44 protein-coding genes are annotated in these 47557 nt (G+C 59.5%); 16 read left to right on the top strand and 28 right to left on the bottom strand.

Annotation, left to right across the window (positions count from 1 at the left end; all coding sequences use genetic code 11):
* The 4 genes from MOV74_RS04235 to MOV74_RS04220 form a co-directional block, all read left to right on the top strand.
* Positions 1 to 519: efflux RND transporter permease subunit (locus MOV74_RS04235; RefSeq protein WP_246918209.1), on the top strand; the 519-nt coding region annotated here is incomplete at its 5' end.
* 48 nt (positions 520 to 567) lie between these two features.
* Positions 568 to 825 (top strand): DUF3551 domain-containing protein, encoded by a 258-nt coding sequence (locus MOV74_RS04230; RefSeq protein WP_246918206.1) that lies wholly within the window; start codon positions 568 to 570, stop codon positions 823 to 825.
* A 305-nt stretch (positions 826 to 1130) separates the two neighbouring features.
* The gene (locus MOV74_RS04225) at positions 1131 to 2291 is read left to right on the top strand and encodes an iron-containing alcohol dehydrogenase (RefSeq protein WP_246918204.1); all 1161 of its coding nucleotides are present in this window, start codon (positions 1131 to 1133) and stop codon (positions 2289 to 2291) included.
* Between the two features lie 134 nt (positions 2292 to 2425).
* Positions 2426 to 3304 carry an alpha/beta fold hydrolase gene (locus MOV74_RS04220; RefSeq protein ID WP_246918210.1) on the top strand — a complete coding sequence of 293 codons (879 nt, stop codon included), beginning with the start codon at positions 2426 to 2428 and terminating at the stop codon, positions 3302 to 3304.
* Here MOV74_RS04220 and MOV74_RS04215 read toward each other — a convergent pair whose 3' ends face one another.
* The 7 genes from MOV74_RS04215 to MOV74_RS41235 form a co-directional block, all read right to left on the bottom strand.
* Complete coding sequence (locus MOV74_RS04215) at positions 3305 to 4468, bottom strand: lactate 2-monooxygenase (RefSeq protein WP_246918202.1); 1164 nt, start codon at positions 4466 to 4468, stop codon at positions 3305 to 3307. It abuts the gene before it with no gap.
* Between the two features lie 20 nt (positions 4469 to 4488).
* Positions 4489 to 5433, bottom strand: a complete 945-nt coding sequence (locus MOV74_RS04210; protein WP_246918200.1) for a ketopantoate reductase family protein — start codon at positions 5431 to 5433, stop codon at positions 4489 to 4491.
* 118 nt (positions 5434 to 5551) lie between these two features.
* A complete protein-coding gene (locus MOV74_RS04205) occupies positions 5552 to 6763 on the bottom strand; it encodes an ABC transporter substrate-binding protein (RefSeq protein ID WP_246918199.1) in 1212 nt (403 codons plus the stop codon).
* 172 nt (positions 6764 to 6935) lie between these two features.
* Positions 6936 to 7727, bottom strand: coding sequence for a class II aldolase/adducin family protein (locus MOV74_RS04200; RefSeq protein WP_246918198.1), 792 nt, complete (start codon positions 7725 to 7727; stop codon positions 6936 to 6938).
* A 37-nt stretch (positions 7728 to 7764) separates the two neighbouring features.
* The gene (locus MOV74_RS04195; protein WP_246918197.1) at positions 7765 to 8586 is read right to left on the bottom strand and encodes a class II aldolase/adducin family protein; all 822 of its coding nucleotides are present in this window, start codon (positions 8584 to 8586) and stop codon (positions 7765 to 7767) included.
* Positions 8587 to 9116: 530 nt separating this feature from the next.
* On the bottom strand, positions 9117 to 10073 hold the full coding sequence (locus MOV74_RS04190) for a hypothetical protein (RefSeq protein WP_246918196.1): 957 nt from the start codon (positions 10071 to 10073) through the stop codon (positions 9117 to 9119).
* 33 nt (positions 10074 to 10106) lie between these two features.
* The gene (locus MOV74_RS41235) at positions 10107 to 10589 is read right to left on the bottom strand and encodes a hypothetical protein (protein ID WP_404979112.1); all 483 of its coding nucleotides are present in this window, start codon (positions 10587 to 10589) and stop codon (positions 10107 to 10109) included.
* 43 nt (positions 10590 to 10632) lie between these two features.
* On the opposite strand from MOV74_RS41235, the gene MOV74_RS04180 reads away from it, so the two are divergent.
* Entirely contained in the window at positions 10633 to 11565 is a 933-nt protein-coding gene (locus MOV74_RS04180) for a LysR substrate-binding domain-containing protein (protein ID WP_246918194.1), read from the top strand.
* A gap of 101 nt (positions 11566 to 11666) precedes the next feature.
* On the opposite strand, the gene MOV74_RS04175 is transcribed toward MOV74_RS04180, so the two are convergent.
* Positions 11667 to 12335, bottom strand: a complete 669-nt coding sequence (locus MOV74_RS04175; RefSeq protein ID WP_246918193.1) for a TetR/AcrR family transcriptional regulator — start codon at positions 12333 to 12335, stop codon at positions 11667 to 11669.
* A 221-nt stretch (positions 12336 to 12556) separates the two neighbouring features.
* Between MOV74_RS04175 and MOV74_RS04170 the strand changes: the two genes are divergently transcribed.
* A complete protein-coding gene (locus MOV74_RS04170) occupies positions 12557 to 13498 on the top strand; it encodes an alpha/beta fold hydrolase (protein ID WP_246918192.1) in 942 nt (313 codons plus the stop codon).
* Between the two features lie 66 nt (positions 13499 to 13564).
* On the top strand, positions 13565 to 14542 hold the full coding sequence (locus MOV74_RS04165) for an NAD(P)H-binding protein (RefSeq protein WP_246918191.1): 978 nt from the start codon (positions 13565 to 13567) through the stop codon (positions 14540 to 14542).
* 63 nt (positions 14543 to 14605) lie between these two features.
* Here MOV74_RS04165 and MOV74_RS04160 read toward each other — a convergent pair whose 3' ends face one another.
* Both MOV74_RS04160 and MOV74_RS04155 read right to left on the bottom strand, forming a co-directional pair.
* Positions 14606 to 15064 (bottom strand): helix-turn-helix domain-containing protein, encoded by a 459-nt coding sequence (locus tag MOV74_RS04160; protein ID WP_246918189.1) that lies wholly within the window; start codon positions 15062 to 15064, stop codon positions 14606 to 14608.
* A gap of 197 nt (positions 15065 to 15261) precedes the next feature.
* A complete protein-coding gene (locus MOV74_RS04155) occupies positions 15262 to 16959 on the bottom strand; it encodes a long-chain-fatty-acid--CoA ligase (RefSeq protein WP_246918187.1) in 1698 nt (565 codons plus the stop codon).
* A 296-nt stretch (positions 16960 to 17255) separates the two neighbouring features.
* On the opposite strand from MOV74_RS04155, the gene grxD reads away from it, so the two are divergent.
* Positions 17256 to 17585: a Grx4 family monothiol glutaredoxin gene (gene grxD / locus MOV74_RS04150; protein ID WP_246918185.1), complete on the top strand. Its 330-nt coding sequence runs from the start codon at positions 17256 to 17258 to the stop codon at positions 17583 to 17585.
* Between the two features lie 202 nt (positions 17586 to 17787).
* Here the strand turns inward: grxD and MOV74_RS04145 are convergent, their stop codons facing one another.
* A complete protein-coding gene (locus MOV74_RS04145; protein ID WP_246918182.1) occupies positions 17788 to 18279 on the bottom strand; it encodes a helix-turn-helix domain-containing protein in 492 nt (163 codons plus the stop codon).
* 150 nt (positions 18280 to 18429) lie between these two features.
* Between MOV74_RS04145 and MOV74_RS04140 the strand changes: the two genes are divergently transcribed.
* From MOV74_RS04140 to MOV74_RS04130, 3 genes are read left to right on the top strand one after another with little or no spacing between them, the layout of a single operon-like run.
* Complete coding sequence (locus MOV74_RS04140) at positions 18430 to 18921, top strand: (2Fe-2S)-binding protein (RefSeq protein WP_246918180.1); 492 nt, start codon at positions 18430 to 18432, stop codon at positions 18919 to 18921.
* Complete coding sequence (locus MOV74_RS04135; protein ID WP_246918178.1) at positions 18918 to 21287, top strand: xanthine dehydrogenase family protein molybdopterin-binding subunit; 2370 nt, start codon at positions 18918 to 18920, stop codon at positions 21285 to 21287. The genes MOV74_RS04140 and MOV74_RS04135 overlap by 4 nt, the downstream gene beginning before the upstream one ends.
* A complete protein-coding gene (locus MOV74_RS04130) occupies positions 21287 to 22141 on the top strand; it encodes a xanthine dehydrogenase family protein subunit M (RefSeq protein ID WP_246918176.1) in 855 nt (284 codons plus the stop codon). The genes MOV74_RS04135 and MOV74_RS04130 overlap by 1 nt, the downstream gene beginning before the upstream one ends.
* On the opposite strand, the gene MOV74_RS04125 is transcribed toward MOV74_RS04130, so the two are convergent.
* The 4 genes from MOV74_RS04125 to MOV74_RS04110 form a co-directional block, all read right to left on the bottom strand.
* A complete protein-coding gene (locus MOV74_RS04125) occupies positions 22121 to 22612 on the bottom strand; it encodes a helix-turn-helix domain-containing protein (RefSeq protein WP_246918174.1) in 492 nt (163 codons plus the stop codon). The two genes, MOV74_RS04130 and MOV74_RS04125, sit on opposite strands and share 21 nt — an antisense overlap.
* 141 nt (positions 22613 to 22753) lie before the next feature.
* The gene (locus tag MOV74_RS04120; RefSeq protein ID WP_249796514.1) at positions 22754 to 24019 is read right to left on the bottom strand and encodes a CaiB/BaiF CoA-transferase family protein; all 1266 of its coding nucleotides are present in this window, start codon (positions 24017 to 24019) and stop codon (positions 22754 to 22756) included.
* Between the two features lies 1 nt (position 24020).
* Positions 24021 to 24800: an enoyl-CoA hydratase/isomerase family protein gene (locus MOV74_RS04115; RefSeq protein ID WP_246918170.1), complete on the bottom strand. Its 780-nt coding sequence runs from the start codon at positions 24798 to 24800 to the stop codon at positions 24021 to 24023.
* A gap of 104 nt (positions 24801 to 24904) precedes the next feature.
* A complete protein-coding gene (locus MOV74_RS04110) occupies positions 24905 to 25903 on the bottom strand; it encodes a fumarylacetoacetate hydrolase family protein (protein ID WP_246918168.1) in 999 nt (332 codons plus the stop codon).
* Positions 25904 to 26398: 495 nt separating this feature from the next.
* Between MOV74_RS04110 and MOV74_RS04105 the strand changes: the two genes are divergently transcribed.
* Entirely contained in the window at positions 26399 to 27301 is a 903-nt protein-coding gene (locus MOV74_RS04105; RefSeq protein ID WP_246918166.1) for an SDR family NAD(P)-dependent oxidoreductase, read from the top strand.
* Positions 27302 to 27557: 256 nt separating this feature from the next.
* Positions 27558 to 27854 (top strand): YciI family protein, encoded by a 297-nt coding sequence (locus MOV74_RS04100; RefSeq protein WP_246918164.1) that lies wholly within the window; start codon positions 27558 to 27560, stop codon positions 27852 to 27854.
* 222 nt (positions 27855 to 28076) lie between these two features.
* Here the strand turns inward: MOV74_RS04100 and MOV74_RS04095 are convergent, their stop codons facing one another.
* The 6 genes from MOV74_RS04095 to MOV74_RS04070 form a co-directional block, all read right to left on the bottom strand.
* A complete protein-coding gene (locus tag MOV74_RS04095; RefSeq protein ID WP_246918162.1) occupies positions 28077 to 29090 on the bottom strand; it encodes a nitronate monooxygenase family protein in 1014 nt (337 codons plus the stop codon).
* 21 nt (positions 29091 to 29111) lie between these two features.
* On the bottom strand, positions 29112 to 30299 hold the full coding sequence (locus tag MOV74_RS04090) for an acetyl-CoA C-acyltransferase (protein WP_246918160.1): 1188 nt from the start codon (positions 30297 to 30299) through the stop codon (positions 29112 to 29114).
* A 14-nt stretch (positions 30300 to 30313) separates the two neighbouring features.
* Complete coding sequence (locus tag MOV74_RS04085; RefSeq protein WP_246918158.1) at positions 30314 to 31444, bottom strand: acyl-CoA dehydrogenase family protein; 1131 nt, start codon at positions 31442 to 31444, stop codon at positions 30314 to 30316.
* 21 nt (positions 31445 to 31465) lie between these two features.
* On the bottom strand, positions 31466 to 32647 hold the full coding sequence (locus MOV74_RS04080; protein ID WP_246918156.1) for an acyl-CoA dehydrogenase family protein: 1182 nt from the start codon (positions 32645 to 32647) through the stop codon (positions 31466 to 31468).
* Positions 32648 to 32659: 12 nt separating this feature from the next.
* Positions 32660 to 33397, bottom strand: a complete 738-nt coding sequence (locus MOV74_RS04075; protein ID WP_246918154.1) for an SDR family oxidoreductase — start codon at positions 33395 to 33397, stop codon at positions 32660 to 32662.
* A gap of 483 nt (positions 33398 to 33880) precedes the next feature.
* The gene (locus MOV74_RS04070) at positions 33881 to 34513 is read right to left on the bottom strand and encodes a 2-hydroxychromene-2-carboxylate isomerase (RefSeq protein WP_246918152.1); all 633 of its coding nucleotides are present in this window, start codon (positions 34511 to 34513) and stop codon (positions 33881 to 33883) included.
* Positions 34514 to 34711: 198 nt separating this feature from the next.
* Between MOV74_RS04070 and MOV74_RS04065 the strand changes: the two genes are divergently transcribed.
* The gene (locus MOV74_RS04065; protein ID WP_246918151.1) at positions 34712 to 35230 is read left to right on the top strand and encodes a helix-turn-helix domain-containing protein; all 519 of its coding nucleotides are present in this window, start codon (positions 34712 to 34714) and stop codon (positions 35228 to 35230) included.
* Between the two features lie 115 nt (positions 35231 to 35345).
* Here MOV74_RS04065 and MOV74_RS04060 read toward each other — a convergent pair whose 3' ends face one another.
* From MOV74_RS04060 to MOV74_RS04035, 6 genes are all read right to left on the bottom strand, one after another.
* Positions 35346 to 37151 (bottom strand): AMP-binding protein, encoded by a 1806-nt coding sequence (locus MOV74_RS04060; protein ID WP_246918149.1) that lies wholly within the window; start codon positions 37149 to 37151, stop codon positions 35346 to 35348.
* Between the two features lie 158 nt (positions 37152 to 37309).
* The gene (locus MOV74_RS04055) at positions 37310 to 38509 is read right to left on the bottom strand and encodes an ABC transporter substrate-binding protein (RefSeq protein ID WP_246918147.1); all 1200 of its coding nucleotides are present in this window, start codon (positions 38507 to 38509) and stop codon (positions 37310 to 37312) included.
* Between the two features lie 332 nt (positions 38510 to 38841).
* On the bottom strand, positions 38842 to 39735 hold the full coding sequence (locus MOV74_RS04050) for an alpha/beta fold hydrolase (protein WP_246918145.1): 894 nt from the start codon (positions 39733 to 39735) through the stop codon (positions 38842 to 38844).
* Between the two features lie 2 nt (positions 39736 to 39737).
* Positions 39738 to 40220: an enoyl-CoA hydratase-related protein gene (locus MOV74_RS04045; RefSeq protein WP_246918143.1), complete on the bottom strand. Its 483-nt coding sequence runs from the start codon at positions 40218 to 40220 to the stop codon at positions 39738 to 39740.
* Between the two features lie 404 nt (positions 40221 to 40624).
* On the bottom strand, positions 40625 to 42874 hold the full coding sequence (locus MOV74_RS04040; protein WP_246918142.1) for a molybdopterin cofactor-binding domain-containing protein: 2250 nt from the start codon (positions 42872 to 42874) through the stop codon (positions 40625 to 40627).
* A 1-nt stretch (position 42875) separates the two neighbouring features.
* Positions 42876 to 43334, bottom strand: coding sequence for a (2Fe-2S)-binding protein (locus MOV74_RS04035; RefSeq protein ID WP_246918140.1), 459 nt, complete (start codon positions 43332 to 43334; stop codon positions 42876 to 42878).
* Between the two features lie 511 nt (positions 43335 to 43845).
* Here MOV74_RS04035 and MOV74_RS04030 point away from each other — a divergent pair.
* Complete coding sequence (locus MOV74_RS04030; RefSeq protein WP_246918138.1) at positions 43846 to 45174, top strand: SCP2 sterol-binding domain-containing protein; 1329 nt, start codon at positions 43846 to 43848, stop codon at positions 45172 to 45174.
* Positions 45175 to 45384: 210 nt separating this feature from the next.
* On the opposite strand, the gene MOV74_RS04025 is transcribed toward MOV74_RS04030, so the two are convergent.
* Entirely contained in the window at positions 45385 to 46536 is a 1152-nt protein-coding gene (locus tag MOV74_RS04025; RefSeq protein WP_246918136.1) for a hypothetical protein, read from the bottom strand.
* A gap of 388 nt (positions 46537 to 46924) precedes the next feature.
* Between MOV74_RS04025 and MOV74_RS04020 the strand changes: the two genes are divergently transcribed.
* The coding region (locus MOV74_RS04020) for an electron transfer flavoprotein subunit beta/FixA family protein (protein WP_246918134.1) at positions 46925 to 47557 on the top strand (633 nt) is incomplete at its 3' end.

Genomic DNA, 47557 nt, shown 5'->3' with positions numbered 1-47557 from the left:
GCCATGATTGCCGCGATGCTGATCGTCGTCATGCTGCAGGTGCGCTCGTTCTCGACGATGGCGATGGTCGTCCTGACGGGACCGCTCGGCCTCGTCGGCGTCGTGCCGGCACTGCTCCTGTTCAACCAGCCGTTCGGGTTCAACGCGATCCTGGGCCTGATCGGACTGGCGGGCATCCTGATGCGCAACACGCTGATCCTGACCGAACAGATCAAGGAGAACCTTGCCGCCGGCCTTGACGACTATCACGCCGTCATCGAGGCCACGGTGCAACGCACGAGGCCGGTGATCCTCACCGCATTGGCCGCCGTGCTGGCCTTCATCCCGCTCACGCATTCCGTGTTCTGGGGGTCGATGGCCTACACGCTGATCGGCGGCACCGCGGTCGGAACGGTGCTGATCCTGCTGTTCCTTCCCGCGCTCTATGCCACCTGGTTCCGGATCAAGCCGACCGCAGATGGAACGCAAGCGGATACGGTGGAAGAAGCCGAAGCACGACCGGCATTGGCCGCCGAATAAAAAGGAAAGCGCGCCGTCCTTCGGCGCGCAAGAACACTGACCGCCTGAGTGCCGGAGATCACCTTGAGCAAGCTATTCACCCTTCTCTCGATTGTCTTTGCCGGCCTGGCTGGCGCAGACTACTTGAGCGTTGCACCGGCAGCCTCGACAAACGCCTACGGATACTGTCTTCAGGACCATTCCTCAGACATGAGGACATGCAGCTTCGACACCCTCGAGCAGTGCGTCGTCGTAATTTCCGGTCGCGGTGGGAGCTGCGCTCGCAGCCCCTACCCGGCCCGGGAAGCCGCGATGGCCGTGAACTGAACCAAGGCTGGCCGCTACACGTTCTGGCCGAGCGAGGCTTCCTCGAAGCGTAGCTCGGCTGATCGACCGCTCGCATCACGGGTCCGAACGTGTTGCCTTCCGGCAGGATCACGCTTTCCCCGGGGTGAGAATGCCGGAGATGCAATTTCCTGACTACCCTCGCAGGCGCGCACGTTACAGCTGGCGCTGTGTGGCTCGCGACCGCACGAACTGGCCTCGATCCCATCCCAGAAAAGATGGCCGTTGCACCCAGTCACTATTAATACTAAAGTGACCTACATTCAAAGACAATCCAGGGGAAACGAATGCGCAAGGTTGGGATACATAACTTTCCTGAAATCGATCGGGTCGTTTACGGCAAACCTGCAGCCGAGGCGTTGAATGACGAGGCAATGCGGCTGGAAGCCAAGCGCGTTTTCCTCTTGGTCAGCCGAACCTTGAATACCAAGACCGATGAGATCGAGAAGATCCGGAGTGCGCTCGGCAACAAGCATGTGGTGACCTTCGATGGAATTGCGCAGCACACGACCCGCAAGCAAGCCGCCGAGGTCGCGTGTCAAGCAAGAGACGCCCAAGCTGATCTGGTCGTAGCCGTCGGCGGCGGCTCTGCAGTCGACCTCGCGAAAATCGTCATCATGGCCATGGAGCACGATATTCGCGATGAAGCGGGTTTCGACCCGTTCGTTATGGGGCCTGGCGTGCCCTTCTCTCCATTCCGTGCGCCCAAGGTGCGGCAGATCGCAGTGCCGTCGACACTGAATGGCGGCGAGTACAATGCCGGTGCGCTCGTTACGGACGAACGCACAAAGCTGAAGCAGATATTCTTCCACCCGCAGATGTCACCCGTGGCAGTCATTCTTGATCCCGACCTCAGCCTTCATACGCCCATGAACCTGTGGATGGGATCCGGGACACGCTCGATGGATCACGGCATCGAAGCCCTGTGCTCGCCGGCAGGCACGCCATTGGCGGATGAAGTGGTCTTGGCGGGCATCCGTCTTTTGCGCGAGGGTATGCTACGCACCTTGCAGCACCCGGATGATTTGGAAGCGCGACGCCAGTCGCAACAAGGCTCATGGCTCGCCGCTTTCGGTCTGCAGGCACGCATTCCGATGGGGGCAAGCCACGGCATCGGACACGTGCTTGGCGGCACTTTCGATGTTCCTCACTATTATTGCACGCCCGTCATCATGCCGAGCCTTCTTCGGTACAACAAGGCTTTTACCGAGGATGCGCAGAAGCGCTTGGCGGCAGCCCTCGGCAGCCCTGATATGGAAGCTGGCGATGCCTTTGGCAGCTTCGTCAAAGCCCTCGGACTACCTACGCGTCTTGCCGACGTTGGCGTCCGCGAAGACAAGTTCGAGAAGATCAGCAAGATTGCGATCAATCATCGCTTCGTTCAGGCCAATCCGCGGCCGTTCAAGAGCGAAGCCGATATCATCGATCTGCTGCGAATGGCCGCTTAACTGAATCGTTCTCGCGATAGGGCTGAAGTGCGTGCGATCGGCAGAGGGGCGGCTTGCGTCAATTTGATGCAAGCCCTTTGCAGATGTCGATCTCGCGTGTCTTCGAGCCACTTCTATCAATAGACGGAGTGAAGATGACTGCTCTCGCTGATTTGTTTCCCGGATTTGAGTCGGTGTATGCCAAAACAAGTTCGGGGCGCATTTTTGCGCGCGTTGGCGGTAAAGGTCCGCCGCTTCTCTTGTTGCATGGATTTCCTCAAACCCATGTGATGTGGCATCATCTGGCTCCGGCACTCGCCGAGCGGTTTTCGCTCGTGATCGCTGACCTTCCGGGATACGGCGCGTCGGACGTTCCCAGGACCGACGCAGACCATACTCCTTACACGAAGCGGGCAATGGCCCGAGCGATGGTCGAGCTGATGGAAAGTCTCGGCCACTCTCGTTTCTCCCTAGTTGGCCATGACCGGGGAGGACGTGTCGGCTATCGTTTGACGCTCGATCATCCCGAACGCCTTTCGCGAGCTGTCGTCCTCGACATACTGCCTACTTACAATTACTGGACGAATCTAAGCCGTCTTTCGGCGCTTCGCATCTATCACTGGACGTTTCTCGCTCAGCCTCATCCTTTACCCGAGACGCTGATCTCGCGAGACCCGGACGGATACTTCGGCCCCGTGTTCGCGGAGGGTTTCGATTCCCGGGCCGTAGCACACTATCTCAACGCGTTGCGCGATCCCGAACGCGTGCATGGCCTTTGCGAAGACTACCGCGCCGGCGCCTATGCAGACTTCGACCATGACAAAAGCGATCTTGATGCCGGGAGGAAGATTACGACGCCCCTCCATGTTATCTGGGGAAGCCGCGGCATCGCCGCTTCGGGCGCCCAGCCGCTGATCGTCTGGAAACATTGGGCACCGCAGGTCACGGGAGAAGCCGTCGAGGCTGGGCACTTCATGTGCGAGGAAGCTCCAGATGCCACGCAGCGAGCTATCCTGAAGTTCCTCGCCGGCTGATCAGCCAACTGGCAGCAGCGCCGACTGCCGAAGATCGGCGATACGAGGGTATCCATCGACGGCCATCAGCAAGTCCGCCTCGGCCAAGATGCATCGCAACACGTGAACGATACCCTCGACGCCGTCGAGCGCGAGGCCGTAGGCGTATGGCCGGCCGATGCCGACGGCCGTCGCGCCCAACGCCAAAGCTTTGACAACATCCGTGCCTGAGCGAATGCCCGAGTCGAAAAGAACGGGCGTGTTGCCGGAGGCCCTGACGATGCCGGGCAGCAGGTCCACCGCCGCGATGCCGCTGTTTGCCTGGCGGCCGCCGTGGTTCGAGCAGTAAATGCCATCGACGCCAGCGTCGATGGCACGTCGCGCGTCATCAGGATGACAAATGCCTTTCACGATCAACGGCAGTTTCGTCAACGAGCGCAACCACGGAAGATCATCCCAGGTCAGCGGATGTCCGAAGATCGTCCCCCACTTCATGATTGCAGCCGGAACATCGTTCTCAGGCGGCTTTGCGAGACTGCCGCGAAATACTGGGTCAGAGAAATAGTTGGCGAGGGCGTGCCCGCGGAGCTGAGGGAAATTTGCCTGATTGAGATCGCGCGGACGCCACCCGGTCACCCACGTATCCAAGGTCACAACGATCCCCTTGAAGCCGGCCGCCTCCGCCCGGTGGACCAAGCTCTCGGCAAGCGCACGATCGGTGGGCGTATACAGCTGGAAAAAGCCCGGCGTCTCACCGAACTCCAAAGCAACCTCTTCGAGCGGAGCGTTGCTAAAGGTTGATGCAATCATCGGCACGCCAAGCTTGCGTGCGGCCATTGCCGTTGCAATATCACCCTGTCCATCCTGCGCGCACAAACCAATGACGCCAATCGGGCACAGAAACAGGGGTGTCGGGAGTCGCATTCCGAAGAGATTGATCGATATGTCCCGCTTGGCAGCGCCGACGAACGCGCGTGGGATCAATCCCCAGCGTTCAAATGCAGATACGTTGATATCTTGGGTATGCTCATTCCCGCAGCCGCCTGCCACGTAGGATACGACCCCCGGCGGCATTGCGGCGTGGGCCCGTAACTCGAGTTCGCGAAAGTCGACCGGAAGCTTAGGTAGCACCCCGTTCAAGCCCGAACGATAGATTTCGAACTGATAGTCGCCGTAATTGACCAACCCAACCTCCCAAGGCCGTGTCATCCTGCAGAACGCAGCCGCGGATTCTCTCGTGCCCGACGCGCCTCATACGCCTTTACATGTGCATAGGCGGTACTGAGGAGGACCGGGGCCTCGCCTCCCGCGACGCGACCGAGCAGATCGCCGAGAATATGATCGCCCTCGGTCGGTGCTCCTCGCTCGATATCGCGTACCATGGAGGCCATCAGTGGAGAGCCCGGCGTTGTGAGAATGGAACGAACGCGCTCGATATAGGCCGGACGTGGTCCAAACCCCTGCTTGGCCGCGATTGCGCTGGCTTCGTCAAGCAACCCGATCACCACGTCGGACGCGCCGGCAGCTACGATGTCCCCCATCGAGGCGCGCATCAAGCAGGTCGCGCCGGCGATGGTGGCGATCATCACCCACTTCTCCCACATGGCCTGCAGAATGTCGTCGCTGAGTTCGGCGTCAAAACCGGCACCCGACAAAGCACCGACGATCTCGGCGCGACGTTCAGATCGCGTCCTGTTCTGTTCGCCAAAGCTCAGCGTGTGCAGATCCGTCATGTGCAAAATCTCGCCCTCGGCCGAAAGCGACGCTGAGATGGCACACTGGCCGCCGAACACGTTCTGTTCACCGAACCGGGCGTTCAGCACGTCGAGATGACGCATGCCATTCAACAGAGGTATGATGACGGAGTTCTTGCCCACCGCCGGAGCAAACGACTCCATCGCGCCGTCAAGATCGTAGGCTTTGCAGCTCACAATGATGAGATCATACGGACCATTCAGCCGTTCGGACGTGACGGTCGGAGGTGATGCCAGGTGCAGATCGCCAACCTTGCTCTTGACCACCAGCCCGCCCTTCGCGAGCGCTTCCGCACGCTTGGGTCGCACCAGGAACGTGACGTTGCGCCCTGCTGCCAGAAGCCTCGCGCCGAAATATCCGCCCAGAGCGCCGGCTCCGATTACCAGTATCCGCAAGATTCATCTCCTCTTTGATGTCCAAGATCTTCGTCCCGTGCCGAAGGCACGACCTGGCGTCCGGCTCCGCAGCGCAATAGTGGCGCCTCAGTGACCGTCGCCTTGCAGACAGGCGCGCCTAGTCCGCGGTGCTGACAAGCTTCCCAAAGGGGATCCAGCTTTTCCCGTCGAAGCTCTCGAGCTGGAGCGAGGTCCACGCCTGATTATTGTTCTCGCCGGTATTGATGGCGCTGCCGGGGAGCGCCATCGAAGGTGAGAAGTTCCTCAAGTTCAGTGCCTGCTTCATGATGTTTTCGCGCGTCAGGTCATCGCCGCACTGCCTGAGAATCTTCTCGAGTATTTCGCCTTGGACGACACCGGCAATGTAGAGCGTCTCTGCTACATCGCCGCCTGGAACGTATTTGGCCAGAAACGCACGATAGCTTTTTACCCCAGGATCGTGCTCCCATGTCGGATCCATCGGATCCTTCAGGAACGTGCTGGATACCACCCCCTTGGCATTGTCGAGGCCTGCCGCCGCAAGCGTACCCGCTACGGAGGTGGTTGAATTGATAATGAGCGTCAGAGGGTTCCAGCCGATTTCGCGGATTTTACGGAGAGCCTGCGCCGTGAACTTCGGCGACCCCGCGATAAAGAACGCTTCCGCTCCCGAGCTCTTGAGCGACACGACCTGAGAATCGACGGTCGGATCGGTCGCCTCGTAGGGTTTGGTCACGACCAGCTTGCCGAAATCGTCCTTCATGTAGGAGCGGAAAGCGCCGACAAAATCCTTCCCGAGATCATCGTTCTGGTAGAGGATGGCGATGCGCGAGCCCGGCATCTTTTCGGTTATGAATTTCGCATACACCCTACCCTCGGTATCGTAGCTCGGCAGCCCGGTCGTGGTGTAACGATACTCGGCATGGTTGGTGAATTTGTTCGCGCCTGAAAGAACGAAGAGGTGCGGCACCTTTCTGGAGTTGGCGTATTTCACGTTCGCAGAAATGCTTGCCGTCCCAAGCGGGCTGAACAAAAATGCGACCTCCTCGCTTTCCACCAGCTTGCGGGTCTGTTCGACAGATTTGCTCGGCGAGTAGGCATCGTCGAGTGCAATCAGCTTGATCTTGCGGCCGTTAACTCCTCCTTTGTCATTGATAAACTCGACATAGCCCATCAATGCCTTGCCTAAATTGCCGTAGGCCGAGGCAGGACCACTGAAAGGAAACGTCGCGCCGACCTTGATCTCCGTTGCGGTAACCCCGACTGGATCCTCGGCCGCGGCCTTCTGCGCAAAGGACACCGGCGCGATTGCAAGCATCAGCGTCGCGAGCACGACTCTTTTCTTCCACATCGATACTTTCCCCACAATGAGACGCTCTCGGCGTCAATGGCGTTTCCATTCCGCCCCCGCATCTGACGGCGGGGTTGCGCACGTATTAAGATCGGCTTTGACTCGTCCTTGCTGTCTTCCAACAATCATGTTCGGCAGCCCCCCCGCGCGAAAACCTCGCGGCAGGCGCGCTTCAGTCCCTGTAGCGCGCACCCTTCGCATCCAGCGCGCGACGATAAGCCTCGAATGAATCTTGCCCAAAGGAGGCTTTCTCGTCGAAGCCCTTTGCAACCTCGCTCTGCATCTGGCGCGTCGTACGATGCAAAATCTCTTCCGACAACGGCCGCCAGCTCTTGCCGAACGTTGCAGCCGCGAGTTGCACTTCGCATGCGCGTTGCAGGACCGTCATGCGGAACAGTGCCTCGGCGGCAGTCCTCCCACACGTCAGAAGACCATGATGCCTCAGGATCATGTAGTTCTTGTTGCCGAGCGATTTTACGAGACGCTCGCGCTCGCCGAGATCCGTCGAAATGCCCTCGAAATCGTGATACGCAATTTGCCCATAGAGCATCGCGCCGTAAAAGGTGTGATGCGAGAGTCCGTCTTCCGTGCACGCAACAGCAACACCGGCCGTCGTATGCGTGTGGGCAATGAAATGAGCGTCATCGCGCGCGGCATGAACCGAGGAATGGATCGTGAAGCCTGGCGCGTTGACGCGCCCCGGAAGGTCCACAACTTTGTGCCCGTCAAGATCGATTTTGATGAGATTGGAGGCCGTGACTTCGTTGTACGCCAACCCAAACGAATTGATCAGAAAGTGCTTATCAGGACCCGGCACGCGGGCCGTGATGTGATTGTAGATGTGCTCGCACCAGCCTAGATCGAAAAAGATATGATAGAGGGCAGCGAGGTCCTCGCGGACCAGCCGCTCTTCGGCGGCCACGGCATTTCGGCTGATGTCTCCAGATGAAGTTTGGATGTTCATGCGATCCCTCCAAGGCCCTTTGTCGTTGGCCGGCACCTCAGTTGAGCAGATCCGGCTGTTCTTTTACGATCTTCGAGTACAAGGTCTGGAATTGAAACCACCCTGTCCTGGACGAACCGAGGATAGCGAAAGCCTGTTTGGCAGATTGTTCGGGAATGATCTTGAGAGCTTGGCCGGTTCTCGCCGCCGCCGCCTCGGCAAGTAGTTGAACCTGGCACGACCGCTCCATCGTGATGAACCACCAGACCGCCTCATCCACGCTCTGTCCGACGGTCAAAAGTCCATGGTTCTGCAAGATAGCCGCCTTGTGCGACCCCAGCGCCTGGGCGATTTGCTGGCCTTCGTCCACTTCGACCGCCACGCCACCGTAGTCTTCGTACAGGGCATGATCGTTGTAGAAAGCGCAGGCGTCCTGCGTAATCGGCTCCAGCTTCCGAGCCAGCGTTGAGAACGCCCGGCCATACGTGGAGTGCGAATGCGCCGCACCGATCGAATCTGGACGAGCCGCATGAACGCTTGCGTGAATCGCGAAAGCTGCGGCATTGACGGGATGGTTGCCCTCGACGACCTCGCCCTTGTGATTGACCCGAATGAGATCCGACGCCTTGATCAAACCGAAGCTCATCCCGAAGCCGTTGACCCAGAACGTGTCCGTGAACTCGGGGTCACGCACGGTGATGTGGCCCGCGACACCCTCATCGAATCCGAACTTCGCAAAGAGCCTCAGTCCGGCAGCCAGCCGTTCCTTTCTGTGCTGCCTCTCTTCAGCCAAGGACTTGAAGACAGGAGGCTGTGGCAGCCCCGCACCGATCTTGGTTACGGCTCCAGCATGTTGATCCTGTAGGTGATGTTGGTTCATCGCTTTTCCTTCGTATTCAGTATGCCGCGTAAGGGGCCGCGGCACAGTGACGGAGATTGTTCGACGCCGCGCTGATAAGAGTTCAGGTTCAGCTATGGAATGTCCGCTGCTGCCGCTAAGCTGGCAGCAAGCAGCGAAAAGACAATTGAAATCGATTGTGGATCGTTGAACTGCGCTCAGCGGCTGGTGATGCCGATCTATCGTCAGCGCGACGTCTCAGGCCGGAAGGCCTCGACCTCGATGTATCAACACTCGCAGACTGGTCGTCGCAGCGGCAACTCTGATGCCGCTGGTCGACGCAATTCGGAGCCATGCTGGGACATCAGATGGCTGCGTCCCGAGATACGGATATCCCAGCGCGTCGTGTAGTTCGAGGCGGGGGCCAAGAGTTGGTCTTAAGTCGAGCCAAGATTCGTCGCTGAAATTTCTTCCCGCGTGTGGCTCGCCAGTAGCGAGCTCCATCGATGGACGACCGCTGCAAATGTCAGACTTCTACTGCCACCCCGGCAGAGCTCCGGGGGGCGTGTTGGTCAGGGAGCGTCGATTGAACGCAACTGGAAGGTCGGCGTCTGGCCCTTCTTGGAGGGATCCATGAGATAGCCGATCTGGCCTTCCACGACCCAAAGCATATTGCCGACGCGCGCGACTCCTGTTGGTCCAGCGAATTCTTTGATCGTGTCAATTTCGGCCCGGTCCCCGACGATCGTGACCCTCGAAAGCGGACCGGCACCCTCCACCATCACGAACCCGGTCTTGTCTGCCCGAAGACCGTCCGGAAACTTGATCGGGCGTGATGTCTCAAGCTTCGTGACCGCGCCGGCGACTCCCGATTTGGCTTCGATGCGGAAGAGTTCGCCGCTTTGGAAGGTGTTGACGTACAAGGCTCCATCCTGTCCGAAGGCAATCCCATCAAGGCCACCCTTCAGCTTGTCGTCTTGGACCCAGATATCAAGCTCGGAAGACCCCTTCTTCAAGCGAAGGATCTGTGGCTGCAGGGTATTCGTGACGTATAGCGCGCCGTCCGGCCCAATCGCGAGATCGTTACAGATCGAGGGTTTCGCGGGCAATTGGGCGCTGATTTTTCCCTCTCCGGTCTTGAGATCAAATCCCTTGACGAACGAGCCCTCGATCGTGTTGGGACCTTTGACGCCGAGCGGGGTGGCATCGTTCGAACAGACCCAAAGAAGGCCTGATTTCTCGTCGGCGAGAACGCCGAATGTCGATCGCGTATCGAATGTCCCGGGCTTGATCCAGGCTTCGGCCTCGGAGGCGCCGGGCTTTGCGCGCGCAATCCCGCCGTTAGTCAGGCTGCTGACGAAGAGCGTTCCATCCGTTGTCGCTGCCAGGCTTTCGGGAAACGGGGAGCCAGATGGAATCGCGATCTGCGATCGAGCCTCATTTGCAAATGAGGCCCCGGCTATGCTCACCATCGCTGCGACGGCCATTCGGGCGAGGTTTTGAAACAAGTCGGTATTCTTAACTGACATGCGCTCCTCCGAGTTAGCGTGTATGGTCGACGTTCACTTCTGAGGGGTCTTGAGCCACGCTTCCCCCAGGATTGCCGGCTCGCGTGGCGGAAGATAAGTCAAGCCCGCTGCCCGGCCCAATTCCGCCACTGTTCCTGTAGCCTGCAAATCAGTCAGCACTTTATTGACGTCATTGAGCAGAGCAGGCTCGCTCGTGAGGCCGACATAACCGCGATTGGCGCCGACGGGAAGCTCTCGGGCCGGCCGCGTCATGCCATCCGCTAACGAGAGTTGACGAACCGGCTCGTGAAGTCGGTAAAGGGCGGGTCGTCCATCGATGCGCCTGAGAAGCGTGACTGAAAAGACGAGCTTCTCCTTGGAAATCGTCCAGTTCGACCGCGCCCGGCCGTAGTCCTCATAAAGACTGTGATCGTTGTAGAAGGCGCAGCCTTTTTTCGACGGCGCCCATAAAGGTCTAAATTGCGCTATGGAGCGTCGCTTGCTTCCGCTAAGCTGGCCAACAGACAGCAGGAACACAACTGAATTCGATTGCGGATCGTTGAATCAGGCTCACGACAAAATGTCGAATGCACCATCACCTCTCCCCCCCTTGGCAAGCCTGCGCGCATTCGAAGCTCTTGCACGCTCAGGCAGCGTGAAACTTGCTTCCGAAAGTCTGAACCTCACGCCGTCCGCGATCACGCATCAAATTCGCACGCTCGAAGCGCACTTCGGGATTCAACTGGTTCAGCGCAACGGCCGGAACATCGAACTCACTGAAAACGGGGCGATCTATGCCAGTGCCGTCCTGAGCGCCTTCAACGAATTGTTTCGCGCAAGCGACCTCTTGGAGGATAGAAAGCGGGGTCCTATCGTCCGGGTTAGCGTAACCCCTACGTTCGCGATGCTTGCTGCGCTCCCTCACCTTGAGAGATTCCGCATCGATAATCCGGGGCTTGATTTGAGACTGGAGGCCAAGAATACACTGGCCGATTTCGAGAGAGACAACATCGATGCCGCGGTCCAATTCGGCGAGCCGCCCTTCGGCAGCCTGACCTATCACAGGCTGCTCAGGTCGCGCGCTGCCCCATGCGCGGACCTGAAGCTATTGGATCGCTTCGCCCCAATTCAGCACCCGGAAGACTTGACGAAGCTGCCATTGATAAAGGTCGCCACGGCGCCAGAACTCTGGCCAAGATGGTTCGAGGAGTACGAACCACAGGTCGCCACTAAGGAACCGGACCTGGTCGGCGACAGCCTTTTGACGGCCATACAGATGGCCAGGTCATCGATGGGCGTCGTGCTGGCGCCTTTTCCCCTGATCGCTCCGCTGGTCAGCAGCGGCGCCCTGACAGTCATGGCACAATGGGGCTCGAAAAGCATGGCGCTGAGGGACTTCTACTTCACCCACCGGGGGGTCGACGGCTCGTCTGAGAAGATCAAGGCCGTCCACAAATGGCTGAAGGTGGTGGCCAAGGCCTTGGAGACTGATTCAAGGAAGTTGGGCGTTTAAACAATCGAGGTTCTTGAGCGAGTTCTGTCCAACTCCGCTATCCGGCGTATTGCACAGTGCCGAGTTCGCTGGCTCCGCAACACAGGCCTTGTGGGTCTTCTTCACGGCAGATGCTTGGATTTTTCGCGCTTCTGCGGCCTCTTCGCATTCGGGCGCTTGGTCCGCGTCGAGAATTTACGCGGCACTTTCGCGATTCCGAGGACCTGCCGCTGGTTGCCCAGAACATACTCGCGAGCCACGCTCATTATTTCCGATGAGAATCCCGGATGATTCACCGCCCGGGCCAACAGCAAGGCACCCACGATCTCGGATACGATGGCAATCGCTTCTCGCTTCGACGGGCCGTTCACGTCCTCCGACAGGAGGTCAATGATCTCCCTCAAGCCGCTTGAAAACGTCCTTTTGATGCCAACACCGGCTCGCGAGGCCTCGGCACCGAGCGAGGGAAGCGCGCAACCGCCCGCGGCATCGTTACGCTGCCGATCCGTGAGGTAGTAGTCGACGATGCTCGAAAGCAGTTCGTCCCGACTTGAGCGATCCGCCAGCTTCCGCCATTGCTCCACCGATCCGTCCATGGCCCGGGCGAAAGCTCTTTCGATCAGATCACGACGAGATTTGAAATGGAGATAGAAGCCGCCGTGCGTCAGACCGGCAGACTTCATGAGCCCGGCGACCTTGATGCTTTCGATCCCCCGCTCGCGAATGCGCGCCGAAGCGCACTCAACGATACGGGCCGACGTTCCGGCTCCATGACCTTTCTCGTACCGCATAATGTCTCGCCATCAACGAGCGATTGGCCGATCGAAATACGCGACCACATCCCCGCGCCCCGTGTGCGGCCCTCTGCTGGTCCAATCGCCACTCCGGCTCACCGTAATTCAACCCAGTGCAGCCCAACACGGCAAAGCTGCTGCCACGCCTATTCAACAATGAATTACGCACCTCCGGCTCTGGATGATAAGCATCATCCAGAATTCACGAGGACCTGGCAATGACAAGGACTGCTGCGCCTTCGCCCGATCGCCCCGGTGCTCCGGTGCAGATGGGCCAGAACTTTGGGTCGAACGAGGTCCGCAAGCGGGTGGTTCGAGCCAACGGACTGGAGTTTCCAGTCCTCGAAGTCGGCGACGGCCCGCTGGTGCTATGCTTGCACGGCTTTCCCGATCATTCGCAAAGCTGGGTTCACGTCCTAGGCCGTCTCGCGCAGGAGGGATATCGGGCCGTTGCTCCGGCGCTGCGCGGATTTTGGGCCGGTGGCGCCGCACCCGACGGATCCTACCGTGCCGCTGCCATCGGACAGGACGTCCTCGCCCTCATCGAAGCTTTGGGCGTCGAGCAGGCTTACGTCATCGGTCACGATTTTGGGGCACGGGCGGCCTATTCCGCGGCAAGTCTCGATGCGTCGCGGATCCGCAAGCTTGTAGGGCTGGCGGTCCCCTATGGGAAAGGCTTGTCGCAGGCGTTCGTCGCCGACGGAGATCAACAGCGACGAAGCTGGTACATGTTCTTCTTCCACACGCGTTTTGCCGAACCGGCCGTTCAGCTCAACGACTTCGCTTTCCTCGATCGACTTTGGCGGGAGTGGTCGCCCGGCTACACGATGCCGGCTTCGGATCGCATGGCGCTGATCGAAACGTTCAGACAACCCGGAGTCGTGCCCCAGACGCTCGCCTACTACAGGCAATTGTTTACCCCGCCACCCGAAGTGGAAGCGCAGGCCCTCGAAGCTCGCGCGAACGGCCCGATTGCCGTCCCAACTCTTTATCTACACGGGGAGGAGGACGGCTGCATGTCAGCGCGGCTCAGCGACGACATGGCTGCAGCGTTCACGAAAGGCTTCGAACGCGTCGTGATGCCCGGCGTCGGCCATTTCCTGCATCTCGAGAAGCCCGAGGCGGTTTTGAGCCGCATTTTGCCTTTCCTCAAGAGCTGATGGCAAGGCGCCGCGCGGCCCGCCTTTCCGTTCAAACCCAGTCAGGTCCTCCAATAGGAAGAGGCGATGTCCAAACCGTGTCCCATCTTGATTACCGGTGCCGGCGGAGACGTGGGCTCCATCAGCAAAACGATGATCAACATGCTCATCGAGAAGAAGCATCCGGTGCGTGCCTTCGTACGTAAGGACGACGAGAGGGCACAAGCGCTTCGAAAGCTCGGCGCCGAGATATTCGTGGGGGATCTACTCAACGTCGCTGATGTTGCGGCCGCCCTGAAGGGCTGTCGCCGGGTCTATTTCAGCATGAGCTTGAACCCCTATTACACCGACGCAACGATCTTGATGGCAGCCGCCGCGCGAGCCCAAGGAGACCTCGAGGTTTTTCTCAATATTTCCGAGTTCGAGCAGTCCTATATGGACTTCACGCGGATGACGGCCCCTTTTGAGGCACGGCGGGAGTGGTTGGGAGGACTTGTCACCGACTGGTCGCCGCAGCAGAGAGCCCATTGGGCCTCCGAACAAGCTCTGAATTGGTGCGGTCTGCCGGTCGTCAATATCCGAGCTACGATGTTCGTTGAAAATCCGATTCTCGCCTGGTTTCCGCTCAAGCAGTTGCTGAGTGCAGGCGAGCTTCACCTCCCCTTCGGCAAGCACAAGATCGCCCCGATTGCCGCCTACGACGTTGCCGAGGTCTGCACCAAAATCCTCATCGATCCGTCGGCGCACGTATCAAAAACCTACGAGCTCACCGGCCCGGAGGCGAAGGACATGCAGGGCTTCGCCGGGGATTACGCCGCGACGTTGGGAAGGCCCGTTTCCTACGTTCCTCAGGATCTGAACGCCTGGATCGAGGCCTACATCAATGGAGCACTGGCAACTCGCGTTCCGCACACCGCGGAGCACCTGAGGACTATCACCCGTCTGGCCGCAAGTGGACGGTATGAGGCCGTCACCGGCGAGCTCGAACATCTGCTCGGACGCGCTCCGAAGAGCTTCAGATGGGCCTTGGAGCGATCGCCCCGGCTCCTCGAAGCCCGCGGTTAAGGCTGATCGAGACAAATGCTTTCTGAAGCTACATCCCGGACCACTCGCATGGTGGCTCGCGGCTCAATTCCTTGCGTCTCTCGCTCCCTTCGCCGCCGACTTGCCTCCGGATTTCACTCGTTGCACCGGACGGCGGATCAAGGCCTCGGAGGCTTGCTGCAGGTGCCGGAAGCACTCATCGTGCTGCAGGCCGGGATTCAATTTCCCACCGAGGTGCCGCAAGCCCCATCGACCGAGAGCCAATACGATGACGCCGAGCTCGCGGCCCGGATCCGTCAAGGTATAGGCAGCTCTGGGAGGGTGATCGCTGTAGAACTCGCGGCGCACGAGGCCGTGTTCCTCAAGGATCTTTAAACGATCAGAGAGCACATTTGGAGCCATGCGGGGCAGACGCTCCTGAAGATCCTGAAAGCGCATGGTGCCAGGAAGCAAGTCCCTGATGATGAGGAGCGTCCACCGCGCGCCGACGATGTCGAGCGTACGGGCTACCGGACAAGTTACGTCGAGGCTATTTCTTGCCATCCAAATGGGTCCTAAAGTCCTTATCTTGTCCAAATATAGTCAATATTCCTGGAATTGGAACTACGCCAATGTGCCGAGAGCCATGGTCCTCTGGCACGGTCGCAGCTCCGAAGTCACGGGCCAGGAGCTTGCAACACCTCCCGCGCCTGTCGATCAATCTTCGTCCTTGTGGTGACGTGAAGTTCTCCGCCCAGTTCTCATGAAGCCTGCGGCCCGCCGCCTACTTGCGCTTCACTCCTCAGCTCGCGGCGCAAGATCTTCCCGACATTGCTCTTCGGGAGTTCAGACCTGAACTCGATCAGCTTCGGAACCTTGTATGGCGTCAACTGGGTCCCGGCAAAACTGACGAGTTCCTCCGCGGTCAGCTGAGGGTCGGCACGAACAACAAAGACTTTCACCGCCTCGGTGGATTTCGCGTCCGGCACACCGATAGCGGCACACTCCAGCACCCCTGGGTGACTCGAGATGACCGCTTCCACTTCGTTCGGGTAAACATTGAAGCCCGAAACGATGATCATGTCCTTCTTGCGGTCCACAATCTTGGTGAAGCCGTCGGCCGACATGACGCCGATGTCACCCGTTCGGAAGAACCCGTCAGCGGTCATCACCCGGGCGGTCTCATCAGGCCTGTTCCAGTAGCCGGGCATCACCTGTGGGCCTTTTCCGCAGATCTCGCCGGCTTCTCCGATCGGGGCCTCGTTTCCGTCGTCGTCGCGGATCGAGATATAGGTCGAAGGAAGCGGCAAGCCGATCGTGCCGGAGAACTCCGTCATGGTCGGCAACGTGGCCGTCAGCGTCGGCGACGTCTCGGAAAGTCCGTAGCCTTCGGAAAGGACACAGCCCGTCACCGCGAGCCACTTGTCCGCGACAGCCTTTTGAATTGCCATTCCTCCACCGATCGCCATCCGCAGCTGCGAAAAATCCACGTTCTTGAAGTCGGGATGGCGCAGGAGCCCATTGAACAGCGTGTTGACGGCCGGAAAACTGTGAATCTTGTATTTGCGGAGCTCCTTGACGAAGCCATCGATGTCCCGCGGATTTACGATAAGAAGATTGGCGCCGCCGATCCGCACCGAGAATAAGAAGCAAACGGTAAGCGCGAAGATATGATACAGCGGCAGCGCGCAGACCGTCAGCAAAGGTTCGCCTGCGGGAACACTGCGGAAGGCAGGCTCGCTCCAGGCATAAATTTGAAGGACGTTGGCCACCAAATTGCGATGGAGCAAGGTCGCTCCTTTCGAGACGCCGGTGGTGCCTCCTGTGTATTGCAGGAAGGCAACGTCGTCTGGGCCGATATCAGGCCTCCTCAATTTCATCTTCCGGCCTGCCGACAGCGCATTCTTGAACGAGACGGCGCTCGGAAGCGCATAGGCAGGGACCATCTTCTTCACCTTGCGCACGACAAGGTTTACGAGAATCCCCTTTGGACCGAGCAACTCCCCAATCGAGCAAATGACGATGTGCTTGACGTTCGTTCTTGGCAGCACTTTTTCCAAGGTCGAAGCAAAGTTCTCGAGTATGAAGATCGCTTCCGCGCCCGAATCGATCAGCTGATGCTCGAGCTCTCGAGGCGTGTAGAGAGGGTTGACGTTCACAACCGTGCAGCCCGCGCGCAAAGCCGCCGCGCCAGCAATCGGATTTTGGAGAACGTTCGGCATCATCACCGCAACCCGGCTTCCTTTTGCCAGGCCCTTGCTCTGCAGGTAGGCGCCGATTGCACCCGACATCTCGTCGAGCTCGCGGTAGGTGATTGCCTTGTCCATGCAGATGGCCGCTTTACGGTCTCCAAATTTCGCAAAGCTCGCTTCAAACATTTCGATCAATGACGGAAATTGATCGACGTTGATATCCGCCGGCACGCCGTCGGGATAATTCTCCAGCCAGAACCGTTGCACGTTTTCCCCCTTGGTACGGACCGACTTTGTGGCCTCGATCTGTCCGCCGAATGCGCCAGCCTCGGTTATCCGAGCGACGATATTAGCCCGGGACCTCGAATTCCCAAGTTCCTTTTCAGTATTGACTTTCTATTAAAATTCAAGTGACATCCTGCTCGTTCGGGAAGCGAAGCCGGGTCCGCGAGAGATCTCGCTCGGCTGACCACGTTGATCGCAAAGGGCGTATCCGCCAGGGCGCCCTTTCGTTCTCAGCGAATTATATCGACCTGGGGCTGACAGACGGCAGGAGAAGACCGATGACGATCGCAGACTTCATAACCAGCGAGGTCAATGCAAACGAAGTCGTGCTGTTCATGAAGGGATCGCCGAGCTCGCCGGCCTGCGGATTTTCGGCTCAGGTCGTTCGGATCCTCGATCATCTGGACGTGACGTACAAGTCGCACGACATCTACCAGTCCGAGGAATTGCGGCAAGGAATCAAGGCGTACTCGGATTGGCCGACGATTCCGCAACTCTACGTGCGCGGCGAATTCGTCGGCGGCTGTGACATCGTCACGGAAATGTTCCAGTCGGGCGAATTGCAACACTTGCTGTCGCAAGAGCAGCAAGTCGCGCACTCGTCCTGAGCTAGCCGCAACAACACCAAGGCCCGCCTGCTTGGCGGGCCCTTTCATTTGTCATGATGCCAGCGGCGCCAGCAGCTCAGGACGCTGATCGTCCAAGCGCCCGATTGCAATACTCGTTGCAAGGACGTAGCTCACCTCTGGTTCGCGATTGAACGACCGGCGACACCATAGGCGCCCGCCGAGCCACAAGCCTGTTCGACCGCTATGGTGCGACTTTGGATATCCGCCATCTCACCAGGTCGTCGGCGCCCGGGCCGGCCTTCGGCCGAACATCCCTCAAGCGGACCATCGCACCCGTATCTTCATCAACAATCGCTAGCTTCACCCGGCTGCCCCCGCTCTTGTTGATGAATTCGAGTGGAGGGCCGGCGCTCCCGGTCACTGCCCATTTGTCGCCGACCTGAGCGAGCGCCTGAATCACGAGAGCCACGTCCCAGCCTCGTATGGACAGGAAATACTCATAACGATCGGGTCCAGTCTGATAGAGACGACGCTCGATCAATCCGTTTCGTTCGAGATGTTTTAGCCGATCAGACAGGGTGGCATGCGTAATGCCGCTCGACTTCCTCAGATCCTCGTACCTGCTTATCCCCAACGAGAGGTCACGTAGGATCAAAAAGGCCCAGCGGTCCCCGACGGCGTCCAGTACGCCGGCGATCGAACACGCCATTCCTTCAAAGCTTTTCAATCGCATCCGTCATTGGCCCATTCACAGTCACACAAAGGCACCCGGCAGAGGTACCGCATCCGAAATCGGGGGCGGCGGCAAAAAGCTCTTGCCGAATGTCACTATTATTATTAGAGTGACTATAAGTAAAGCATCAAACCAACCGCGGGAGGAATTATGCCGGTCCAAGCCGTTCCGCATGAAGTGACAATCGAGATCAATGGTTCGCGCAGGACAGTGACCGTCGAGGCGCGCAGATTGCTTGTCCATCTCATCCGGGAGGATCTCGGCCTCACCGGCACGCATGTTGGGTGCGACACTTCTCAATGTGGTGCCTGTACCGTCGAGATCGATGGACAAGCGGTGAAATCCTGCACTGTCCTCGCCGTGATGGCCGATGGCGCGTCCATCACGACGATCGAGGGCGTGGCCGGCGGCGGTGGCGGCCTCGACCGTGTTCAGGCGGCGTTTCAAGATCACCACGCGCTTCAATGCGGCTTCTGCACGCCAGGCATGGTCATGGGCGTCCGGAATCTGTTGAAAGAAAACGCCAATCCCAGCGAGCGCGAGATACGACACGGTCTTGCCGGAAATATCTGCCGGTGCACCGGCTATCATAACATCGTGCGCGCCGTCGAAAGCCTCGCATCGAAGGAGGACGTGGCATGACCATTTCGACCGGAAAACGACACGTCGGCCAGCCGCTCAGGCGACGCGAGGACCGCAAACTGCTCGCCGGCAGGGGTCGTTACGTCGACGACATCAAGCTGCCAGGCATGCTGCACATGGCGATACTCCGATCGCCGCACGCGCACGCCACGATCAGCAGCATCGATCTGTCGCATGCGAAAGCGGCGCCCGGAGTTCGCCTGGTTCTTTCCGGCGAGGCGCTTGTCGATAGGATCGGTCCTATCGTGCCCAACTGGATTATTCCCGGCAGCAAGGTGCCGGTCCGCCCGGTGATCGCGACCGACCGCGTTCGCTTCGTCGGAGAATGCGTGGCGCTGGTGGTGGCAGAGACGCTGGCACAGGCCTACGATGCAGTCGGGCTGATCGAGGTCGATTACGAGGTGCTGCCCGCGGTGACCGAAGAGGCGGCCGCCGTCCAGCGGGGCGCGCCGCAGCTTCACGAGAACGTACCGGGCAACGTCACGACCCTCTACCAGGTCAAGGGGGGCGATTACACCAAGGCAAATCGGGAAGCGGATCAGGTCATCAGTCTTCGCGTCATCAATAACCGCTTGATTCCGACTTGCATGGAGACGCGCGCGGTCATCGCCGCACCAGAGCCCGACGGCACGCTCACGGTTTATATCGGCAGCCAGGTTCCTCATATGCACCGGCGCTGGATCGCGGAGACAGTCGGCATTCCCGAACATCAATTGCGCGTGGTCGCGCCCGATATCGGGGGCGGCTTTGGTGCCAAGATGCATCTGTACCCGGAAGATCTGCTCTGCCCCTATCTCGCTCGCGAATTGAACACACCGGTGAAGTGGTGGGAGACTCGCTCGGAGAGCCATCAATCAACCAGCCACGGCCGCGCCCATACCGAGGATATCGAGGTCGCTTTCACGAACGATGGAAGGATACTCGGCCTCAAGGTCAGTACGCTTGGGAATGTCGGAGCCTATCTGTCAAACATGGCGACCGGCGGCCCGACCGTGAACACGGTCAACTTCGGAACCGGGACCTACAAGATCGACAATTACGAAGCATTTTCCCGGGTCGTCGTCACCAATACGGTGCCAGTAGACGCCTACCGCGGCTATGGCCGGCCCGAAGGAGCTTACATTGCGGAACGCGCCATCGATGCCGTGGCGCGTCATCTCAATCTCGATCAAGTGGATGTCCGACGAAAGAACCTGCTTCATTCGTCGGATTTCCCTTACCGGCCGTATGGCAGCACCGGCGTGATGTACGACAGCGGCGATTATCAGGCATTGCTGGACAAAGCGCTCGAAGCATTCGATTATGAAAGACGCCGTGAAGAATGCGAGCGCTTGCGCGGGACCGGCATCTACCGCGGCATTGGAGTCGCTGCCTACACGCATATGTGCGGCATGGCTCCATCACGCCGTTTGGCTCCCGGCGGGTTCAACCGCGGAGGCTGGGAAAGCGCTCGCGTCAGCATTGATTCCAGTGGCCGGGCCACTATTTACTCCGGCTCAATGAGCCAGGGGCAAGGCCATGCCACGTCGCTCTCGCAAATCGCTGCGGACGTTCTGCAAATTCCGATAGACGACATCGAGATCGTTCAGGGCGACACGCGCCAGGTGCAAGCCGGACACGGCACGTTCAACTCACGCTCCATGGCGGTCGGCGGATCGAGCGTTCATGTGTCTGCTCACCAGGTCATCGCCAAGGCCAAGAAGATCGCCGCGGGCATGTTGGAGGTGGACGAGAAGGATGTTTCCTATTCGGCGGGCGCATTCACCGTACCCGGCACCGATATCGCCCCACTGACCTTCTCCAAGGTGGCGCGCATGGCATATGTCGGCCATAAGTTGCCTGACGGGGTGGCCCCCGGCCTCGACGAGACGGTTTTTTATGATCCTACCGGCATGGGCGCACCGTCAGGGGTCCACCTCGCTTATGTCGAGGTCGATCCCCAGACCGGAACGGTCGACATTCTCGACTATGTCGCGGTGGACGATGTCGGGACGTTGATCAACCCGCTTCTGGCGGCCGGCCAAATCCATGGCGGCGTCGTGCAGGGTATCGCTCAAGCCCTTTATGAAGAAGTCAGCTACGACCCAGAGAATGGACAGCTCCTGACGGGTTCGCTGCTCGACTATGCCGTTCCCCGCGCCGAGCATGTGCCGAACATCCGATCCTTATTCCAGGAAACGCCGTCGCCGACCAATCCGATCGGCGTGAAGGGCATCGGTGAGAGCGGCTCGATCGCTGCTCCGCCCTGCATGGTCCACGCCGTGCTCGATGCGTTGTCGCCATTCGGCATCAAACATCTCGATATGCCTCTCACGCCCCCACGAATCTGGGCCGCAGTACGCAACGCACGCGCAGGAGCCGCCTGATGATCCCCGCTGCATTCGAGTATGTCCGCGCGTCTTCCCTCGCCCAGGCGATCGAGCTGTTGCGCGACAATCCCGACGGAGCGAAGCTCCTGGCTGGCGGCCATACCCTGCTTCCAGCGCTGAAGTTGCGGCTGGCTTCGCCCGAGCTTTTGATCGACATCGGAGGCATCTCCGAGATCAAGGGGATCGAAATCGGCGAAACCCACGTCAAGATCGGCGCGCTTACGACCCACGCTGAGCTGTTAGCTTCCGAGCCGTTGAATCAAATATTCCCGGTCTTCCGGGCGGCAGCCAGCGTTCTCGCGGATCCCCAGGTACGTAACCGCGGCACGATCGGCGGTTCGCTGGCGAATGCCGACCCGGCGGCAGACTGGCCAGCCGTCGTTCTGGCGCTGCGGGCGGAAATCGAGATCGCTGGCGCAGCTGGACGTCGCACCGTTCCGGCGGAAGACTTTTTCGTCGATATTTTCACGACGGCCCTGGAGCCAGACGAAGTTCTTGCCGCTATCCACATCCCTCGGCCGAAATCCGGCACTCGTTACACCTATCGGAAGATCCGACATCCGGCGAGCGGGTTTGCCGTCGTGGGAGTCGCAGCAGGCGTACAATTGCAGGGCGATATCGTCGCCGACGTTTCCATCGGCATCACCGGTGCAGCGAACCACGCCTTCGTGGGCAAGGCAGCGTCCGACTTCCTGATCGGCAAGGCTCTCTCCCAGGACAACATCGGCGAAGCCGCCAAGATGGTCGGTGACATCACCGAATGTCTCTCGGACCGATATGCACCGGCCGAATATCGCGCGGACCTGATCAGGATCGAGCTCGGGCGAGCTCTACTTGCGCTTTCCTCTTGAGACGGCCCCCACCGCTTTGGCGACATTGCGGCCGCCTGGAGCGCCGCCAAATCGCGCTCGATTGAAGCGCACGGCACCCGCGCCGGGGACGATCTCGACGTCCTCGAGCCGCAAAGGCTTGCCGTCCGCTCTTTTCAGCTCCGGATATTCAATCGGACGTCCCGCCGCCCGATCGAGAAACACGACCTGCGGTCCCTCTGACTCCGCGAGCCAGTCGTCACCCCATTTCTTCAACGCAAGGTAGGCCGGAAAAAAGTCGCGGCCCTTGTCGGTGAGGACATACTCGTATCGGCCCGAATGTTCGGGTAGAGGTACCCGCCTCATAACACCGGCAGTTACAAGCTTCTTCAACCTGGCGCTCAGGATGTTGGGGGCGATTCCGACGTACATCTCGAACTCGTCGAAGCGCTTCACGCCGTAATACGCCTCCCGCAAGATCAGGATAGACCAGCGGTCCCCGACGATTTCCATCGCTCGCGCAACGGAGCATTCCTTGTTGGCGAGACGGCCCTGCTTCGTACTGGACATAGGCTTTCACCTCCAAACCCAGCCCATACCAAATCGAGCGGGATTCGTGTATGTCCAGTTCGAGCCTTTCTTCGCGTCTATGCCTCAGGCGGCCTGTCCGGGCTCGCTTTTCGTATTGGCGGCCGCGTCGGTCTCCAGGGCGCGCCTATGGGAGACCAGAACGCCTGCCTCGCTCAAGCGCTTCAACTCTTCTTCGCTGATGCCGAGTTCGCCGAAAACCGCAAAGTTGTGTTCCCCCTGGAAGGCCGGCGCTCCAATCGGCGACAATTGGTCTCCGGAAAAGTGCCACGGTCGTCCCGGCAACCGGTATTCCCCGCCGCTTCGATCGGGCACCCGTTGGACCGCGCCCCAATAGTCGCTCCACTCGGAAGATGCGAGCTCCTTGATGGAGCGGATCTCGCCCATCGCGATTTTGGCTTCGTCAAACTGCGCGTCCAATGTCGCCATGTCCGGGAATGTCAGTATCCAGGACTGGATGATCTGGTGCAGCAGACCGAAGTTCAACCGGCGCGCGGCCGCAGTGGCGAACCGTGGATCCTCAATCAGATCGACACGGCGCATCGCTCTCAGCCAAGACGGAAACGTCAGGCTGCCGATGATGCTCGTTGCTACGGTGAACTCTTCGCCTTGCGGCCCGATGAAGAACGAGCAGTCGGTCGCCCCCAGCACCGCCGGCTCCGCTCCGATGTCGTCGTCGGACAGATCGACGTGGGCTCGCTCGTTGACCGCCAGCAGCGTCGCCGCCATGGCGATGTCTACGTACTGGCCCTGCCCGGTCTTCTGCCGGCTGTTGAGAGCCGCGAGGATCGCGATCACTCCCTGCAATCCGGTGTAGACGTCCGCATGCGAGAGACTGTCGGTGCGCGGCTCGGTCAACGCCTCGCCGTAGTGACGAATACTGTTATGAGTGAAGCCGGCCTCGGCCTGCACGGTCGGCGCATACGCCATCCGGCTGCGCCAGGGGCCGCCCTGCCCATATCCGGTGATGGACGCGTAGATCAATTTCGGGTTTCGCTTGGATAGCGTATCGTAGTCGAGCCCGAAGAAATTGAGCGTGCCAGCGCGGAAATTCTCGACCACGACGTCCGCCGTGTCACAGAGCTTCAGAACCAATTCATAGGCGCCCGGCAGGTTGAGATTGATGCTGACATTGCGTTTGCCGGCATTCTGCTGCGCGTAATAGCCTGACATGCCGTCGGTTGACGGAAACGCGAACCGACTGACATCAGGGCTCGGCGGTTCGATCTTGATGACCTCGGCGCCGAGATCCTGCAGCGTCCTCGCGCACAGGGGGCCCGCCAGGACGCGGGAGAAATCCACGACTCGAATTCCACTGAGGGGGCCGCTCATGTCACCGCCCCGCGAATTTTGCGAGACCAGGACCATTCTTGCGATAGGACGCAAGGCCGGTCTTCAGGTCCTCCGACGCCCATATCGGCGCCTGTACTCTCGCCATTGCTTCGTCGGCGGCCGCGACGCCCTCGTTAACTGCGATATAAGCGAGCTCCTTGGTTGCGGCATGCGCGACCGTGGGGCCTTGCGCAAACTCCTCCGCGATAGCCATCGTCGCAGCCTCCAAGGACTCCTCCGGCACAGTTAGATTGATCAGACCCCACTTCTCCAGCGTCGGTGCGTCGTAGCGGCGCGCCAACATCGACATTTCCTTGGCACGCTGCGCGCCGATCCGCTGCACCTGACGCTGGATCCCCCCCAGCAACGGATGCAGCCCCAGCGTCGCCTCGACCGAGCCGATCTTTGCCGAACTAGCCGCGATGATGTAGTCGCAGGACAAAGCGAGTTCGAGCCCGCCACCCAGGCAGACACCGTGGATGCTCGCAATCAACGGAACCGGCAACAGCTCCATAAAGCGCAGGAAGTCGACGTTCGTTCGCCGCAAATTCGCGCCGCTCCGTTCGGCATCGTCGGCCGCCACTTGGGTCTCGAAAATATCCAGATCCGCTCCGGCTGAGAAATGGCGCAACCCGCTGCGGATGACGATAGCACGGCTTCCGGCCTTCTGAGCCGCCTCAACCTGCTGAACGATCGCATTGAGGAACTTGGGGCCGAGCAAATTGTACGGCCGATAGACCATGGTCAATACCGAGATATTTCCGCGCTCGTCGCGCGTCACCAATGCCTCTTCAGACAAAGCCGCCTCCCTGGTCGACGCCGCTCCGTAACGGGTCATTATTTTCTATAGACGATTGTCACATCATGACTTGCATTTTGCAAGCCTCAATTTTCCGGCGCATCCTGGCGTGCGACTCTATTTCTCAAGACACCGATCTTCTCTACCTCGAGCTCGATCGTATCCGAATGCTCGAGGTACCATCCAAGCTCGAGACCACAGCCGTTGCCGACAGTACCCGAGCCGATGAACTCACCCGGCATCAACGTCTCATCCCGTGTCACGTGCGCGATGATTTCTTCGAACGAGAATAGCATGCCCTCGCTTGTGCCTCGCGAACGGGTCTCACCGTTGACGCGCGCTTCCATGGCGAGCTTGTAGGGATCGCCTATTTCATCTGGCGTCACGATCCAGGGCCCGAGCACGTTGCCGCCGTCAAAGCTCTTGCCTTTGGCCGGCCCCAGCCTGCCTTCCATCTCCACCCGCTGGGCATCGCGCGCGGAAAAATCATTGAAGATCGTGAACCCGAATATGTGGTCGCGCGCTTTCGCTGCAGAGATGTTCGCGCCCCTATTCTTGGTGATGATGCCGAACTCCAACTCGTAGTCCATCACTTGGCTATAGCGGGGCCATCTCACAGTGGTGTTGGGGCCTCCGACGCTGAAGCGGTTCGTGATGTAGTAGATCGGCTGCTTGCGATAGACTTCCGGCAATTCAGGCAGAGGCGCCGCCTGAAGGCGAGCGAGTTCAACCGCGTCACCGGCCTTTCGCGCCTGGAACTTGAGGTGCCCGATCGGAGCTTGAACGATATGCACCGGAAAAGACATGCCGTCTCGCATTTGGCGCGGCTCCGGCAGCGGGGCGAGAAGTTCGGATGCGGCAATATCGGACGATAGATCTCGATCCTGCCCGTATCGGCTGAACAGGTCCGACGCCGTATCGAGTGACGCGTCACAGTCGTCGATGAGATCGACCATCGAATTGAAGGCAGGATTTGCCTTGCCGGCGCGTTCGGATGCGGAAGCAAGATCGAACAGCCGTGTATCGCCGGCATGAACCAACGCGACCCTATTTCGCCCGTTCGACCGATAGGTAGCTAGTTTCAAGAGCCCCTCCCATGATCTGACATTCTCTCGTTGCTTAACGCTGAGCATATCGCATGGCTTTTGTTTTGCAAGTTATATGGCCAGACGAGCAATGGACGCGTGGCGTGATTGTCACCCGGCGATCATTGACCCGAGCGTCTCGGTCGATGGAGCAACATGAGTAGCAAGCCGGGGGCGCCATCGGCCGGCAGCCCCAGGAGCGTCGCCCACCACCGACAGTCCTGGGCTCTTGTCTTCCGCCGTAGCTGCGTTCTCCGGATATCGCGCCTGCAATCGGTAGACGATATCGAAGTCTACGCGATGCACGCCCCCAGAACGTCGGCGCGGCTGATAGTTACGCGATCGAGCTTTCGCGGGCTGCGGATACCTGCTGCAGGCCGCGAGAAGATGGGTCGTTGCGATGCCTGCATTGCCGGCGTATAGAATTCGTATGATATGCCCTTAATAAAGCCCGCGGCCGGTTCCGGGCCCGCATATCCCACGCGAGGAATAAACATGCAGTCCCCCATCTTGATCACCGGCGCCACCGGAACCATCGGCCATGTTGTATGCAAGCTGCTGGTCGAACGGGGCGCGAAGGTACGAGCTCTCGTCCGCAGCGAGGACGCGCGATCGGCCAAGCTGGCCAACTTAGGGGTTGAGATCGTCGTTGGCGATCTTCTCGATCTGCACGCGATGCATCGAGCGATCGAAGGTTGCGAGCAGGTCTACTTCGGTATGGCCGTTTCACCTTCATATCTGGAGGCGACCGTCAACGCCGCGGCCGTCGCGAAACACCACAAGGTAAGCGCGTTCGTGAACATCTCTCAGATGACCGTATCGCAGATGAGCATCAATTCGACGACCGACAGTCCGCAGCAAAAGCTGCACTGGCTGGCGGAACAGGCATTGAATTGGTCCGGACTCCCTGTCGTACATGTCCGCCCCACGGCATTCCTGGACACCTTTTTCCTTCGACTTTCCGCGAGTTCCATCCGTGACCATGGACAAATTCGCCTGCCCTTCGGAAACGGGAAGACGTCGCCAATAGCGAGTGAAGACGTTGCGCGTGTGATAGCAACCATCCTCCAAGACCCGGGCCCGCATATCGGCAAGATTTACGAACTGACGGGACCCCGGTCACAGGACATGAACGGAATTGCCGAGGAGTTCTCCAAGGCCCTGGGAGGTCCGATCACTTATGTCAACGTTCCCTGGGAGCCTTGGCGCAAGCAGTTGGAGGATAGCGGAAGATTGCCTCCCCATGCGCTTTCCCATCTCGCGACAATGGCTCTTCTCAAACAGCAGAATCGATACGACAGGTTGACCTCGGATGTCGAGAAGATCACCGGCAAGCCGCCGCTTAGCGTTTACGATTTCGTTCTGCGGCACGCGGGCTTTTATACGACGGGCGGTTAGGCGACACCGCGTCAAGGTGACGACGCCTCCGCGGTACGTCATCGCCGGTGCATAGCAGTGCAAACGGGCGCTCCAGGTCAGTTACGCCTTGCGAAACAGACCCTTGAGGATCCGATCGTCCCGTCAAATCCGAGGTTTATATATTTTATCTAGCGACTTATAATTTGATAGTCGCGACACGACCTGGCCCCGATACGGGCAACGGTCGGCAGATCGACGGGTGTGTCACCACTGCCTCAAAGCTTGGAGTCCAGACATGAAGGCTTACCTCTGCAAGTTCATTCCGCCGCGGGCCGACTTCATAACGACGATGACGGCCGACGAAGCAAAATGGATGAAGCAGCATGGAGCCTTCTTGGACGATCTGCTCGCCAAAGGAATAGTCGTCGCGCACGGCCCTGTCATGGATCCGAGTGGGGGTTATGGCGTCTCACTCTACCAGATCGCCGACGATGAGAACATCGAAGCGATTACCTCACAGGATCCGATCGTGAAGAACGGCGCCGGGCACTATGAGCACTTTCCGATGCGACATTTGTCGGCTCGAGGCTGAATGCCGCGCCCATCACCTTCAGTACCGCGCAAATCTGGCGTTTGTCTCCCGGACTTGCGCAGGATGCGCGCTCCAATACAGCGCCAAAATCGGCCGAAGAAGCAGCGCGCTTCTCTTCCGGTGATGGGCGTGACTGAAGAGTCTACGACAGACTCATAAGAGAACTGGACGCTCAAAATATCGAGCGTCCAGTCCGTTCAGACCCCTACTGCCTGGGACGCGTCAGGCGATTGCGCGTGCCGGGACGGAACCCGTGCTCACACCGTCGAGGAAGCCCGTCAGCCGCTGCCGGATGATGCGTTCGGCGCCATCCATGATGCGATCGATCAACTCCTTGACCGTCGGAATATCGTTGATGAGCCCGACCACCATGCCGCAGCTCCAGGCCCCGGCATCCATGTTGCCCTCCAACATCACCTTTGGATAGACGCCGGCAACCTGGTCGAGAATATCCTCGATCTTCAGGCTGGCGCCCTTCTCGCGCTCGATCTCGATTAGCTCGCTGACGCCCTTGTTCTTCAACACGCGCTCGGTGTTGCGCAGCGCGCGCATGACGAGAACGGTGTCGAGCTCGGTCGCCTTGACCAGTGCTTGCTTCACATTGTCGTGGACCGGCGCCTCCTTGGTGGCGACGAAGCGGGTGCCCATGTTCATGCCCGCCGCACCCATGGAGAGAGCCGCGACGAGGCTGCGCGCATCCGCCATGCCGCCCGACGCGACGAACGGAATCTTGAGCTCATCGGCCGCACGCGGCAGCAGGATCATGTTCGGCATGTCGTCCTCACCCGGATGGCCGCCGCACTCAAAGCCATCGACACTGACCGCGTCGCAGCCGATCTTCTCGGCCTTCAGCGAATGCCGCACCGAGGTGCACTTATGGATCACCTTGATGCCGGCGGCCTTCAGCGCCGGCATGTACTCCTCCGGGCTGCGGCCGGCGGTCTCGACCGCCTTGATGCCGCCTTCCTTGATCGCGGCGATATACTCGGGATAAGGCGGAGCGGTGAAGCTCGGCAGGAAGGTGAGATTGACGCCGAACGGCTTGTCCGTCATGTCGCGACAGCGCGCGATCTCCTTGGCCAGAAGCTCGGGCGTCTTCTGGGTGAGGCCGGTAATGAGGCCGAGGCCGCCGGCGTTCGACACCGCTGCTGCGAGTTCGGCGAACCCGACATAGTGCATCCCGCCCTGAATAATCGGATGTTCGATACCGAACAGTTCAGTGATCGCTGTCTTCACGATGATCTCCCGCAGTTCCGTTCAATGGATGATTTCGAAAAGGCCCGCCGCGCCCATGCCGCCACCGATGCACATGGTCACGACGCCGTACTTTGCCTTTCGTCGCCGCCCCTCGATCAGAAGGTGGCCAGTGAGGCGCGCGCCGGTCATGCCATAGGGATGGCCGATCGCGATCGAGCCTCCATTGACGTTGAGCTTGTTCGGGTCGATGCCGAGCTTGTCGCGGCAATAGATCACCTGAACGGCATATGCCTCGTTGAGCTCCCAGAGATCGATGTCGTCGATCTTCAGGTTGTGACGCTTCAGCAGGCGGGGGATCGCGATGACCGGGCCAATACCCATCTCGTCCGGCTCGACGCCCGCTGCAACGAAGCCGCGGAAGATGCCGAGCGGCTTGAGCCCCTTTTTGGCCGCGGCCTTATCGCTCATGATCACGCATGCCGAAGCACCGTCGGAAAGCTGGCTCGCATTGCCGGCGCTGATGGTCTTGCCCTCGAACACCGGCTTGATCTTGGCGAGGCCTTCTGCGGTCGTGTCGGGACGCGGGCCTTCGTCTTTGGCGAGGGTCACCTGTTCATAGGAGACCTGCTTGGTCTCCTTGTTGACGAGCGCCATTTTCGTCGTGATTGGAACGATCTCCTCGTCGAACCGGCCGCTCTGCAGAGCAGCTCCGACGCGGCGCTGGCTCTCGAGGCTGTATTCATCCTGCTTGTCGCGGCCGATCTTGTAGCGCTCGGCGACCGTTTCTGCCGTCTCGAGCATCGACATGTACATGTCCGGCTTCATCGCCATCAATTCATCGTCGACCATATGAAACTTGTTCATGTGCTCGTTTTGCACCAGGCTGATCGACTCGATGCCGCCGCCGATCGCGACATCCACGCCATCCAGCATCACGGAACGTGCCGCCACGGCGATCGCCTGCAGGCCAGAGGCGCATTGCCGATCGATCGTGGTCCCGGCGACGGTCACCGGCATGCCCGCACGGATCGCCCCCTTGCGGGCCACGTTCATCACCATGGTGCCTTGCTGCATGGCGCAGCCCATCACCACGTCTTCGACTTCACCCGGGGCGATTCCGGCGCGCTTCACCGCCTCGGCCATGACGTGACCGGCCAAGGTCGGCCCCTCCGTATTGTTGAGGGATCCACGGTAGGCTTTGCCGACCGCGGTACGAGCGGTGGAAACGATTACTGCTTCTGTCGTCATACTCGCCTCTTTTCTTACGCGGCCGCGCCCAGTCGTGCATAGCGCAGGACATGGAACGCAGGGTCGCCGAACTGGATGTTGATGGAAGAGATCCGCTTAAAATAGTGGCCCACATTGAGCTCATCGGTCATGCCCATGCCGCCATGCAGCTGCACAGCCTGGTCGGCGACGAACTTGGCCGCATAGCCGATCTTCGTCTTGGCACCAGAGGCGAGCCGCGAGAGCCCGGCTTCATCGCCGCTGATGCTGAGATTGAGATGCTGCATCAGCGAGAGCGCCTCCTGATGGGCGATGAACATATCGACCATCCGATGCTGCAGCACCTGAAACGAACCGATGGTGGTGCCGAACTGCTTGCGGGTCTTCGAATATTCCAATGTGGCGGAATTCAATTCGCCAATGGCACCGACCGCTTCCGCACAGAGCGCGCCGATGGCGCGGTCGCGGCAGGCCTCCAGCGCAGCCACGCCCTCGCCTTCCTTGCCGAGCAACTGCCCACGGACATTGCGCAGACTGATCTCGGCGGCGCGCCGGCCGTCGATGGTCCTGAAGCTTTGCAGATCGACACCAGCCGCGCGGCGGTCGACCGCGAACAGACTGACCCCAGCGCGGTCCCGTCGATTACCCGAGGTGCGCGCGGAAATGAGAAGGTAATCCGCCCAGGGCGCCGCGATCACCGCCGTCTTTCCGCCGTTCAGGACATAGGCATCGCCCTCGCGTCGCGCGGTGGTCGTCACGTCTGCGAGATCGAACCGGCCTCCCTTCTCCGTCCAGGCCAGCGTCCAGATCTTCTTGCCGTCGATGATGTCGGGGATGAAGCCCTGCTTCTGCGCGGCATCGCCTAGCCGTTCGATCAGGCCGCCGGCCAACACCACCGTCTCCACGAACGGCTCGACGACGAGATGGCGTCCGAACTCATGCGCGATGATCATGGTCGACAGCGGACCGCCGCCGAGGCCACCAGCGTCCTCCGCGAACGGTGCAGCCAGCAGGCCGAGTTCGGCGAACGCCGCCCATTGCCTGCGGCTAAAACCTTGCTCGTCGGCGACGATCTTGCGGCGCGCATCGAAATCATACTGATCGCGTAGCAGGCGCTGGATGCTGGATCGCAGCAATTCCTGCTCTTCCGTAAACTGAATGTCCATCCGACCCTCTCGATACTCTGGCTAGAGACCAAGCACAGCTTTTGCGATGATGTTGCGCTGAATCTCGTTCGACCCGCCGTAGATGCTGAGCTTGCGAGAATTCAGGTACTTTTCCGACGCGGTGTGCCCGTATTCAGAACCGGGCATGAAGTGGTTGGCGCTGACCGGATGCTCGCGCAGCGCGAGCCCGTAACTGCCGATCGCGCGATGGGTCAATTCGGTGATCTTCTGGAAAATCTCAGTGCCGCGGATCTTGAACAACGAGGCGGCCGGTCCAGGGTCGATGCCCCGCGCCATCTGAGCCACGACACGCAGCTCGGTCGCCTCGAGCGCCAGTACGTCGAGTTCCACGAGGGCGATCTCGCGCAGGAAGTCGAGATGCGCAGGATCGTCGGGCGCGACCTCGGCCTCTACGATCTGCTTTAGTTTGTTGATGTAGCGCGTCGATCGACCGATGCCGGCCATGCTGGTTCGTTCGTTGCCGAGCAGAAACTTGGCATAGGTCCAGCCCTTGTTCTCCTCGCCGATCAGGTTCTCGACGGGGACGCGAACGTCCTCCAGAAAGACGTCGTTGACCTCATGGCTTCCGTCGATGGTGATGATCGGCCGCACGGTGACGCCCGGCGACTTCATGTCGATCAACAGGAAGGAGATGCCGGATTGTGGTTTCGCATTCGGATCGGTCCGCACCAGACAGAAGATCCAATCCGCATGCTGAGCGAGCGTCGTCCAGGTCTTGTGACCATTGACGATATAGTGATCGCCGTCGCGCACGGCCTTGGTGCGGACGGTTGCCAGGTCCGAGCCGGAGCCCGGCTCGGAGTAGCCCTGGCACCACCAGTCCTCGCCCGACAGAATACGCGGAAGAAACTTCTTCTTCTGGGCATCGTTGCCGAACGTGTAGATGACAGGCCCCACCATGGTGACGCTGAATGCCAAGGGCGGCAGCGTGCCGGCGCGGCTGGTCTCCTGTTCAAAGATGAAGCGGCGCGTAATCGACCAGCCGGGACCGCCGTACTCCTTGGGCCAGAGAGGCGCGATCCAGCCCTTTTTGTGCAGAATGCGATGCCAGAGCAGCGATTGCTCCTTGGTCAGGTCGGTCTCCGGATTCGGGACACGCATTTCCGCAGGGTAGTTTTCTGCGATGAAGGAGCGCACTTCGTCCCGAAATGCGGCATCCTCTGGAGAAAGCGCCAGCTCCATACTATTTGCTCCTCACCACTTCTCGCCGAAAGGACGAATCTCCAGCTCGAACGTCCATGCGCTTTTCGGCTGCTGGTAGAGTTGCCAATAGGATGCAGCAACGGAGGACGGCGGCATCAGCGCATCCGGATCGTCCAGCGCGTTTGGCCCGAGAGCCTCCAGCCGCCGCTGCCGAACCCATTCGGTATCCACGCCGGAATCGATGATCAGATGCGCAACGTGGATATTTTGGGGGCCAAGCTCGCGAGCCATTGCTTGCGCGACCGCGCGAAGGCCGAATTTGGCGCTCGCAAAGGCAGCATAACCGCTGCCGCCGCGGAGCGAAGCGGTCGCCCCCGTGAAGAAGATCTTACCGCCCCCGCGCGGCAGCATCAGGCGCGCCGCCTCGCGGCCGGCCAGAAAGCCCGAATAGCAGGCCATTTCCCAGACCTTACGGAAAACGCGCTCAGTGGTTTCCAGAATGGGGAAGTTGACGTTCGCGCCGATGTTGAAGATGCAGACTTCCAGCGGCGCATGTTTGTCTGCATCGTTCAGGAACGAGACGATCTCGTCTTCCTTGCGAGCGTCGAGCGAACGGGCGTGAACCTCTCCGCCGGCAGCCTCGATATCCTTGACGAGCGGAGCCAACTTTTCGCCGTTACGACGGCCGGCGAAGACGGTGAACCCTTCTGCGGCAAACTTCTTGGCGATCTCGCCGCCGATGAAATCGCCGGCGCCGATGACAGCCGCGGTTGCGTTTCTCTTCTGCACGGGCGTGCTCCCTGTGAGGTTATACTTCGCTTGAACTAGCTTGCCGTGAACCCGCCGGACCGCGTCGTCGACGCGCTCGGCATCATGGAAAGTACATAGCGTTCTTTTTTAGAACTCGTCAATTGATATTTGAAGTTGGCGCTTCGAGATCGCAAGGTGAAAGAGGCTCCGACCTCAAACTAAACTGGATATCGAGCCTGACTGCCGAGCGCGGCAGAAGATGCGCTATCCCGATCCAATGACGGCTCATTCAAAGTGAACTCGCTCACGGCACGAAGTTGAAGGACATCAGCGCTGTCCTTTATCGGGGCCGCGATTGAGATCTAAAGATATTGTCGCCGAGCTCACCGCTTCACCGCGAGGGCGGCTATTCCGGTGGTCGTGCCCGACGGCGAGCGGCATCGAAAGACCTACCTGCAAGGCTCACCGCGATCATCGCCGGCGGCGGATCTCATTCATGATCGCCGAACTTCGATGCAGATATCACCTGGCCTTGGAAGTGGTCCCGCGGGTTTGTTCGACGATGGATTCCTCCACGTCCCGCAACTGGTCCTTTCCGAAGAACATTTCCTTGCCGACGAAGAAAGTCGGCGAGCCGAACGCGCCCCGGCTCACAGCGTCGTTCGTCAGCTCGATGAGCCTCTTCTTCACATCGTCTTCCTGCGCACGCTTTGCCACGCGATCGATATCGATGCCTGAAGAGATGAACGCGCTCCGAAAAACCTCAGGATCGTCCATTTTCTTCGGTTCTTCCCACATATGATGATAGGCGGCCCTGAAGTAGGGTTCGAACACGCCCTCGAACTGCGCCGCAACCGCGCAGCGCATCAACATAAGGGTGTTGACGGGGAAGAAGGGATTGGTGCGGAATTTCGTCACGTTATGGCGGCGAATAAACCGCTGCGTCTCAAGCGCCTGATACTCCGGCTTGTTCTTGATTCCACGAAGAGAATCGAAGGGCGACATGTTTCCGGTGGCCTTGTAGATGCCGCCAAGAAGGACCGGGACGTACTCGAATTTAGCCCCGGTTCGCTGTTCGATGCCCGGGATCGCGACCTCGGCCAAATAGGCGTTCGGACTACCGAAATCGAACTGGAATTCTACTTTCGGGGTCATGTCGGCGTCCTCCGGACAATTTCGATGATTGTGACATGAGTTTACAGTTCCATTTTTGAACTGTCAAACCGATACTCCGACAATTTGGTCGATTTTTCCTAGGGGTATTGTTTGAGGATCAGTACCTATCTAGAATGATATGACTTGTCGCTTCTCCGCAGATTCGTGGGAGAATGATCGGGCTATTGGAGACCGCGGATGAAATGGAAGGAACTTGAGGAAGAGCCGTGTTCAATGGCCAGGACTATCGCCGTAATCGGCGACCGATGGACGCTGCTCATCCTACGCGAATGCTTTTTGCGTACTCGCCGCTTCGAGGGATTCCAGTCCGCCTTGGGAATAACCCGCCATCTCCTTGCCGAGCGGTTGAAGAAGCTTGTCCGGCAAGGCATTCTCCGCCGAGTCCCCTATCAAGAATCGCCCAAGCGCCACGAGTACATCCTGACGCAGAAGGGCCTCGATCTCTATCCGATCATGATGGCGATCGTTCATTGGGGCGACACTCACATGGTCGACGAACGCGGTCGGCCGCTTCTGCATCAGCATCGCCACTGCGGTAAGGACTTCGACCCCGTCATGGTTTGCTCCGAGTGTGGCGAGCCGGTTTTAGCCAAAGAGGTCCATACGCATCCGGGCCCTGGTGCCAGGCGCCCCCTTGCGAAAAACGACCTGGAAGCGCCGGCCCCAGAACCCAAGGTGCGACGCAAGGTAGCCTGATCGCCCTGCCCTGCGAAGCCAGGCCAAGCCGCTACGCAAATGATTGAGGAGCCGACCGTTTCACCGAGATCAGCCTCCATGTATGCCACCGACTGGGCGCTCGAGGGGTAAAAGTTCAAACTCGGATCACGCCAAAGTTCGGGGCGGAGCAGTAGAGCGATTCGACCTGATCCGATCGGCACTTCAAGACGGCGCGTTGATTGACGTATGCCTTGTCGGTGATCTCTCCAGCGGCGATCGACGGCGGCTCCTTGAGCAGCACGAACGAATGAGCATTTTCGCTGCTGCCAACGGTTCGGTTGTATTCTTGGAGCCGGTCCTTGAGGAACTGCACAACGACGGGATCGCTGGTCAGGTCGGAAGGCGGCTGCGAAGAGATCCGTGCCGCCTCCGTCGGGTTCAGCCAGCAAAGCAGACCACAGTATTCTCGGTTTTCGCCTGCAATCACCACATCCGACAGCATGCCACGGGTAGCTGCCAGGATAGCGGCGCGCATGTTCCCGATCGATACCCAGGTCCCGTTGGCGAGCTTGAAGTTTTCGGAGATCCGGCCCGTAAAGCGAAGTCCCGATTCCGGCTTCTCCGGGTCCATGAATGAGACCGTGTCGCCGATGCGATAGAAGCCTTCTTCATCGAAAGCTTGTTCCGTCAAATCCGGCCGACCGAGATAACCCGGCGTGACGTTGGGACCTTTGACCCGCACCTCATATGTATCGGAAACGGGAAGCAGCTTCAGCTTCAGACCGGGCGCGGGAAGGCCGATTTCGCCCGGTCGATCGGTAGCCCAATGGGTCGTGCTGATCGTGGGTGCGGTTTCCGTCGTGCCGTAGCCCGACATGACGGGAATACGCCGACCGGTGATCGATGACGTCAACCGGTAAAGACGCTCGAGCGTGTTCTGCGAGATGGCTGCGCCGGCGTAACTTATGCGATCCAGCCGCTTCAGGATGCGCGCGCCAAGTTCGGAATCCTTCTCGATGGCGTCGCAAAGGGAATTGTAACCGGCCGGCACGTTGAACATGGCGGTCGGTGAAACCTCTTGGAGATTGAGGAGAGTCTTGTGGAAGAGCTGCGGCAATGGCCGGCCGTCGTCGATGTAGAGCGTCCCCCCATTCTTGAGTATGCCGTGCAGAATGACGTTGCTTCCCATGGTGTGGTGCCATGGCATCCACTCGACCTGAACAGGCGCTTCGGAGGGGGCTACCAGCAAGCTGCCCATTTGCAGAGAGCTCGCCATCATGCGGTGAGTATTCAGGACACCCTTGGGGAGGCCCGTCGAGCCCGACGTAAAGAGGACTTTTGCGACCGAATCGCAAGATACGGAGCGGGACGCGCCTTCGAAGCCTCGATAGCTGCTCCTCTTCTCGGTCAGGTCAGAATAGCGCACCGTGTCGGGAGCGCCGTCTACGCTGATCCAGGTCGCCGCTTTCAGTTCCGGAATGGAGCGGGCCGCTGAGAATTCGCGTCCGCTTTGCACGAACACGAACTTCGGGCGCAGCACCTCTGCGACATCCTTCAGCCGCGCCAGACCGCCGGGCATCAACGTGTAGTTCGGCGAGATCGGCGCAAAAACGACGCCGATCGACATCGCGGCGAAAGACATCACCGCGTTCTCGATGGAATTCCCGGAGAGGATGGCGAGATTATCTGAAGGCCTCGCATCCATCTCGATCAGGTTTTGGCCAACCGCCTGAACCAGGGACCAGGCCTGGCTATATGTGATCTCGTCCCACCCGCCGCTTGAATTACGTTGAGCCAAGAAAATGCGGTCGGGAGCTGCCTTCGCCCACCTCGGCAGAAAGTCCGTGATACGCCAATCGCACTCCCCCAGCTCGATCGGCGAACTCAAGATGAGCGTACCGTCGCTCCGACGCTGCAGGGAGACCTCTTTGGGCGCGAATACAGGTGTGTTCTTTGACATTGAAGATGATCCCATGACTTACGGCAGCGCCGCCCCGCACTCTTCGCGTGTAATCCCGCTTCTGATTGCCGAGCATTCTTGCGGTCTCGTGCCGGCTCGCCTCAGGAGGTCGACGGCGCAATCGATCACGCGCGCTTTCCCGTTTTTCTGCGCGTCGACTATTCGGATTTCGCGTCAAGCACGTCGCCGAACAACTGATAGGTCGTTCCGGTCCAGCGCTGCAGCCGCATTTGAGTCGACATCATGTTCGAGCTTTCGCTGGTGTTCACCTCGATTCCCGGCAGGCCGACCGAAACCACGACGTTCTTGAGATTCTTTGCTTGCGCCAGGATATTCTTGCGGGAGAGATCGTTGCCGCATTGCTTCAGAATCTGCTCGAGCAGAACTCCCTGCTGATATCCGAGCGTATAACTTCCGTTCGTGATGTCGGCGCCGGACAGATACTTCTCGAAGAAGCTCTTATAGGCTTGCATGCCGGGATCGTTCTTCCACGTCTCGTCTGCGGCGTCCTTGTTGATCGTGCCTGCGATCACGCCGATCGATTTGTCGAACCCGGCCGGCGCGAGCGTGCCACCAACAGATGCGGAGGGATAATTGATGATGACGGTCGCCTTCCATCCAATCACCGAGGCCTGCCTGATCGCCTGCGCTGCAAACTTCGGTGTCCCGGCGATCACGAGAGCCTCGGCGCCCGAACTCTTGAGATTCGTGATCTGCGAATCGATCGTCGGCTCGGTCACCTCGTAAGAGGCGGTCACGACCTTTCGATCGAAATCGCCCCCCAGATACGCCTTGAAGGCATTGACGTAGTCCTTACCGAGGTCGTCGTTCTGGTAGAGAATTGCGTATTTCGCATTGGGAAGCGTCTTGGTCAGATACTTGGCGTAGATCTTCCCCTCGGTATCGTAGCTGACGAGACCGGTCGTCATCAGGGGATAATTCGCGACATCCGTGAACTTGGATGAGCCGCTGACGATTGCGAGGCTGGGCACCCCTTTCGCCCTGAGATACTTGGCCGTAGCCGAAATGCCGGGCGTACCGAGTTGGCCGAACATGAAGGACACTTCGTCGCTCTCGACCAGCTTGCGCACGTGCTCGACCGCCTTGGGCGGACTGTATGAGTCATCGTAGGCGATGTAGTTGATCTTGCGGCCGTTGACGCCGCCTCGGTCGTTCAGCGATTGGATATAGGCAATGAGCCCCTTGCCCACGAGCCCGATCGACGATGCCGGTCCGCTGAAGGGGAAGACCCCTCCAATCTTGATCTCCGTTTCGGAAATGCCGGGCTCTTCCGCCGCGGAGGCGGGGCCGCTCAAGACCACAGCAAGAGCTATCGCGATTTTCCAATTCGCCGTCATCGATCGTCCTCCCCACGCGCGCCTGTCGGGGCACGCCAGTATGTTGGTTGACCTTCTGCTTTCGCGCTCGCCCGCCGGTCGTTGGCTCGGCACCGACCGTAGGGACAGGCTAGAGGTCTAACTCAACCTTATCGTTCTTTTTTAGAACTCGTCAAGCGCATCCGTGATCTATCGCCTGCGACACGATCCACCTGAGACTTATCCTGTCGATAAAGTCGGGTCGCGATAGCTCCACATACCAGCCCGACCTGTTACTTCCGCAATGGAACTTCCTGCTCTCGCCGCGAGCGACCGTCTCAGGACGACTGGACGGCCGACACTCGAGCACGTCCTCAGGTACTGGCAATGAAGAGCTCGATCAGCGCAATCACGGTCTCGGGCGCGTCTTCCTGGCTGAAATGTCCCGCGTTCGGGATTTTTATGATCGGCCTCCCCGGCCAAATCGCGCTGAAATTAGCGATCTGCGTGTCGGGCGCGATGGCGCGGTCCTTCATGCCGACGGCGAGCATGGCCGGCTTGGACTTCAGATTCTCAATCAGCGAAATGCCTTCCGCAATGTAGGGCCGGATTCTGCCGAGTAGTGCATCGAGCGGAAACTCGATCGCTCCGAGACACTCTTGCTTGGTGGTAAATGGCGCTCCGTAGGCCGCGAGCCAGTCGGCGTCGACGACGGAGAGGTTCTCCAGGCCTTGAGTTTTCATGACGCTGAGGATGTTGACATCCAGGTGCCCTAGCACTTCAGAGAGCGTTCCGGCCCTGTGGTGATCGAGGACGAACTGGAACCACGGCGTCAGCCCCGGAGGAGCATTGCCGTAGCCAGTAAGTGTGTTGAGCAAAAACAGTCGCTTGATGCGATCGGGATGGCGTAGCGCGAACGCCGAACCGATCAATCCTCCCCAATCCTGTATCACGAGCGTGATGTTGGTGAGATCGAGCGCTTCGACCAACTTGGTGAAATTCTCCACGTGGGCTCTAAGCGAATATTCCCGATCTGGAGGCGTCTCGCTCTTGCCGAAACCCATATGGTCAGGAACGATCACCCTATGGGAAGCCGCAAGCGGCGGGATGAAGCGGCGATAGAGATAGCCCCACGTCGGCTCACCGTGCAGACAGACGATAGGATCGCCACTCCCCTCGTCGACGTAATGCATCCGGAAACCGCTTCCTTCGAAGAAGTGAGGCTGGAAGGGCCAGGTTCCACCGAAGGTCTCGCGAGAGTCGATCATCGTTACGCTGCAACTCGTTCTGAACGGCTTTTCAACCTTTTCCGTCGCCCCGCGCCGATTATTTCCCGCGGAAAACGGCTGGACGACGTTCGATGAAGGATTGAATGCCTTCCATCATCTCCGGCAAGCATCATTTCGATTCCGATCGTGTAGACGATTCCCTGCACTGCCGTCACGATCGGCTTGCGGCATCGTCCCTTGAGCGCGAATGCATCGATGTTGCTCGGAGAAATATCGATCTTCTCGGCGTTCGGGCCGAAGAACTTGGGCATGTCGAGACCTGACGTGAAGTCCGCTCCTTCTGCGCAAACGACGCCCGCCCAATAATCGTCGTTGCTGTCCAGAAGCGTCATCGCATTCGACATCTCCACCATCATGGCGGGTGTGAAGGAGTTTTTCTTCGCTGGATTGTCGATGATGATCTTGAGGATCAGACCGTGCACTTCTGTGCGGATCCGGCCCGATGGGCCCTTCTGATCGCTCATTCGTATCCTCCAGACGCGGCAACCACCGACCGCGTCGCCAAAGCCCACTTTCTTTCTGACGAGTTGACAGTGCACTTCGCAAGCCGGCTACAACAATCTTGTGCCAACCCTATTCAGAGGTGAATGCCACCGCCGAGGGTTGCGCCTGCCGCTCGACATTTGCGCATCGCGCCTCTTGTGCGCGAGGAGGATATCTCACCTACCGAGCGTCATTTCGGCCCTCGACAGGGGTCCCTTTCCAAAAATGCGCGCCCCATTTGCGCGCATTTGAGCGCGATCAAGCTGCTTGGCGCGGCAGCCCTGCCCCATAGGCCGCCGCTTCCGATGGCGGCCTCAGATACAGCCCCCCGTTACCCGCTGTGCCGCTGGTGGCCGACGCCCTGGCTCGCTCATGAAGGGGAGTGTCACGCGAACGTGACGCTCTTGTTGAGTGGCAGTTCGCGCACACGCTTTCCGGTCAGAGCAAAGATTGCGTTGGCGAGAGCAGGTGCGGCCGGTGGGACCGGCGGTTCGCCAATTCCCCGCACGTCCCCACCAAGCTCCAATCCCTTGACGATGATTTCCGGCACCTGATGGAATCTCATGGCTTCAAACAGGTGAAAGTTCGTCTGGACCGGCGCAAAGTTTTCGTAGGTGAGCTCGCAGTTCATGGCATGGCCCAAGGCCCAGATGATGCCACCCCGCACCTGCGCTTCAAAATTGACCGGGTCCAGAACGCGCCCCACATCGCAAACGGCATATACCTTGTCGATCTTGATGCCCTGAGGAGTGTCGCTCACCTCGACGACCTGGGCCATGGGCACGCCGAAGGACACTGTCAGCGCCACGCCACGGGCTCGCCGGTCGCCGATTCGCGAGCCCTTCCAGGCGGAAACATCTCGCAAGGTATGCAAGACCTTCTTGGACGGCTCATGATTGCAGAGACGAATGAGCTCTGCCATCGGATCCGCGCCCGCGGCATGGATCAGTTCGTCCAGGAAGGAAGCATGGTGGAAGCCATTGCCGGACGCTCCAACCGATCGCCACGGGCTGACTGGCACCATTTCCTTCGCCTTATAACCCGTCACACGAAAGTTCGGTATGGCGAAAGGTTGATCCCAAATGCCGTTGACGCTTGAAGCATCGGGACCGGGAGGAACGGGCGCCTGCAACCGATTGAACCAGGAGGCGCCCATCGATTGTCCGGCCACATCGATGCTCATGCTCTCGACCATGCCATCGCGAACCGTTCCCTTGGCGCGCGAGAGCTGAATCGGGCGCGGATAGTCGTGCCCCATGTTCTCTTCACGGCTCCAGGTCATCTTGACCGGAACGCCTTCCATGGCCATCGCGAGTTCGATCGCCTGCAACGCATAGGTGTCGTCCAGTCGCGCCCCGAAGCTGCCACCGATCGGCTGAGCGTGCACGTAGATCTTCTCTTCCGGCAGTTGGGTCAGCTTCGCCGCATGCGCCTGGAGGAATACCGGGATCTGCGTTCCCGTCCAGATGTCGAGCCGCTCCTTCGTATAGAGTACAACCGCATTCATGGGCTCGAGCGGAGCGTGGGCAAGATATGGAGTCCGATACTCCGCCTCAATCGGTTTGGATGAGCCGGCCAACGCCTTCTCGACGTCTCCGTCATTGCGAAGCCGGCTGTCCAGCAGGTCTTTGGAGAACGAATTCTCCAGTACCTTCCACATTCCAGCCGAGTCGGCCGGATAAGGAGGATCGTTCCATTCGATCTTGATAGCGGCCGCGGCCTGAAAGGCTCTCCACGTGTTGTCGGCAATGACGCCCACACCGTCTTTGATCGGAACGATCTTCTTGACGCCTCTCATCTTTTCCGCGCTGGAGGCATCATATCGTTTGATCGTGCCTCCCATGCCCGGGTTGGCCCGGACGGTGGCGTACACAATCCGGTCCGGACGAATATCGATCCCATACTGCTGCGTACCGGTCGACTTGGCGACGATATCGATCCGGCGCATCTTCTTGCCGATGTAGCGCCACTCCTGTTCCGGCCGGAGGGTGACATCGGTAACCGGTGCAAGCTGCGCTGCCTCGACGGCCAGCTCCGCGTAGGTGACGGACTTGCCATCGGGCAAGATCACCTGACCGTCCTTGGTTTTCAGCTGCGATCGGGACACGCCCGACCTTCTGGCCGCCGCCTCCTTCAATGTCTCGCGAGCGACGGCTCCCGCCATGCGAAGTTTTTGATAGCCATCGGGTACGGTGGACGAACCTCCCGTGATCTGCATGCCGAGAAGACGGCTCAACACCCCGCCACCTCCCCGCGCCCCTCGAGCCATGAGGCCATCGTCGATCGGAGAGAAGGGCAGGCTGTCGTCCATGATCCGGCTATTGAAGTAGGCCGGATTTGGCGGACCAGGATCGATGCGAACCTTGTGCGGATCCACGTCAAGCTCTTCGGCAATCAGATGAGCTTGGATGGAATATGAGCCTTGGCCCTTGTCGGCGCGCGGAGTGATGAGTGTAACGCCCTTTGCGTCGACGCGGACGTAGGGCGTGATCGCGGCTTCACCCGCCTTGAGGTCCTTGAGCAGCGGGTTGGGAGGATCCTGGCGCAATCGGTAATAGCCGAAGGCGACGCCGCCGGCGATCGCAGCGGAGCCGATCAGAAACGTGCGTCTTGCAATTGTCCTGAGCCGAGCCACGTTATTTCCCCTTCATCATCTGGGCAGCAGTTTTGACGGCGCTGTGGATGCGAGTATAAGTTCCGCAGCGACAAAGATTTCCGCTCATGGCGTCGGCGATTTCGGTGTCTGACGGATCGGGGGTTTTCGATAGCAGGGCCGCTGCAGTCATCATTTGGCCGGACTGACAATAACCGCACTGCGCAACTTGGTGCTCGATCCAAGCCTGCTGAACAACGTGCAGGTCTGCGGGAGTTCCCAGACCCTCGATTGTCGTGATGCTGCCGCGGACCTCACCAGCGTTGATCGAGCAGGAACGAACCGCGGTACCGTCGATATGAACGGTGCACGCACCGCAAAGGCCCGCCCCGCAACCGTACTTCGGCCCCGAGATACCAAGCTCGTCCCGGAGCACCCAAAGGAGCGGCATTTCCGGTTCGACATCCAGATCGTAGCGCTTACTGTTGACGGTAAACTGCATTGCGAGCTCCTGTAGTGGCGAACAACGGCACCTGCCTGCCTCTCCAAGCGCCGCGGCCGCCGATTCTGACGTGTCGAACCTGGTACGTATCCTTGACGAATAGGTCGTTACGGAGGCCTCGGCCAATTCAGAATCGAATAGCTTTGCTTTACCGCTGAATTGCCGCGAACCGCGTTTCGGCAGAACCGTTCTATACCCTGGATTTTCGGAAGCAGTGCGCAGCACGACGCTCGGTCCCGCAGGGCACCCTCGTCGCTCGGTCCGTCTCTCCGATACGGCTATCATGCTTTCGGCGAACACCGATCGAACGTCGTGCCAAGTTCGGGCTTCCTTGGTGGCCTGGATCGGTGCTCCAGGCCCTTAGCATCAAATCGCCAAACGAGCCTCAATGAAATGGCAGTTTGCCTGCCTGCACAACGGATGATAGTCTCATATGCCCGTAATTGGGCCAGCGCACCGCGCGCGGGCGCACGCAGCCTTCAGATGCAGCCTTCAGATCAAGGAGACCAGCATGGCGGGACTTAAAGACCACCCGATCGCCGAACGCATACGGCTCAACCCTCCGGCACCGCCTGCATCCCTTAGCCTCGACGCTTTGAAGGCGTTGGTCATGGAATGCGGCGCAGATGATTGCGGTATCGTCAGCCTCGATGACCCTCTGGTAAAGGACGAAGCGGTTCACGCCCGACGGGCATTCGCGGGGGCGCGATTGGCGGTGAGCATCGTGAGCAGGATGAATCGCGGTCCCATCCGCTCACCCGCGCGTTCAGCGTCCAATAACGAGTTTCACAAGATTTCTCACGACGTCGACGATATCGCGCGCGAGCTAGTTCGGCGGCTGGAGGACATGGGCATCTCGGCGATGAACCCTCCGATGGCATTCCCCATGGAGTTCGACAAATACCCGGAACGGGGATGGGTCGTCTCGCACAAGCTCATTGCCGAAGCTGCCGGCGTTGGAAAGCGCGGCATCCATCGCAGCGTCATCCATCCCAAATTCGGCAGCTTTATCCTTTTGGGCACCGTGCTGGTCGATCTCGACATAGAGGCGCCGTCGAAGCCACTCGACTACAATCCCTGCTTCGAGTGCAGGCTCTGCGTCGTCGCCTGTCCGGTCGGCGCTATCAAGCCAGATGGCTATTTCGATTTTTCTTCCTGCCTCAACCACAACTACCAGCAGTTCATGGGCGGATTCGCACAATGGATCGAGGACATCGCGGACGCGAAGTCCGCCAAGGACTACCGTGAACGCCAACCGCTGGCAGAAACAGTCAAGCGCTGGCAGAGCCTCTCGTACGGCCCTAACTACAATGCGGCCTATTGCGTCGCGGTTTGTCCTGCCGGCGAAGACATCATGGCCGGCTACTTGTCAGACCGCAAAGCGCACGTGGAAACGATCGTCAAACCGTTGCAGGACAAGGTCGAGCCGCTCTATGTCGTCCGGGATTCCGATGCAGCAAGTCACGCCGCGAAGATATTCCCTCACAAGACGCTTCGGTTTGTACGCTCGAGTGCCCGGGCCTCCAGTATCGGCGCCTTTCTCTTCGGAATGGGGCTTACCTTCCAGCGTAACAGGGCTAAGGGCTTGAATGCCACCTACCACTTCGTCTTCACGGGCCAAGAGCCCAAGGAGGCCACGGTAGTTATCAAAAATCAGAAGCTGACCGTCACCGACGGCCTCATTGGTACCCCGGACTTGCGCATTCAGGCGGACTCAGCCGCTTGGCTGAAGACTTTGAATGGTCAGCTCTCGGTCGTCCTGGCGCTCGCGCAGAGAAAGATTCGATTGAAGGGCCCTCTTAAACTCCTGAAGGCCTTCGGCGCCTGCTTCCCGAAATGACAAGACACTGTTGCAAGCCAATCCGTAGTAGCCGCGCCCAGCTCGGGCGCCTACTGGCCGGAGATTCAAACCTTGTAGTTCTTTTTTGAAATTGACTAAGCCGTCATCTCGATGTCTTATTCCGGCACCTCCCGGTCCGGCCCAGGAGACGGCGAGATCTGGTTCGGACTACTTAACCGGCTGCGAAAGCGGCCGGTTTTTTTCATTGTGTTATTCTGTGGGATGAAGGAGCCAGGCTCGTCTCGCAATCTGTAGCATCTCCGTTTCGCGAAGCTTGAGCCGGCAAACTCTCGCTTTGGATCTTGGATAATGCTGGGCCGGCGTGGCTTTCAAGATCGCCGGAAGGGCGCTGAAGCCGAGCATCATGCCATTCGGTGCGGTTTCGGTTGGATCGAGACGAAAGGCCGGCGGTGAAGCAAGGCCGTCTCCCTCGTGATCACGGCTCCAGCCGAGGCGATCGAGCGCGGCTACAGGCGAATGTCCGCCGGGGCGCCATTTCAAGACTTCGATCGCGGAACGAAAAGCAAGCGTCACACAATCAATGTCGTCGACAGATCGGTCACTAACCATCTGCGCGTGATGCATAACAGCCTGCAGTACCTCTTCACGCACGTGATCATGGCTGAGAGCGATAGCGGTCAAGCCAAACAGAGCGTCAAAGATCCGGAACGCGTGGCGCGCGGTGACCAACATCCTGAGATAACATTCCAAGGCAGTCGGTCCGAACGCGGCCGCCGACTTCGTTCCGGCCGCCGCCAACCATATCGTGCGCGCTCGCGTGAATCCCAAGCTAGGAGTCCAACCATGCAAGGTCGATGATTTGGCCGCTTCTGCCAACCAGTATTCAGGAGCGTCGCTGCTCATCAGGACGAAATGAGCCATCGTGTGAGCTGTTGCGCAATAGTTGCATTCACCGGCACTGAATGTGGTATTGGCTTCAACCCTCGCGCGCTCACGTAAGTCTTCCAGGGCCGCCAGATAGCGAGTTGCCAACGCATATGCCAACACTTCGATGAGAGGCGCCCATCTGCATACGGACTGGAACTCTGTTCTAGACGGAAAGCGACCCGGAAGAGTCAGTGGCGCGAGCAAATCGAAAGCGATATCTCTGCTTTTCGCTCTCAGACGATGTAGCCGGCTCCGTAAGCCTGCGGATGTCATGTGCTTGTCGATCTCTTCACCGACCGGAAAGCCGTGCTGACGAAGCGGACGCAACCTCCCGGACGGGTCAATCTCGATGGCGACCGGGACGTCCGGAATTTTCAGGACCACTGGTCGCGCAGACTCGCCGGCCGTCCGGATGCCTTCCCATGTTGTCGGCTCCATCTCTATGGCGAGCCCGATCGCCAATGTGTCCGCCATTCTCACGAGGTCGTCAGATCCATAGGCAGCGATGATCGGACCGAAGTTATGAGACCTCTCTCTAGCCTCCTGGTTCGATCGATCCGGATACAAAGTTCGCTGCTCCAACGTCCACCTCATTGGTTTTCCTGGGAGCGTGAATCCGGTCGTCGCGCATGACGAACGGATCGATTTCCGAGGATGAACTTAGAGTGAGAACGTAGGTGTGTTTCCTGCAACCCGGTCGAGCCGCGTATTTCGAGCAGCGCCTAGTCAGAAATGAATAAGCGGTTGTTCACGACGTGCAGTCGATCCGGCCGCCGAACTGTCCTGCTTGCCGGAGCGCTTGCATCCTCTTGACAAGTTCTTTTATGGAACTTATCGAAGCCTACCGAAGGGAGGCTACTCGATGAAGGTCTTAGTGCCGGTAAAGCGGGTGGTCGATTACAACGTCAAGGTCCGCGTCAAGGGCGATGGATCGGGCGTTGAACTCGCCAACGTCAAGATGTCGATGAACCCGTTCGACGAAATCGCGGTCGAGGAAGCGCTGCGCCTGAAGGAAGCCGGCAAGGCCACCGAGGTCGTGGTGGTCTCCATTGGACCGGCGCAGGCGTCGGAGACGATCCGCACCGGTCTTGCCATGGGCGCCGACCGCGGCATCCTGGTGAAAGCCGAAGGCAGCGTCGAGCCGCTCGCGGTCGCCAAGATCCTGAAGAAGGTCGCGGACGAAGAGCAGCCCGGCCTGATCATCCTCGGCAAGCAGGCGATCGACGACGACTGCAACCAGACCGGCCAGATGCTGGCCGCGCTGCTCGGCTGGTCGCAGGCGACGTTTGCCTCGAAGCTCGAGGTCGAAGGTTCTGACTTCAAGGTCACCCGCGAAGTCGATGGCGGGCTCCAGACCGTGAAGCTGAAGGGACCGGCGATCGTCACCACCGATCTGCGTCTCAACGAGCCGCGCTACGCCTCGCTGCCGAACATCATGAAGGCCAAGAAGAAGCCGATCGCGGACAAGACCGTCGCCGATTACGGCGTCGATGTC

The sequence above is a fragment of the Bradyrhizobium sp. SHOUNA76 genome (assembly GCF_023006445.1).
In the GTDB taxonomy this organism is placed as follows: Bacteria; Pseudomonadota; Alphaproteobacteria; order Rhizobiales; family Xanthobacteraceae; genus Bradyrhizobium.
The sequence above is the reverse complement of the archived record's forward strand: the minus strand, read 5'-3'. Positions and strand labels throughout refer to the sequence as shown.

Bases quoted from the DNA above. Each gene is read 5' to 3' on its own strand.
- grxD (WP_246918185.1), top strand. From the start codon at position 17,256: ATGACGATCGCAGACTTCATAACCAGCGAGGTCAATGCAAACGAAGTC.
- MOV74_RS04120 (WP_249796514.1), bottom strand. From the start codon at position 24,019: ATGAGCGGCCCCCTCAGTGGAATTCGAGTCGTGGATTTCTCCCGCGTC.
- MOV74_RS04175 (WP_246918193.1), bottom strand. From the start codon at position 12,335: ATGCGGTACGAGAAAGGTCATGGAGCCGGAACGTCGGCCCGTATCGTT.
- MOV74_RS04025 (WP_246918136.1), bottom strand. From the start codon at position 46,536: ATGGCGGACACATTGGCGATCGGGCTCGCCATAGAGATGGAGCCGACA.
- MOV74_RS04145 (WP_246918182.1), bottom strand. From the start codon at position 18,279: ATGCGATTGAAAAGCTTTGAAGGAATGGCGTGTTCGATCGCCGGCGTA.
- MOV74_RS04125 (WP_246918174.1), bottom strand. From the start codon at position 22,612: ATGGAAATCGTCGGGGACCGCTGGTCTATCCTGATCTTGCGGGAGGCG.
- MOV74_RS04225 (WP_246918204.1), top strand. From the start codon at position 1,131: ATGCGCAAGGTTGGGATACATAACTTTCCTGAAATCGATCGGGTCGTT.
- MOV74_RS04195 (WP_246918197.1), bottom strand. From the start codon at position 8,586: ATGAACCAACATCACCTACAGGATCAACATGCTGGAGCCGTAACCAAG.
- MOV74_RS04100 (WP_246918164.1), top strand. From the start codon at position 27,558: ATGAAGGCTTACCTCTGCAAGTTCATTCCGCCGCGGGCCGACTTCATA.
- MOV74_RS04180 (WP_246918194.1), top strand. From the start codon at position 10,633: ATGTCGAATGCACCATCACCTCTCCCCCCCTTGGCAAGCCTGCGCGCA.
- MOV74_RS04170 (WP_246918192.1), top strand. From the start codon at position 12,557: ATGACAAGGACTGCTGCGCCTTCGCCCGATCGCCCCGGTGCTCCGGTG.
- MOV74_RS04205 (WP_246918199.1), bottom strand. From the start codon at position 6,763: ATGTGGAAGAAAAGAGTCGTGCTCGCGACGCTGATGCTTGCAATCGCG.
- MOV74_RS04055 (WP_246918147.1), bottom strand. From the start codon at position 38,509: ATGACGGCGAATTGGAAAATCGCGATAGCTCTTGCTGTGGTCTTGAGC.
- MOV74_RS04080 (WP_246918156.1), bottom strand. From the start codon at position 32,647: ATGGAGCTGGCGCTTTCTCCAGAGGATGCCGCATTTCGGGACGAAGTG.
- MOV74_RS04035 (WP_246918140.1), bottom strand. From the start codon at position 43,334: ATGCAGTTTACCGTCAACAGTAAGCGCTACGATCTGGATGTCGAACCG.
- MOV74_RS04135 (WP_246918178.1), top strand. From the start codon at position 18,918: ATGACCATTTCGACCGGAAAACGACACGTCGGCCAGCCGCTCAGGCGA.
- MOV74_RS04190 (WP_246918196.1), bottom strand. From the start codon at position 10,073: ATGTCAGTTAAGAATACCGACTTGTTTCAAAACCTCGCCCGAATGGCC.
- MOV74_RS04165 (WP_246918191.1), top strand. From the start codon at position 13,565: ATGTCCAAACCGTGTCCCATCTTGATTACCGGTGCCGGCGGAGACGTG.
- MOV74_RS04220 (WP_246918210.1), top strand. From the start codon at position 2,426: ATGACTGCTCTCGCTGATTTGTTTCCCGGATTTGAGTCGGTGTATGCC.
- MOV74_RS04030 (WP_246918138.1), top strand. From the start codon at position 43,846: ATGGCGGGACTTAAAGACCACCCGATCGCCGAACGCATACGGCTCAAC.
- MOV74_RS04200 (WP_246918198.1), bottom strand. From the start codon at position 7,727: ATGAACATCCAAACTTCATCTGGAGACATCAGCCGAAATGCCGTGGCC.
- MOV74_RS04105 (WP_246918166.1), top strand. From the start codon at position 26,399: ATGCAGTCCCCCATCTTGATCACCGGCGCCACCGGAACCATCGGCCAT.
- MOV74_RS04090 (WP_246918160.1), bottom strand. From the start codon at position 30,299: ATGACGACAGAAGCAGTAATCGTTTCCACCGCTCGTACCGCGGTCGGC.
- MOV74_RS04060 (WP_246918149.1), bottom strand. From the start codon at position 37,151: ATGTCAAAGAACACACCTGTATTCGCGCCCAAAGAGGTCTCCCTGCAG.
- MOV74_RS04140 (WP_246918180.1), top strand. From the start codon at position 18,430: ATGCCGGTCCAAGCCGTTCCGCATGAAGTGACAATCGAGATCAATGGT.
- MOV74_RS04130 (WP_246918176.1), top strand. From the start codon at position 21,287: ATGATCCCCGCTGCATTCGAGTATGTCCGCGCGTCTTCCCTCGCCCAG.
- MOV74_RS04045 (WP_246918143.1), bottom strand. From the start codon at position 40,220: ATGAGCGATCAGAAGGGCCCATCGGGCCGGATCCGCACAGAAGTGCAC.
- MOV74_RS04160 (WP_246918189.1), bottom strand. From the start codon at position 15,064: ATGGCAAGAAATAGCCTCGACGTAACTTGTCCGGTAGCCCGTACGCTC.
- MOV74_RS04050 (WP_246918145.1), bottom strand. From the start codon at position 39,735: ATGATCGACTCTCGCGAGACCTTCGGTGGAACCTGGCCCTTCCAGCCT.
- MOV74_RS04085 (WP_246918158.1), bottom strand. From the start codon at position 31,444: ATGGACATTCAGTTTACGGAAGAGCAGGAATTGCTGCGATCCAGCATC.
- MOV74_RS04065 (WP_246918151.1), top strand. From the start codon at position 34,712: ATGAAATGGAAGGAACTTGAGGAAGAGCCGTGTTCAATGGCCAGGACT.
- MOV74_RS04070 (WP_246918152.1), bottom strand. From the start codon at position 34,513: ATGACCCCGAAAGTAGAATTCCAGTTCGATTTCGGTAGTCCGAACGCC.